The organism is Paenibacillus sp. ClWae2A, from assembly GCF_032452295.1.
Taxonomy (GTDB): Bacteria; Bacillota; Bacilli; order Paenibacillales; family Paenibacillaceae; genus Paenibacillus.
This window is the reverse complement of sequence record NZ_JAULSQ010000009.1, coordinates 173,015-226,383: the sequence shown is the minus strand read 5'-3', so window position 1 is coordinate 226,383 and position 53,369 is coordinate 173,015. Positions and strand designations below refer to the sequence as shown.

At 46.1% G+C, this 53,369-nt stretch carries 50 protein-coding genes (1 of these 50 cut by a window edge); 32 read left to right on the top strand and 18 right to left on the bottom strand.

All coding sequences use genetic code 11. From position 1 onward, the window contains the following. Positions 1–187 (top strand): IS3 family transposase (locus tag QVE09_RS23500; RefSeq protein WP_315938750.1); only part of this gene is annotated, 187 nt, incomplete at its 5' end. A 102-nt stretch (positions 188–289) separates the two neighbouring features. On the opposite strand, the gene QVE09_RS23495 is transcribed toward QVE09_RS23500, so the two are convergent. Beyond that, the gene (locus tag QVE09_RS23495; RefSeq protein WP_315938749.1) at positions 290–2,584 is read right to left on the bottom strand and encodes a 5'-nucleotidase C-terminal domain-containing protein; all 2,295 of its coding nucleotides are present in this window, start codon (positions 2,582–2,584) and stop codon (positions 290–292) included. 261 nt (positions 2,585–2,845) lie between these two features. On the opposite strand from QVE09_RS23495, the gene QVE09_RS23490 reads away from it, so the two are divergent. Further along, on the top strand, positions 2,846–3,808 hold the full coding sequence (locus tag QVE09_RS23490) for an endo-1,4-beta-xylanase (protein WP_315938748.1): 963 nt from the start codon (positions 2,846–2,848) through the stop codon (positions 3,806–3,808). A gap of 140 nt (positions 3,809–3,948) precedes the next feature. Here the strand turns inward: QVE09_RS23490 and QVE09_RS23485 are convergent, their stop codons facing one another. Together QVE09_RS23485 and QVE09_RS23480 are read right to left on the bottom strand one after the other, a co-directional pair. Then, complete coding sequence (locus QVE09_RS23485; RefSeq protein ID WP_315938747.1) at positions 3,949–4,992, bottom strand: NAD(P)/FAD-dependent oxidoreductase; 1,044 nt, start codon at positions 4,990–4,992, stop codon at positions 3,949–3,951. A gap of 34 nt (positions 4,993–5,026) precedes the next feature. Continuing rightward, positions 5,027–6,019, bottom strand: a complete 993-nt coding sequence (locus tag QVE09_RS23480; RefSeq protein WP_315938746.1) for an ABC transporter substrate-binding protein — start codon at positions 6,017–6,019, stop codon at positions 5,027–5,029. A 212-nt stretch (positions 6,020–6,231) separates the two neighbouring features. Here QVE09_RS23480 and QVE09_RS23475 point away from each other — a divergent pair, with 212 nt between their 5' ends. Further along, positions 6,232–7,839, top strand: a complete 1,608-nt coding sequence (locus QVE09_RS23475) for a helix-turn-helix domain-containing protein (protein ID WP_315938745.1) — start codon at positions 6,232–6,234, stop codon at positions 7,837–7,839. Positions 7,840–7,967: 128 nt separating this feature from the next. Here the strand turns inward: QVE09_RS23475 and QVE09_RS23470 are convergent, their stop codons facing one another. Together QVE09_RS23470 and QVE09_RS23465 are read right to left on the bottom strand one after the other, a co-directional pair. Further along, positions 7,968–9,308: a glycoside hydrolase family 30 protein gene (locus tag QVE09_RS23470; protein WP_315938744.1), complete on the bottom strand. Its 1,341-nt coding sequence runs from the start codon at positions 9,306–9,308 to the stop codon at positions 7,968–7,970. Between the two features lie 288 nt (positions 9,309–9,596). Beyond that, positions 9,597–11,114, bottom strand: a complete 1,518-nt coding sequence (locus tag QVE09_RS23465; RefSeq protein WP_315938743.1) for a leucine-rich repeat domain-containing protein — start codon at positions 11,112–11,114, stop codon at positions 9,597–9,599. A gap of 470 nt (positions 11,115–11,584) precedes the next feature. Between QVE09_RS23465 and QVE09_RS23460 the strand changes: the two genes are divergently transcribed. From QVE09_RS23460 to QVE09_RS23430, 7 genes are all read left to right on the top strand, one after another. Beyond that, positions 11,585–12,475 (top strand): diacylglycerol/lipid kinase family protein, encoded by an 891-nt coding sequence (locus tag QVE09_RS23460; protein ID WP_315938759.1) that lies wholly within the window; start codon positions 11,585–11,587, stop codon positions 12,473–12,475. Between the two features lie 147 nt (positions 12,476–12,622). Further along, positions 12,623–13,540, top strand: a complete 918-nt coding sequence (locus QVE09_RS23455) for an aldo/keto reductase (protein ID WP_315938742.1) — start codon at positions 12,623–12,625, stop codon at positions 13,538–13,540. Positions 13,541–13,812: 272 nt separating this feature from the next. Continuing rightward, positions 13,813–15,195 (top strand): transcriptional regulator, encoded by a 1,383-nt coding sequence (locus tag QVE09_RS23450; RefSeq protein WP_315938741.1) that lies wholly within the window; start codon positions 13,813–13,815, stop codon positions 15,193–15,195. A 243-nt stretch (positions 15,196–15,438) separates the two neighbouring features. After that, complete coding sequence (locus QVE09_RS23445; RefSeq protein ID WP_017691550.1) at positions 15,439–15,609, top strand: aspartyl-phosphate phosphatase Spo0E family protein; 171 nt, start codon at positions 15,439–15,441, stop codon at positions 15,607–15,609. A 106-nt stretch (positions 15,610–15,715) separates the two neighbouring features. Further along, positions 15,716–16,096, top strand: a complete 381-nt coding sequence (locus QVE09_RS23440) for a GntR family transcriptional regulator (protein ID WP_315938740.1) — start codon at positions 15,716–15,718, stop codon at positions 16,094–16,096. Next, positions 16,093–16,968, top strand: coding sequence for an ATP-binding cassette domain-containing protein (locus QVE09_RS23435; RefSeq protein WP_315938739.1), 876 nt, complete (start codon positions 16,093–16,095; stop codon positions 16,966–16,968). Before QVE09_RS23440 ends, QVE09_RS23435 begins: the two co-directional genes overlap by 4 nt. Continuing rightward, positions 16,965–17,663, top strand: a complete 699-nt coding sequence (locus QVE09_RS23430; protein ID WP_315938738.1) for a hypothetical protein — start codon at positions 16,965–16,967, stop codon at positions 17,661–17,663. Before QVE09_RS23435 ends, QVE09_RS23430 begins: the two co-directional genes overlap by 4 nt. 166 nt (positions 17,664–17,829) lie before the next feature. Here the strand turns inward: QVE09_RS23430 and QVE09_RS23425 are convergent, their stop codons facing one another. From QVE09_RS23425 to QVE09_RS23415, 3 genes are all read right to left on the bottom strand, one after another. Further along, entirely contained in the window at positions 17,830–18,345 is a 516-nt protein-coding gene (locus tag QVE09_RS23425) for a hypothetical protein (RefSeq protein WP_315938737.1), read from the bottom strand. A gap of 214 nt (positions 18,346–18,559) precedes the next feature. After that, the gene (locus QVE09_RS23420; RefSeq protein ID WP_315938736.1) at positions 18,560–19,345 is read right to left on the bottom strand and encodes an isocitrate lyase/PEP mutase family protein; all 786 of its coding nucleotides are present in this window, start codon (positions 19,343–19,345) and stop codon (positions 18,560–18,562) included. Between the two features lie 77 nt (positions 19,346–19,422). Continuing rightward, positions 19,423–20,475, bottom strand: coding sequence for a bifunctional transcriptional activator/DNA repair enzyme AdaA (locus QVE09_RS23415; protein ID WP_315938735.1), 1,053 nt, complete (start codon positions 20,473–20,475; stop codon positions 19,423–19,425). A gap of 304 nt (positions 20,476–20,779) precedes the next feature. Here QVE09_RS23415 and QVE09_RS23410 point away from each other — a divergent pair, with 304 nt between their 5' ends. Together QVE09_RS23410 and QVE09_RS23405 are read left to right on the top strand one after the other, a co-directional pair. Next, positions 20,780–21,157: a LysM peptidoglycan-binding domain-containing protein gene (locus QVE09_RS23410; RefSeq protein ID WP_315938734.1), complete on the top strand. Its 378-nt coding sequence runs from the start codon at positions 20,780–20,782 to the stop codon at positions 21,155–21,157. 444 nt (positions 21,158–21,601) lie between these two features. Next, positions 21,602–22,180, top strand: coding sequence for a hypothetical protein (locus QVE09_RS23405; protein WP_315938733.1), 579 nt, complete (start codon positions 21,602–21,604; stop codon positions 22,178–22,180). Between the two features lie 315 nt (positions 22,181–22,495). On the opposite strand, the gene QVE09_RS23400 is transcribed toward QVE09_RS23405, so the two are convergent. Then, complete coding sequence (locus tag QVE09_RS23400; RefSeq protein ID WP_315938732.1) at positions 22,496–23,413, bottom strand: phosphatidate cytidylyltransferase; 918 nt, start codon at positions 23,411–23,413, stop codon at positions 22,496–22,498. Positions 23,414–23,509: 96 nt separating this feature from the next. Between QVE09_RS23400 and QVE09_RS23395 the strand changes: the two genes are divergently transcribed. Further along, positions 23,510–24,064: a hypothetical protein gene (locus QVE09_RS23395; RefSeq protein WP_315938731.1), complete on the top strand. Its 555-nt coding sequence runs from the start codon at positions 23,510–23,512 to the stop codon at positions 24,062–24,064. A gap of 89 nt (positions 24,065–24,153) precedes the next feature. Here QVE09_RS23395 and QVE09_RS23390 read toward each other — a convergent pair whose 3' ends face one another. After that, complete coding sequence (locus QVE09_RS23390; protein ID WP_315938730.1) at positions 24,154–24,621, bottom strand: VOC family protein; 468 nt, start codon at positions 24,619–24,621, stop codon at positions 24,154–24,156. A gap of 160 nt (positions 24,622–24,781) precedes the next feature. On the opposite strand from QVE09_RS23390, the gene QVE09_RS23385 reads away from it, so the two are divergent. Together QVE09_RS23385 and QVE09_RS23380 are read left to right on the top strand one after the other, a co-directional pair. Continuing rightward, entirely contained in the window at positions 24,782–25,216 is a 435-nt protein-coding gene (locus QVE09_RS23385; RefSeq protein ID WP_315938729.1) for an Lrp/AsnC family transcriptional regulator, read from the top strand. A 3-nt stretch (positions 25,217–25,219) separates the two neighbouring features. Further along, the gene (locus QVE09_RS23380) at positions 25,220–26,377 is read left to right on the top strand and encodes a glycerate kinase (RefSeq protein ID WP_315938728.1); all 1,158 of its coding nucleotides are present in this window, start codon (positions 25,220–25,222) and stop codon (positions 26,375–26,377) included. A gap of 130 nt (positions 26,378–26,507) precedes the next feature. On the opposite strand, the gene QVE09_RS23375 is transcribed toward QVE09_RS23380, so the two are convergent. Further along, positions 26,508–26,882, bottom strand: a complete 375-nt coding sequence (locus QVE09_RS23375; protein ID WP_315938727.1) for a winged helix-turn-helix transcriptional regulator — start codon at positions 26,880–26,882, stop codon at positions 26,508–26,510. Positions 26,883–27,122: 240 nt separating this feature from the next. Between QVE09_RS23375 and QVE09_RS23370 the strand changes: the two genes are divergently transcribed. Together QVE09_RS23370 and QVE09_RS23365 are read left to right on the top strand one after the other, a co-directional pair. Further along, entirely contained in the window at positions 27,123–27,866 is a 744-nt protein-coding gene (locus QVE09_RS23370; protein WP_315938726.1) for an SDR family oxidoreductase, read from the top strand. A gap of 227 nt (positions 27,867–28,093) precedes the next feature. Then, positions 28,094–31,696 (top strand): S-layer homology domain-containing protein, encoded by a 3,603-nt coding sequence (locus QVE09_RS23365; protein WP_315938725.1) that lies wholly within the window; start codon positions 28,094–28,096, stop codon positions 31,694–31,696. Between the two features lie 143 nt (positions 31,697–31,839). Here the strand turns inward: QVE09_RS23365 and QVE09_RS23360 are convergent, their stop codons facing one another. After that, positions 31,840–32,559 (bottom strand): hypothetical protein, encoded by a 720-nt coding sequence (locus QVE09_RS23360; RefSeq protein WP_315938724.1) that lies wholly within the window; start codon positions 32,557–32,559, stop codon positions 31,840–31,842. 240 nt (positions 32,560–32,799) lie between these two features. Further along, complete coding sequence (locus tag QVE09_RS23355) at positions 32,800–33,366, bottom strand: GbsR/MarR family transcriptional regulator (RefSeq protein WP_315938723.1); 567 nt, start codon at positions 33,364–33,366, stop codon at positions 32,800–32,802. Positions 33,367–33,564: 198 nt separating this feature from the next. On the opposite strand from QVE09_RS23355, the gene QVE09_RS23350 reads away from it, so the two are divergent. From QVE09_RS23350 to QVE09_RS23320, 7 genes are all read left to right on the top strand, one after another. Continuing rightward, positions 33,565–34,440, top strand: a complete 876-nt coding sequence (locus tag QVE09_RS23350; RefSeq protein WP_036671737.1) for a carbohydrate ABC transporter permease — start codon at positions 33,565–33,567, stop codon at positions 34,438–34,440. A gap of 59 nt (positions 34,441–34,499) precedes the next feature. Next, positions 34,500–35,345 (top strand): carbohydrate ABC transporter permease, encoded by an 846-nt coding sequence (locus QVE09_RS23345; protein WP_315938722.1) that lies wholly within the window; start codon positions 34,500–34,502, stop codon positions 35,343–35,345. 38 nt (positions 35,346–35,383) lie between these two features. Next, the gene (locus QVE09_RS23340; protein WP_315938721.1) at positions 35,384–36,757 is read left to right on the top strand and encodes an ABC transporter substrate-binding protein; all 1,374 of its coding nucleotides are present in this window, start codon (positions 35,384–35,386) and stop codon (positions 36,755–36,757) included. A gap of 94 nt (positions 36,758–36,851) precedes the next feature. Further along, positions 36,852–37,622, top strand: a complete 771-nt coding sequence (locus QVE09_RS23335; protein ID WP_315938720.1) for an HAD family hydrolase — start codon at positions 36,852–36,854, stop codon at positions 37,620–37,622. After that, positions 37,619–37,957, top strand: coding sequence for a DMT family transporter (locus QVE09_RS23330; RefSeq protein WP_083684565.1), 339 nt, complete (start codon positions 37,619–37,621; stop codon positions 37,955–37,957). Before QVE09_RS23335 ends, QVE09_RS23330 begins: the two co-directional genes overlap by 4 nt. Next, the gene (locus QVE09_RS23325) at positions 37,957–39,051 is read left to right on the top strand and encodes a metallophosphoesterase family protein (RefSeq protein ID WP_315938719.1); all 1,095 of its coding nucleotides are present in this window, start codon (positions 37,957–37,959) and stop codon (positions 39,049–39,051) included. Before QVE09_RS23330 ends, QVE09_RS23325 begins: the two co-directional genes overlap by 1 nt. Positions 39,052–39,338: 287 nt before the next feature. After that, positions 39,339–40,796, top strand: a complete 1,458-nt coding sequence (locus QVE09_RS23320) for a carboxylesterase/lipase family protein (RefSeq protein WP_315938718.1) — start codon at positions 39,339–39,341, stop codon at positions 40,794–40,796. 167 nt (positions 40,797–40,963) lie between these two features. Here QVE09_RS23320 and QVE09_RS23315 read toward each other — a convergent pair whose 3' ends face one another. Next, positions 40,964–42,115, bottom strand: coding sequence for a VanZ family protein (locus tag QVE09_RS23315; protein ID WP_315938717.1), 1,152 nt, complete (start codon positions 42,113–42,115; stop codon positions 40,964–40,966). 235 nt (positions 42,116–42,350) lie between these two features. Here QVE09_RS23315 and QVE09_RS23310 point away from each other — a divergent pair, with 235 nt between their 5' ends. The 3 genes from QVE09_RS23310 to QVE09_RS23300 all read left to right on the top strand — a co-directional run bounded on the left by QVE09_RS23310 (position 42,351) and on the right by QVE09_RS23300 (position 44,862). Beyond that, a complete protein-coding gene (locus tag QVE09_RS23310; RefSeq protein ID WP_036612305.1) occupies positions 42,351–42,692 on the top strand; it encodes a zinc ribbon domain-containing protein YjdM in 342 nt (113 codons plus the stop codon). Positions 42,693–42,846: 154 nt separating this feature from the next. Continuing rightward, the gene (locus QVE09_RS23305; RefSeq protein ID WP_315938716.1) at positions 42,847–43,659 is read left to right on the top strand and encodes a class I SAM-dependent methyltransferase; all 813 of its coding nucleotides are present in this window, start codon (positions 42,847–42,849) and stop codon (positions 43,657–43,659) included. 141 nt (positions 43,660–43,800) lie between these two features. Then, the gene (locus QVE09_RS23300) at positions 43,801–44,862 is read left to right on the top strand and encodes an LLM class flavin-dependent oxidoreductase (RefSeq protein WP_315938715.1); all 1,062 of its coding nucleotides are present in this window, start codon (positions 43,801–43,803) and stop codon (positions 44,860–44,862) included. A gap of 131 nt (positions 44,863–44,993) precedes the next feature. Here the strand turns inward: QVE09_RS23300 and QVE09_RS23295 are convergent, their stop codons facing one another. Further along, positions 44,994–45,653: a TetR/AcrR family transcriptional regulator gene (locus tag QVE09_RS23295; protein ID WP_315938714.1), complete on the bottom strand. Its 660-nt coding sequence runs from the start codon at positions 45,651–45,653 to the stop codon at positions 44,994–44,996. A 246-nt stretch (positions 45,654–45,899) separates the two neighbouring features. Here QVE09_RS23295 and QVE09_RS23290 point away from each other — a divergent pair, with 246 nt between their 5' ends. Next, positions 45,900–46,715 (top strand): SDR family NAD(P)-dependent oxidoreductase, encoded by an 816-nt coding sequence (locus tag QVE09_RS23290; protein ID WP_315938713.1) that lies wholly within the window; start codon positions 45,900–45,902, stop codon positions 46,713–46,715. Between the two features lie 22 nt (positions 46,716–46,737). Here the strand turns inward: QVE09_RS23290 and QVE09_RS23285 are convergent, their stop codons facing one another. Then, positions 46,738–48,045, bottom strand: a complete 1,308-nt coding sequence (locus QVE09_RS23285; protein WP_315938712.1) for a VWA domain-containing protein — start codon at positions 48,043–48,045, stop codon at positions 46,738–46,740. Between the two features lie 104 nt (positions 48,046–48,149). Beyond that, entirely contained in the window at positions 48,150–48,614 is a 465-nt protein-coding gene (locus QVE09_RS23280; RefSeq protein ID WP_315938711.1) for a DUF4385 domain-containing protein, read from the bottom strand. Between the two features lie 96 nt (positions 48,615–48,710). On the opposite strand from QVE09_RS23280, the gene QVE09_RS23275 reads away from it, so the two are divergent. From QVE09_RS23275 to QVE09_RS23260, 4 genes are all read left to right on the top strand, one after another. Then, the gene (locus QVE09_RS23275; RefSeq protein ID WP_315938710.1) at positions 48,711–49,178 is read left to right on the top strand and encodes a DUF1877 family protein; all 468 of its coding nucleotides are present in this window, start codon (positions 48,711–48,713) and stop codon (positions 49,176–49,178) included. Positions 49,179–49,314: 136 nt separating this feature from the next. Then, the gene (locus QVE09_RS23270; RefSeq protein ID WP_017691584.1) at positions 49,315–49,443 is read left to right on the top strand and encodes a hypothetical protein; all 129 of its coding nucleotides are present in this window, start codon (positions 49,315–49,317) and stop codon (positions 49,441–49,443) included. A 208-nt stretch (positions 49,444–49,651) separates the two neighbouring features. Next, entirely contained in the window at positions 49,652–51,160 is a 1,509-nt protein-coding gene (locus tag QVE09_RS23265) for a copper amine oxidase N-terminal domain-containing protein (protein WP_315938709.1), read from the top strand. A gap of 245 nt (positions 51,161–51,405) precedes the next feature. Beyond that, positions 51,406–52,872 (top strand): GNAT family N-acetyltransferase, encoded by a 1,467-nt coding sequence (locus tag QVE09_RS23260; RefSeq protein ID WP_315938708.1) that lies wholly within the window; start codon positions 51,406–51,408, stop codon positions 52,870–52,872. 206 nt (positions 52,873–53,078) lie between these two features. Here QVE09_RS23260 and QVE09_RS23255 read toward each other — a convergent pair whose 3' ends face one another. Then, positions 53,079–53,369 carry the 3' portion of a GNAT family N-acetyltransferase gene (locus QVE09_RS23255; protein ID WP_315938707.1) on the bottom strand. Its footprint extends 168 nt past the window's final position, so 291 of the gene's 459 nt are visible here — the last part of the coding sequence; its start codon lies off the right edge, out of view — the gene reads right to left on this strand; it ends in the stop codon at positions 53,079–53,081.

Below are 53,369 nucleotides of genomic sequence, written 5' to 3'. Positions count from 1 at the left end.
CAATGCTCCACAAGAATCCTTCTTTGGGCATTTTAAAGATGAAACGAATTTCAAAACATGTATGACCCTGGAAGAGGTTAAGCAAGAAGTGAAAAGCTACATGATCTATTATAATCATTATCGAGGTCAATGGAACTTAAACAAGCTGCCGTCTGCGCGATACAGACAGCAGCTTGAAGCAGCCTAACCTTTTTTAATTTGTCCTGTACAAGGGGTACATTTTACCATGAGTTCCATGGGAGAATCGCCCTTTTTCTTTTTCGTTAAGCGTGGTGCGTCATGATTGTACTTATTTCAGAATACTCACATATTTCCCGTATACAAATGCTACCCGTCCATCCAGCTTCACTTTTACCCAGCCATACTTGTCTGTACTGATCACCTCAAGCAGGGTGCCCTTTGGTACCGCAGCAACAACCTTGGCTTTGGATGAAGCGCCAGCGCGTACGTTCAGGTAAGCCGCAGTAACCTTGGCTTGTTTGCCTTTGTTGACAGTATCCGGTTTACTCGTGCTTGGTGTTGATGGTTTACCAGGTTTCGACGTGCCTGGAGTTGGTGTTGGTTTTGGTGCTGTTGGCGTTGTCGGCTTCTCAGGTGTAGGAGTAGTTGCACCCTCGCCATTGCCTGCCGCTTTGCGAGCCTTGTTCAGCTGTTGATAGAACGCTCCCTTGGTTTTCACGCCTGCGAATTGTGCTGCACTCACATCTGCTTTGGCAGCTAGTGCATCAATCTCTTCCTGGGTCACTGCATCCAAAATGTTAATGGAGGCAATGTTGGTGTACTTGCCATCTTCCGTTGTTGGCACAGACATGATGCCATCGTTAATTAACTCCACCACATCTGCACGCTCTGGTGCAGTCAGGTCTACGCCAGTGATTTTCCAGTTGTGTTGAATCTTCGGTTCGTAGACACCTTTCATGACATCTTTCAAATAAGAGATGGACAGGTTGCGAATCGTACCTTGAATCTCACCAAATGCCGAGGCATCCTTGGAGGACCAGAGTTGCTTGAACTTACGTCCTTCCAGGGCACCGCCTTTGGCAATCAGCGCTTCCATCCGGTAGGCATTCATACCGAGCTTCAGCGTATCGTTTTCTTTGACAACGGACCCATTGCTGTACTTGAGATTGGTAATCCGACTGCCGTATGGCTTGGTCAGGTCAATCTCATACGTTACACCGCCGAAGAAATCATCGGTACTGTATTTGGAAGCACGTCGTTTCGGATCAAAGCTGACGGTCACATCACCCGGGCGTGTAGAATTGAAATATCCCGCAGACCACTCCATATAATCCATCAGATCACGTCCGGTTACTTCATATACGGTCACTTCACCAAAGGTGTATTGGTAGTTGAATGCAATATCCTTTTTCTTAATCGGGCCTACATCCAGCTTGGCCTTGTCGTTATCAATCTGGTGCGCGACCACATCGGCATCACTGTAATGCAACATCACTTCGGTGAAAAAGTCAGACAAAGGTGTTTCCTGGATCTGCACCGCAGGGATACCCTTAATTTCATCGGCAGGGACCAGGTTGGTTCCTTTCAGTTCAGCCACTTCGATATTGGCATCGGCACGAGCGAACTCGTGGAACGGGTGCAATGTCTCTTCCAGCGCAGGATCGGAGACTTCGTACGTCCCGTCTGCTGCTTTTACAGCGAGAGCTTGAGCTTCCTTGCTTTTCAGCACAACTTTGTCGCCGTCTTTTTCAAATGTCAGATCAATTCGAGAGATATGTGAGCCATATTTATTCGGTTCGGAGATCAATACGCCGTTAACCGTTTGGGATTCAATTAAGGTATGCATGTGTCCGGCAAAAATGGCAGCCAGCTCCGGGTTGGCGTTGGCGATATCCGTCACTCCGGTTCCCGGATTTCCGTTCTCGTTGTCCAGACCCATATGCATGAGTCCAACCATGACATCCACTTTGCCTTTCAGCTCCGCAATGGCCTTCTTGGTCTCTTCCACAGGATCTTTGACGATGATGCCGTCCAGGTGATCCGTACCTTTTTCAAACTCGGTGATCATAGGCGTGTTCATTCCGATGATACCCACTTTGATTCCGTCTTTCTCAATAATCGTATAGGCAGGCATGTAACGGTCGCCGTTTTCTTTGAAAATGTTACCCACGAGAGGCTGTCCATTGAATTGGGAAGAGATCTTCTCCAGTACGTCCAGCCCAAAGTTAAACTCATGGTTACCCATAACCCATGCGTCATATTTCATTTCGTTCATTGCAACCATCATGGGAGATTGCGGTTGATCATTGAACAACTCAGCCGAGTTATCCTGAATCATGTCTCCTGCGTCCAGCAGAATCGTATTGGGATTCTCTGCGCGTACTTTTTTCACAATGGTGTAGAGCTGTGTCATGCTTCCGGTTGGATTTGGACCGTCCAGAGCATAGTCCCACGGCATAAATCGACCATGAATATCCGATGTACCGAGCAACGTGATCTTGGTTTCCTTGTCTGCCTCAGCAGCCTGAGCTGGAGTAGAAGCAAAAGGGGCGAATAAAATGGAGGCACATAAGAGGAACGATAAGGGCCATCCGGCGAAACGTTTCGTTGAAATTTTGCGCATGTTGTAATCTCCCTTGTTATCTAGTGTGTGTAAAGATATGTATCATTTCATACTAGATAAACATGTGGTGAATGTAAACTCCAATGTAAGAGTTATGTTGGATTTAAGAAAGTGAATCTATAAATAACTTCAGAAAAAGCATTTAAATCTATTTTTTTACAATAAAATACTATAATTTGACAGGTGTTAAAAACCAAAATTATCCAGTAAAATGGTTTTTGTAAGCGCTTAACAAAAATTGAATACTAAGGAGGAAAATCATTGATTAAGTCTAAGTGGTTTAAAACAGTCGGCTCACTGGCGTTGGTAGGGGTTCTCGCTGCTTCAGTTGCGGTGGGCAGTGTTAGTGCTGGTTTGGCGAAAGGCAGCAAATTTTTGGGGAATATTATAGCTAGTCAGGTTCCTTCGAATTTTAGCCCATATTGGAATCAGGTGACCCCGGAGAACTCAACCAAGTGGGATGCTGTTGAAGGCACACGCAACGTAATGAATTGGGGCCAGGCGGATATGGCATACAATTATGCTAACAACAACGGATTCCCGTTCAAGTTCCATACCCTCGTATGGGGAAATCAACAGCCAAATTGGATTAACAGTCTCTCAGCCGCAGATCAGAAAGCTGAAGTGACACAATGGATTAAAGCCGCAGGACAGCGGTATTCGAAGTCTGCCTTCGTTGATGTGGTGAATGAACCTCTGCATGCGAAACCATCCTATCGCAATGCCATTGGTGGAGATGGGGCAACGGGTTGGGACTGGGTCATCTGGTCATTCCAACAGGCGAGACAAGCCTTCCCTAACTCCAAATTGTTAATCAATGAATACGGAATTATCGGTGATCCGGCTAAAGCGGACCAATATATCCAGATTATCAACCTTTTGAAAAACAGAGGTCTAGTTGATGGTATTGGTATCCAAGCGCATTACTTCAATATGGACAACGTCTCTGTGAGCACGATGAACACGGTACTGAACAAGCTAGCAGCGACAGGGTTGCCGATCTATGTATCCGAGCTGGATATGACGGGTGATGATAATACGCAATTGCAGCGTTACCAACAAAAGTTCCCTGTGCTTTGGAAGCATTCTGCCGTTAAAGGTGTAACGCTGTGGGGTTACAACCAGAACCAAACATGGGTGAATGGTTCACATCTGGTTAATAGCAACGGTACAGAACGTCCAGCTATGCAATGGCTGAGAAATTACCTGGCGAACAATCCTTAAGCGTGTGTTTGCAAGAATCTGAGCTTCCCTTGTGATTCCGATGACTATTATATAACACCAAATAGCACCTGTTCCACGTAATAAACAGTGGAGCAGGTGCTATTTGGTGTGCAGAAGGGTGTTTCTATGTGTTAAACGTTTTAAACTTCTCCCTCAACCACACCCAAGGCGCTATTTTTCTCTTTGAACAGCTCATTGTGTGAGGAGACATAAGCCATTGGAGAAGCATCGGGTTGTATATAACGCTTGGCACTGTTCAGTGCAAGAATACCACTGGTGAAGGTGCCTGCGAGTAATTCAACTTTGCTATCATAGGCAACAAAATCACCTGCGGCATATACGCCGGGAAGGTTGGTCGTCATATCTGCTTCCACCTCCAGGTTCCATTCACCCAGATTCAGTCCCCAATCCCGGATGGTACCATAGTTGCAATTCATACCGTGATTGACGATAACCGCATCGACCTCCAGTTGCTCTCGCTCTGAAGTCTCGGTATGGACGAGTGATACACGATGAATTTGTGTCCCATCGCTACTGTGGAGCGCTTCTATAGTATAGGGTGTCCGAACTTGAACGGAGGAGTCCTTCATCATCGTAACACTGCGTTCCAGACCGCCAAAGTGATCACGTCGATGAACGATCGTTACGCTACTGGCTATGGGTTGTAACTCATTGGCCCAGTCTACAGCAGAATCGCCTCCACCTGAGATTAATACCCGCTGGTTGCGGAAGCGCTCCAGTTCCTGAACCGTGTAGTGCAGGTTGGTCACTTCGAAGCGATCTGCTCCTTCAATCTCAAGCTTGACGTTCTGGCGCTCTCCGTACCCAATAGCCAGAATCACGGTCTTGGTCAGATGTTGCCCGCCTTGATCAGCGGTCAGGAGAATGGCTCCATCCTCCTGATGTTCCATGCCGACGATCCGCTGACCGAGAACAATCGTCGGATCGAATGTACGGGCTTGTCCAATCAACTGCGCTATGAGCTGTTCCCCACGAATTGGAGGCATGGCCCCGACATCCCATATCATTTTCTCAGGATACGTCAGGACTCTTCCGCCCAGTTTATGCTGTGCTTCGATAACCTTGGTCTTCAGTTCTCTCATGCCGCTATAAAATGCCGTGTACAACCCGGCGGGTCCTCCGCCGATGATGGTCACATCATACAGTTCAAGTGAATCTGTCATCGCTTACCTCCATAATTGGTTGGGGGCAATCCCATTATTTTTTGAGCATGATTGGCAGTTGTTTGATCAGTTCTTCCCTCGCCAGTGGATCTGTCGATATCCCGAGACCGCCATTTACGAAATATACTTTACCGGCTTTGATCGCGGGCAGTTGGCTCCATACAGGACCTTTGGTCATGTTCTCGACTTCCTTCAGTTCTTCGTCACTGTAATACACAATGAATATCCGGTCCCCGGCAATTTCGGGCAGCTGTTCAATGGAAATATTGGCATAGCCATAGTCATCCGGGTCATCAATCATTTTCTGAATCGCTGCGGTTGGCTTGAATCCATCTTCGTTATACACGAAACCGGGCAGGTAACTGGTCGTGTACACACTTAATCGTTTCTGGCCGATCATGTATTGGAATACGGATGCCGTCTCGTCCTTCTCGATGGTGCCATCCTGCTGTAGTTCGTTCCACATTTTAACAATTTTTGCACTATGCTGTGCAAGAAACTCTTCTGGTACTTGCTTGTTGCCAAGCCATTCACCCAAACGCTTGATCCGAACAGGCATAGGGTCCCATTCATTGGTCAGGATCACCGGTGCGATCTTGGAGAGGGTCTCATTCTGCTTTTGGTCTGGAGTTGATGTAATAATCAGATCGGGCTGAAGTTCTACAATCTTCTCGGGACTTGGCGGCCAGCCGATATCTGCAACATCTTTCAGTTCGTCTTTATACGTCGCGTATTGCAAACCTTGTTGTACTACACCTACAGGCTTGATCCCGAAAATCAACAGATCTCCAACCGTGTTGTCGGTGTATACGATGCGTTTGGGCGCTATGGGAATCTCCACCTGATTACCATAAGCATCGGTCGCCACCTGGGTTCCTTTGTCCTCGGATTGGGTGGTCGTTTGACTGGTGTTCTGTGGCGTTGTGTTGTTGGCGGCGGTATCAGCTGTTTTACCACAAGCTGTTGCAACCAATACCACTAAACATAAAGTGAGCAATGTGGTGAGTCTTGACATTTTTTGTATCATGAATATCCCCCTGTATGATTAAACATTTACTGATAATCATTATCAATAAATCAAGTGTAATGCCGTTCAAGAATGCATTCAATGGAAGATTAGGACGTTTTTTTTGCATTAATAGGCTGGTTATGGGCAGGTTTCGGCCATTGATAACCAAGGAAGAGTTGAGTTATGATGGCTCTAATTGATAATGATTATCATGAAAAGGAGTGCTGATTGTGGATCTGACTCATCTCAAAACCCGGTACGGTGTTTCGGGCATTTATTACGAACTTCACGGGTTGGCTCTACAACATTTCTCGCCTAACGATGGTATTACACGACAAACACTAACAAATGAGATCATGATTGTGGTGGAGGAGGGGGAGGGTCTGCTCATTTGCGATGGTAAGATACATGAGCTGCAATATGGAGTTCCCCTCGTTATTAATGCAGGACACGCGGTAGAGATTCGAATAAACGAAGAGACGTTGTTATCCGCGTGGTTAGTTGCCTTTACCTTGCATGATTCGGAACGCAGCATGTTCTCCGCCTTTGTCGAGACCCGTGAGATGGACACGGCCGGATTTCGAGCCATATTGCAGCGGATCAGGGGGATTGAAAACCGTCGTATGGTACAGGATCGCAAACAACGAGTCGGTATTCACACCCAGTTTCAGAGATTAATGAGCATGGTGCTGAAAGATCCCCATGAGTACGAAGGAGAAGTCTCCAGTGAGCATACAAGAGCGAATATATCCGAGATCATTACGCAGCTAAAGGGCCGCTACAACGAGGAAATTACCGTGGATGATCTGGCGGCACAGGCCAGAATTAGCAAGCGCAGATTTACCCATTGGTTCAGGCAACTCACAGGAACGAATCTGTCGGATTATATGACAACGCTGCGAATGGAACATGCCAAACAACTGCTTTTACGCGGAGGACGTATGAAAGAGGTGGCCACCCTGGTGGGATATCGGGATGAGTACTATTTCAATCGACGCTTTAAACAGATGGAAGGAATCTCCCCAGGTCAGTTCATTCTTAACCACCGGCAGAGCTCGTCCAACATCTGTGTGATGAGTTGTCTCGGCCATCTGCTTGCCCTTGGAATCCGCCCGGCGGCGGTTGCCAAAAATCTGTCCAATGAGCATTACCTAACCCCGTTAAGTGCGAGTTTCCACAAGGTTAACAGCGTACCGCTGGACCCACAGGAGATTTCCTATTTGCAGCCTGAGATGATTCTTGTTGGAAATCAGGAGGAATACGACACGTTATCACCAATCGCGCCGACATATATCTTTTCACAGAACGACCACAAGCCATATGTATTGTTACAGAAACTTGGAGAGATATTCGGTAAGGGGCCAGAAGCAGAGAAGGTAATGAAGCAGTATGAACGTAAAGCACAGCGTCTGAAATCCCGGTTAAAGGGTGTGATTAAGAGCACAGATACGTTCTCCGTGATGGAAATACGCGATGATTCGATCTATGTATTCGGCAATTACTGGTGTAGGGGAGCCTACAATCTGTATGATGGCCTTGGACTTCAGGCATCAGAGCGGGTTCAGAAGGAATTAATTGACCGTCAGGCTTATCTCATGATATCAGAGGAGCAAGTTACATCCTATGCAGGCGAACACTTGTTCCTGACGGTGCTGGATTCGGAGCGGTATCAACGTATATCGAACAGCATCTGGTGGCAGGAAATGCCCGCAGTGAGGCAAAATCAGGTGTATATGACCGAATATACGGAATTTGCAGTTACCGATCCCATATCCATGCCTTACCAGATGGATACCCAGGTGAGATTAATACTGGATCGCGAAATGTCCCATTCCTGAGCATCTGTTCCCCTGAGTAATCATGGTAACAATAAGCATGGTCTGGCCCATAAAAAATAGCGCCGACCCGTGGGATTAATGGGCCTGACGCTATTGATGTCCGCGTTTTTAACGATGTGTTGGATTAGTTATTTCGGTTGAATAACCATGCTGTTGAACGAATCGGCCTCCAGCTCGATGTGAAGAGTCTGTCCTTCTTCAAGGGTTAGATACAGGTCACGACGGTCCTGGAATGGATTGTTGATGACAAGGACGAGACTGTTATCCGGGTTGCGGAAAGCGACGGATTTCCCGCTCCACGCGCCAGACAGGCCGACTCTTCGTGCACCAGGCACTACATGATGCGCGAAGTGTTTCATCACATAATACTCCGGGTTCCGAGTAACCGCCTTATTGTCCGGATCTACGGTGATCATGGAGTTCTGCTCCCAGCCCCATGTGCTGCGGCCTTTGGGTTCCAGAACCATGTTCCAGTAGATGTACGCGTTCACTCCGTTGCTGAAGTAGTGTTGATAGAGGTTATATACATATTTGGCGTAGTTCCATGAGTTGTTGCCATCGCCGCATTCGTTCTCGGTCTGCATATAACGTAGCTCCGGATAACTTGCCGAGGTACGTTGAATGGCATTTTTGCCAGCCCATTGATACCCAACACCCTTGATATAGGAATAGGCCTTTGGATCACTCAGGACAAGTCCGGCATACTCATCGAAGTCATTTGTTTTTTTCTTGATTAATTCTTCCCATGGATCAGGGGCGTTGATCGTTCCCAGCCAGATTTCCGTATCCAGACCGTGTTTGTCAAAAGCCGGGCCCAGATAATCAGCGATAAACTCACGAAGCTGCTCGCCTGTCCACATGCAAGAAGGGAATTTCTGATCTGCAATCACTTCGTTCTGCACATGCACCTGATGGATTGTAATGCCTGCGTCGCGGTAAGCCTGTACAAATTTTACGAAATACAGGGCGTAGGCCTCCAGGATATCTTTCTCCCAACGAAGCGTGCCATAGTTATAGGCTTTGGGCGACTTCATCCATGTTGGGGGACTCCATGGCGAGGCGAAGAATTGCAGATTCGGGTTATAACTCAGAGCTTCCTTGATGTAAGGAATCAGATATTTGAAATCACGTTCGATCGAAAAATGATCCATGGCCACGTCGCCGTCCACCTCGTTGTGGCTATACCACTGCTCCGCATAATCACTTGCGCCGATCGGCAGGCGACAGATGTTAAACTTGTGCTCACCCTCCGGATGGAAGAGAGAATGGAATACCTCATGGCGCTGCTCCTCATTCAAGTGGGACAGAGCCATATAACCAAGCTCGTTGAAACAGCCGCCAAACCCTTCCACAAGCTGGTGCTGTTCACCCGTGAGTTTTAGGTTAGCGCTTTCATTAGTCGGTAAAAAAGATAGCTCTCTCCACGGGTTGTCTTGGGTTGTGGAGTAACCAGTGAACGTGAATGTCATGTGAATTTCCTCCTCGCTTGAACCTCAGTTGTCATATATATTACGTTCAGTATAACAACTCCCGCGGCAAAAGAAGATATGCTAAACCGTGTAAAATTTGCCCTAATCCAAGATAGAGCATCACGAGTTCATGTCCGTACAGCAGAGGTTATGCTGCATTTTCATGTGGTTAACGCTATCCATATACCATTATCCAATGTCATAACACAACAAAAATCCCCACTGATTGTTCAGACGGGGATTTTCGCTATGTTTCTCTTATGGCTGGAAATGAACGTGAGACACAACTTATGGCTGCACACTCTCACCAAGCTGTTTATTTTCAAAAATCAGAATCGTTTTGCTGCTTCCGATGTAACCAACAGAGGTATTGAATTGCTCTGAAATGAAGCGTACCGGTACAAATGCTTTGCCATTTTTCATCAGAAGAGGAGCATCATTGATCGCAAGCGTATCATCCACAACGACTTGTTTGTTGCCCACACTCCAACGGATGGTCTTATCATTCTGTGTGATCACGGCTTCGCGCGTACCACTGTTCCAGTTCACACTGGCATTTAACTGCTCCGAGACAAAACGCAGAGGCACATAGGTCCGCCCTTCATCGATAAAAGGTGCAGCATCCAGGGCATAAGCGCGATCTCCTACATAGGCAGTGGTGGACCCTTCAATCAGACGCTGGAAGCTGCCCTGCGGCGTTCGTTTCTGCTCCCGCACATTCATCCGGTTCAGAAGCTGCATCGTATGACTGCCACTCACAACATCCAGATAATTGTTCTGCACCGTGAGTCCGGCAGGCTCAGCCTCTGAGGTAGATGTCTGAATACCGGACGATAACGAGGTGGACGCCGAGATATCCTGTATGGCATTTGCCGCTGACTGATCACGGGTAAACGTAAAACCTGCAATCGGTGTTAGATCCCACACCCGGTTGTTGGACAATTTCAATACATCCAGATTGGAAAGCTGCCGTAAAGGTTCCAGATCATAGATCTGATTGGATTCTGCATTCAGGTCCGTCAGCCCAGTCAGTCCCTCAAGCCCCTTGAGATGCTGTACTTGGTTACCAGAGATATCAAGTTTCCGAAGACGTGTCATGTGCTCCAGTGGTGTCAGATCCGTGATTTGGTTGCCTGCCACATTCAGATTCCGCAGTGTATTTGGCAGTTCAGCCAGTACGTCCAGCGTCTGAATCTGGTTGTTAGCTACATTGAGTTGTTGGAGCCGTGTTTTACCCATGAGCGGTGTCAGATCGTTAATCGTATTGTTTGAGATCTCAAGCCACTTCAGTGCATCCGCATCCGAGAGGGCCGCAAGACTGTCGATCTGGTTACCGCTGGCGTGGAACGTATGTAATCGGTTGAACCCACGTACAACCTCTATGGAAGAAATGGAATTGTTGCTGATATACAGCCGTCCCAAGTCTTTCAATTCAACAAGTGCGTCTATGGATGTAATGTAATTGTTGCGAACATCGATCTCGCGAAGCTGGGTTAGGTGCTCCAGCGGTGTGAGATCCTCAATCTCATTCCCATATAATCGGAGGTGAGTCAGGTTGGTTGCATATTCCAGTCCGGACAGGCTTTGAATACCTGCATTGCTCAGATCCACCACCTCAAGCTGCTCCAGATCAGTTGAAGTCAATGGAACATCCAGAGGTTTGTTCAGGATTAGCTTCAGTCCGTCCTCCAAGGCGGGATCTTCAATGATTCCCTCGCCCAAGTCTGTAGTCGTGTAAGCCATGGCTTGCCCCGATGCCCCGAGACTCAGGATGAATACTAGAAATAATAGCGTCATTCTTCTCATTGCATGCATTCCCTCCGATTTTAAAAATTATAAATTAATCCGAACAGATTGAATTAGATAAGTATATTGAATCAATTTCATAACTCACTAAAATGAATTTTTGTAACTATATCTAGCCTTGATTGAAGCAGCTAAAGGTATTATGAAATTGTTTCCAGTATTTACACGATAACAGCGATCGGAAGGTTGTTCTACCCACGGAGTGTTCAGTGTAAATGGAACAGTTTAACATATGCAGGTTCGGCTAAAAGCACATCTATAGTTATTAACCCGTCAACGGGAAAAAGGAACAAGAAATTTCGTAAGGGGTATTCCTATACTTCTATTCTATATGAAACAAACCCTGCCCTGCACTCTTCAGAGACATGTTTATCAAAAAAATAAAACATCTGCCGCAGCCCCTATTCAACCCACCCTTGAAACGGGTATAGATGAAGTAAAGATGCCAATTTGGAGGGGAAGATGTGAGTATGCGCCAAGCCATGATCATTAGCAATCCGTCGTCAGGTAAGGAAGAGGCTGAGCAGTATGTATCCCAAGTCAGAGAAATTCTGGAGTCACAGCAATATGAGGTGGTTGTTAACGAGACGGCCGGGGAAGGTGATGCCACCAACTACTGCCTGAACGCCTGCAAGGACGGCTGTGGTCTGGTCATTTCCATCGGAGGCGACGGTACACTGCATGAGACGATTAACGGCATGATGGATCAGGATCATCGTCCACGACTGGGCGTCGTACCGCTGGGTACGGTGAATGATTTTGCACGTGCGCTGAATATCTCGCTTGACCCGGAGGAGGCCATTAGGCAGTTACGTTCGGACCAGACCCATATCGTGGATCTGGGGAAAATCAATGATCGCCTGTTTGCCAACGTGGTAGCTGCAGGGTCTTTGGCAGAAGCTCTATTCTCCGTATCCTCGGAAGAAAAGTCGAAGCTGGGTTCATTTGCATATCTCAAAGAAGGCTTGAAAGACCTGGTGAACACACCAGCTAATCATCTGACCATTGAATATGACGGCCAGATCTGGGAGGGAGAATCTCCTCTTTTTCTGGCGGCGCTGACCAATTCGGTTGGAGGATTCCAGAAGTTGTCCCCGGATGCTGAGGTGGACGATGGTCTGATACATTGTTTTGTTGTTCGCAACATCAGTGTGTTCAACAGCCTGACACTAGGTACTTCCCTGTTCTTTGGTAATCTGAAGGACCATAAGGATGTGGATTATTTTACAGCCAAAGAAGTTCATGTTCGCTCAGACGAAGCCATTCGCACGAATGTGGATGGTGAGGAAGGTCCTGCCCTGCCGATTCACATCCGAGTCCTGCCAAGGCATATTGAAGTTATCGTACCGGAAGAAGTATAACTTATTCCTGTGTAATGATAGGCTGAGGTTGAAGTCCTATCATTTCGCCATATGAATGTAGGATAAATCTATTGAAACCGATTGCAGATGTGTGTCACAATCAAAGGTAAGATACACGATAATATTCGAATATGGAGGGAAAACATCTTGAGAACCATTAAATTGGGCAGCAGCACATTAGAAGTACCCGTAGTCGCGGTGGGTTGCATGCGGATTAATTCACTAGACGGTAAGGAAGCTGAACATTTTGTTCGTTCTGCAATGGAGGTTGGCGCAAATTTCTTTGACCATGCCGACATTTATGGTACAGGAACATGTGAGGAGATCTTCGCTGAAGCGGTACAGATGAATCCCCAAGTTCGTGAAAATATGATTCTTCAATCCAAATGCGGTATCCGCAAAGGCATGTTTGATTTCTCCAAAGAGCACATCCTGAATTCAGTCGATGGCATCCTGCAACGTCTGAAGACGGAATATCTTGACGTTCTGCTGTTGCACCGTCCAGATGCATTGGTTGAGCCGGAGGAAGTGGCTGAAGCCTTTGATCAACTCGAGCGCGAAGGTAAAGTGCGTCACTTCGGGGTATCCAACCAGAATCCGAACCAGATCGAATTGTTGAAAAAATACGTGAAACAGCCACTGGTAGCCAACCAGTTGCAGATGAGTATTACCAATACCACGATGATTGACAGTGGAATTAACGTAAACATGGAGAACGAAGCCGCGGTTAACCGTGACGGTAGCATTCTTGATTACTGTCGTCTGCATGATATCACCATTCAGCCGTGGTCTCCGTTCCAGTACGGATTCTTCGAAGGTGTATTCCTGGGTAGCGACAAGTTCCCGGAATTGAATGCAAAGATCGACGAGATTGCTGCGAAGTATGACGTGAGCAATACAACGATTGCAATCGCATGGTTGCTTCGTCACCCTGCGCAGATGCAACCTGTGACAGGCACGATGAATATTGAGCGTCTGCAAGACTGTGTAAAAGCTGGAGATGTTCATCTCACTCGTCCAGAGTGGTATGAAATTTACCGTGCGGCAGGCAATATACTGCCTTAAATTCAAGTTATAGTGAGCATACTGACTGATGAGTCAGTTGAGAACACGAGCCCGTAGATGGCTCGTGTTTTTTGTCTATTTTCAGGTTTGATGCCGAGCGCATTTCCGATATAAAATAAAGATAGGAGTGTTTGTTTTATAAAAGGATTAAAATGGTTTTAATACAAATTAGTTGAAATTATTATATTGACCGATACTTTCTAATTACATATAATTACTTTTGCATACCGATAATCCTGTTTATGTTTTTTATTTTGGAGGGTGGTGTTCGTTTGGAGTCGACAACCACGATACGCGATCACTTGGAAAGTTATCTGAAGCGTGAGCAGATGTCCATTAGTCATTTTTCGGAAACGTCAGGGATTAATTCGGGTACGCTGAGCAATATTTTGAATAAAAATCGGCCTATTGCCATGCAGCAGTTGGATCGCATCACTTCCGCCATGAGACTGGAAGAAGGTTACTTCTATGAGTTATACATAGACGAGTGTTTTGTACACGCGACCCCGGACTGGCGAAGACTGGGACCCTTCCTTCATCGCTGTGCCGAGTTGGACAAGTTGGACTGTATTGAAGAGGTTATTCGTCTGATGATGGATAATCTATCCTATATTCCTTTGTTATTTGATGTGGCTGAAGAATTCTTCCAAGCGGGTAAATTCAAACCAGCCATTCTTCTATATGAAAACATCGCTGAAAGCGAGAAAATGCAACATTCCGAGAGGCTTGCACTCTGTCAGTATCGACTGTTCAGATTGGGACTGACCAATGATCAGCACCGGAATCTGATTATTGCATCTCGGTTCGAATATTATGTGGATCGGCTGGATGAACGCTACCAGTTGGATGCGCTTAACGAACTGATTAATGCTTTTGCATCACTTCACAGATGGAGCAAAGTTCAGGAACTATCTGAAAAGCTGAAGGTGAAAGCAGCCATCCATTATGAGATGAATGGACGGAGGAAACAGGAAGAGACCAAACGACCTATCGTTTTTTATATTATGTATGCTTATTTAGCGTCTGGAAGTGCCCACTTCCACTTGAACAACTATGAAATGGCATTGAAGTATGTTGCATTGTACTCCGATTACAGTTGGGTGAAAGAGCCTGAACCTGAAGAAAAAGTGGTCATTCATCAATTTCAGGAATGGGCTGAGGGTAACCGTTATATATATCAATTAATGGCCGGACAGTTTGAGGTATTATCCGATTATCTGGCATATATCTCGACGAAGGAAAATGAGATATTCCCAGCGATTTGTGATATTGTAACTGCGGCTAACCGATATGATATGAATATAGATCATGTACTTGAGCAGTATGAATCTTACTTCACTTATCAGGAACAGAGCAATCGGATTGGGAAAGTAAGCAAACAGGTTACCGATGATCGATACGTTCGTCTTTTAGCCGGATTAGGCACGTATTATCTTAAAAAAGACAGGTTTGCAAAGGGGTTAGATTTTGTCCTCCATAGCTTGAGATTTTCTATTGAAATTAGCGATGGACGAGGTATGCTTAGAGGTGTTGGACTGTTTGAACAATATAGGGACTATGCGTCTGACACTGCTATAAAGCAGTACAAAATCTTGATTGGTGAGGTGCAGAAACTCAATGAAGAGAAAGCTGGCTTTGCTGATAGTTACATGTAGTATAGTGGTGAGCATTGTAACCCCTGTTACTGGACCTGCCCCGACTGTAGGAAGTCCAGACCCATCCATCTACCGAATGAATGATCACGGTTTAGGGACATAAGCCTGAACCAATGAACGCTTCTGATTTAATTCAGAAGCGTTCTTTTTTTGTGTATCAGAGTGGAAGAATAAGTATGTCGTATCTCATATGCGCTTTTGATTGGCATAATACACTAAAATATGACAAAAAGGAGGGATACTATGGATCGCCTGGATTTAATATCACGGATCGAAGATGCCAGACAGTTGTTATATCGCATGCATATGGAATACGGCAGTCTGCTTCATCCGGAAGTAATCCAGCAATCCGTAGTCCTGGACGGTCTTATTAATCAATACAACAGAGCCAAGGTAGGAAAGGCGATGAATTAAGTTCGCCTATTTACATTTGCGTTTTTGTATACTATAGTTAGTCACATGAGTAACTAACTGACTAACTGGCTAATCAATAATGAATACGTATGAAAGTTGGAAGCACATGAAATCGACTTTGGATGAATCTCAGCCTATTTTTCATCAGATTGCCACGATGATTATGGACGATATTGTGGAGGGCAGATTGAAGGTGGAAGAACAGGTTCCTTCAACCAATGAACTGTCAAGCTTCTACAATATCAATCCGGCTACAGCCCGCAAAGGACTGCAGGAACTCGTGGACAAGGGGATTATATACAAACAGCGAGGTGTTGGAATGTTTGTTGCAAAGGGAGCAAGAGAAGCATTGCTCGTTGAACGGAAACAAGATTTTTATGAAGAATACATCAAGCCTTTACTTGAGGAAGCCAGACGGATTCACATGAATGAAGACATGATCATTGATCTGATTCGCGGCAAGAAGGATAAGGAGAGTGAGTTATGATTCATATGGAGCAGGTCAACTACAGCTACCAGAAGACACCCGTTCTGAACCAGGTTACGCTACATGAGAGTGAACCAATCATTAGTGCAATCTGGGGAAGAAATGGAGCGGGTAAAACAACAATGATGAGTTTACTCGCAGGGCATAACCGCCCGGACAGTGGAACCGTTCAGATCATGGGTCAAGACCCCTATAATAATCTGGCTGCCCAAGAGCATCTGTGCTACATCCAGGAGAATCATCCTCTGGGGAAAAACTGGACGGTTAATGACATGGTTCAAATGGGACAATATTTTCATCCGCAGTGGAATCAGGATTTGGCGGAACGTTTAATCGATGTGTTCGAACTACCAACAAAGAAGAAAATCATTAAATTTTCGAAAGGCATGAAGACTGCCACCCAGATTATATTAGGTCTTGCCAGTAATGCAAAGATAACCATTCTGGATGAACCCACCAATGGGCTCGATGCGGAGAAGCGTAAATTCTTCTACAATGCGCTACTGGAAAGTTATGAAGATAACCCGCGTCTGATTCTGATATCCAGCCATCATATTGAGGAGATTCAGCCCTTATGTGAGTCGCTTATCGTTTTGCAAGCCGGAGAGGTGTTGTTAAATCAATCGATGGAAGAGATGCGCGAAAAAGGAGTTCTTCTAACAGGGAGAATTGAAGATATTAATCAAGTCACAGCAGATGTTAAAGTTATAGAGTCTTCCCAGATGGGATCGACTGTAAAAGTGATGATTGATGAGCCCTACTCGAAAATGTGGAAGGATATCGCTCATTCGCAGGGTCTTTCCATTGAGAAAGCGACATTACAAGATTATTTGGTTAACAGGACCCGTAATCAAGAGGGGGTTAAACCATGAACGCAGTAAAAGGTACGAACCGACTGATTCGTGATGATATGCGTTTGTATCTGAGCATATTTTCATCCATCGCTCTAATGCTCACCGTTGTATATCTGGCCATTGGCTTCATATTTGATGTCTCGTATGCCACGCAACTGTTTGGTCCCATGTACGGAGGGATATGTACGTTTGCGATTGGGGGGATCATTACACTGTTTCCGGTTGCGATGGGTATGGGCAGTACACGAATTCAATTCATGAAATCCTTCTATATGAATTCGGTATGGATGGTTGCAGGCACCATGATCATTCTGCATGTGGCGTATTTCCTCATACACCTGCTTCAGGAAAAAGGAATTGTTGACGTTACCCTTTATCAACCAGGCATGTTGTATTCAAACGAATATCATTTCTTATCCTACCTGTGGATCGATCTGATGTGCGGCTTTCTCGTACTGGGAATCTCTGTCTTCCCAACGGTTTGTTGGATGCGATTGGGGATGCGTAACTTCTTCATTATGTTCTTTGGGGTTGGCTTGGTCATTACGCTGATCATTACACTGGGCGATCTTGGTGAGTTTATGTTGTGGATTGCTAGGATCAATCGCATGACATTGTTCACCGTTCTGGGATGCATTGGTGGTGCGCTACTTCTGTCTACGTACCCGATGATGAAGAATGCGCCGCTTACCATGAAATCCAAAAAAGACTGACAGGAAACGGTTATATAAAGGAACTGGGGCAATAAATCTATGCGAAATTTCCTGTAATCTGAAAAACACGAGTGCGAACACGCCTCGTGTTTTTGGTATCATCTTAAATCACTGAATATACCTATTCAACAATCTTTGTGCGCAATTCCAAATGAAGGTGCATGCGTTAAGCCTGAGCTTGCGGTTTGAATCCTTCGTCTTTGAGATACTCGCCAGCTTCGCTACGCGTTTCAAAAGCCATATCCAGATTAACACCGGAATACACATACCACATGTCATCTTCATATTTTAAAGTCAGCGTATGTCCATCTTCATCGATCCACGTTCCGCCACCCGTAGAGGTAGTAGCCAATGCAGGAGCAGCTTTTACTTGTTCTGGTTCTTTAAATTCAACTGCGTTGGGGTTGTGAGACATTGCTTGGATCGTTTCATCTAACAAGGTGCGCAGATCTGCTTCGGAGTAATCACGAATATTGACGAATCCTTTAGCATCGGTCTCATAGTTGGGCAGTAGCCCTGCATAAATATAACCGTTACCGTTAGGGTGAATATGGAGAGCAACAATTTTCTTATCATACGCGCTTTCCTCGTAGTGGAAGTTAACACGACCGAGAGAAACATCTTTGCGTTGCAGTTGGGGATACGATTGTAGCACTTCAAGCTTTTGTTCCACGTTAAGCATAATTGCCTCCTAGTTAGGTCGTGTCTGAAAACTCGCTGAAGTGCATCTTTTACCGCCTTTTCGCCCCCTGCTGCGTCACTTTCCCTTGACGTGCCCCGGCACGCCTGCGGAAAATTTCCTTGCTTGGAACGAAAATTCGGCAAAATCTGCTACCTTCGGAGTTTCCAGACACGCCCTAGTGTTCAATAGGGGTGATTATACCATAGGTGTTCGCTTATGACGATTCGGAACTACCCATCAGAATGCTTCGCCCTAGTTCTTTCAGGTGTTCCATAACTTGCAGATAGGGATAAGGCCCATAGCTTACACGTGCTACACCCAGTGCGGCAAGTTGTTTTGGTGAAGGCTCAGGAGATGTAACCATAACGTTAATTGGCAGAGGTGAACGCTCACACAATTCCTGAATCAGTTGGTGATCCTGCAAACCGGGTACAAACAGACCGCTGGCTCCTGCATCTGCATAATGGCTCGAACGTATAAGTACTTCCTCCAGGAGGGAGTGGGTATGGTGTTCAGGTGCATTTTGCAGAAAAATATCTGTGCGGGCGTTAATGAAAAACGGTATGCCTGCCTGCTCCGCAGCTTCCCGGGCGGCGGACAGTCTCGGGCATTGCTCCTCCACAGAGTACAATCCCAAGCCAGTGGGAAGTTGGTCTTCCATGTTGATTCCTACAGCACCATGATCGATGACTTGCAGGATATTTTTCTTCACTTCTGACACAGACCTCCCATACCCTCCCTCTATATCGATCGTTACAGGCAGATCCACGCTCGCTGTAATCCGTGCGAGATTGGCAAGCACCAGATGGAATGGCATGGATTCACCGTCGTGTTCACCGTGGGCCGCAGCAACGGACCAGCTTCCGGTAGCAATGGCCGTTGCTCCAGCGGATTGAATGGCTTGTGCACTTCCAGCATCCCACACATTAACGAGAACAAGTGGTTTTCCTTTCACATGGTATTGTTGGAACAACGTTGCTTTCTCCTCTAAGGTACTCATATTATGTTGGCTCTCCTTTGTTATATCATGCATTCCTTTGGACATTTGATGCGTACTTCATTACTTCATTCTGTTTTTCAGCTACCCTGTTTTTGTTTCTCGTGAGTCAAAAGCCAGTTTTTGCGAGTTAATCCCCCGCCGTATCCACCCAGTTCGCCACTGGCATTGATTACACGGTGACATGGAATCACAATCGCAAGCTGGTTGGCCCCATTCGCTTGTGCCACGGCTCGGCAAGCAGTCGGTTTTCCCAGTGCATTTGCAATCTCCTGATATGACCTTGTTTCCCCAGCCGGAATGGACAGCAACTCGTCCCATACCTGCTTTTGAAATGGTGTTCCTAAACAGAACAACGGTGTGTCGAATGCTGTCCGAATACCTTGAAAGTACTCGTTTAGTTCACGCTCAATGGACTGGATGGGAGCTGTAGTGCCGGGTACAATCGCTGATTTGGTTCGTTTGCGCAGACGCTCAACTTCGCGTTCCAGACCTCTGCGGTCCACAAATTCCAGTAAATATAGCGACTCCTCGTCTGCAATGGCCATCATCGGGCCGAGGCGGGTGTCAATCCAGGACGCTTTTAGGATATGTCCTTCATCGACTTGTGTAGGGGCGGCACCCATGATCCGTGAAAAGGCATCGCGGAAGCCGCTGCTTGACTCATATCCGGTAGATAATTGGCTATCAATCACGGTGCGACCAGAACGAATATTTTTCAGGGCAAGTCCCATGCGGCGAGCACGGGCATATTCGACAAAGGTCATGCCGAACCGCTTCTTGAACTGTCGTCGCGCCGTGGATTCATCGATGGAGAGTGCCTTGAAATCCTGTCCTTTCCAGCGTTTCTCCGGATTTTTCTCCACAGCTTCTACCAAGATGCGAACGACATCGGATACTTGGTTGGTGTGAGAGAGCGGGCGACAGCGCTGGCAAGGGCGATAAGAGGCCAGAAGTGCCTGCTGAGCTGTCTCATAGAATTCACAGTTTTCGAATTTTGGCTTTCGCGCAGGGCATGTGGGACGACAGAACACACCGGTGGTTCGGACCCCAACATAGAATAAACCCTCGTATTCCGAATCCTTGGCCACAAGCGCCTCGTAATATTGTTCCTTCAGATCAGCAGAAATCATGGGGGCACGTCCTTACTCATTAGAATCTTTATCTATAACCTATTATAGAAAAACGTTGCAGCAAGCATCGCCGAAAATCAGGCATGAATATTGGAAAGATTGCATCTCATTGGAGAAGGAATCCGTTTGTTCAGAATTTGTTTAGAGTGAACTGGTAGTATAGACCTATCAGTGTAGGGTTACTTAGGCAAGGATACCTATATAGTGAAAAATATAATTATTGATCATTCATTGTTATAGGAAAAATACATAGGTAAACATGAAATTAAAGATTAGCGGAACGAAAGTTTGGAGGTCGACTAGAATGAAATATTCCACGTACAAAAGTATTTATGAATCCGCTTATACCAAAACGTCCGAGTCTCGCACAATGTATGTTAAAGATCAATTCATGCAGCGTGTGAAGACGCCAACCTGGCTAGTGAAGATCGTCACCATAACTCTAATTATAATCATAGGGTGTAGTGCTGTATTCACTGCATTTGCAGGGGATGAGCAATTGTTATCGGGGGACCAGATCGTTGTATCTCAGGGAGATACACTGTGGGGCATTTCTTTGGCACATAAACCTCAGCAGATGGATACTCGTGTGTATGTAGAAGCAATTAAGAAAGTGAACAAAATCGAGCATAACGCCATTCGAATTGGACAAGTGTTGGTCTTGCCTGGGTTTGATCGATAAAATAAACGGTGCATGACGTCATGAACGGAGTTCTTTTTTTACTCATCGAGGTGCAGTTACATACTGAATTTATTAATCATTTACATATAATGGAGCTTCATGTGGGACGATATGGTGTAGTGATTAATAAGTGGTGTGCTATATAAGTTGAACTAAAGAATATTTACACTGACACTACGATGACAGAATAACCTTCCAATCGCTGTTATCCCCAGATTTTTTGATTCCCTTTTCTTAAAGGGAAAATCCGGGGATAGCGTATGCTTCCGATGCAGCTTTCTTTCAGAAAGCTTTTAGGCGAAGTGTATGCTTTCGGAGTAGCTTTCTTACAGAAAGCTTGTGACTTCGCTTTTTCAGGTTTTTTCTGTCCTCTCCGTTATCGTGTAAATGATTAGTTCAACTGATATAGATCTATGTGCTGTAGATGGATGAAGGGAGAAGTAGATGATGAAAATAAAAATAAAGAAATCTGCACTTTGCATGTCTGTGCTCTGTATTTCGCTATTCGTCAGTGCCTGTGGTGCCAAGAATAATAATGAATCGGTTCAGGAACATGCCTATCCACAATCGAAGCAACCCGTAGAGGAAGCTGGAGAAAGCTCTGTTCCGAATGCGGATGCGAAGAATAACAATGATCAAGGTAGTGCGAGTGGTGATGAGGGCAAGCCTACAGCACAATCGGAATCCACTGAACCGTCTGAGCAGATTGATATCGTCATTGACCAGTCGGAGAAACCGAGCGAGGGTAACAGCTTTGATTTTGGAATTAAACAGGTTCCGAAGGGGTATACACTAAAGGAGATGCGATGGACGTCTAACACGGTGACGATTGTAAATTCGCTACAGGAAGCCATTGAACATGGTGGAAATGGTGAAGAGGGGTTTTACTTTAGCGGCAATGGACAATTCTCCGGATTTATCTATTCGGATGAGATGAAGGGCGAGCGCGGCAAAGCGACATTTGTCTTCACAAATGATGAGGGGAACGAAATCCTGTCCGAGAAAGAAATTACATTGAAGTAGCAGGCACATCATTAACGCTCCGTCTGGAGCCTGTTGAACAGGAAAAGCAGCCACTTGGGCTGCTTTTTTTGACATACATGATTACAAGATCGCCGATCTATCTGTTGCTACATCTATAAAGATTGAACTGAAGATTTACACGAGAACGTAGAGGACAGAAATAACCAGAAGAAGCGGAGCGTTCGCCTTTATACCCTGATTTTCACCTTTATAAAAGTAATTAAAAAAAATCGGGGGATAACAGCGATCTGAAGGTTGTTCTGTCATCGGAGTGGCAAGTGTAAAAATTACTTTTTAGTTCAATTTATATAGTTGCTACATAAAGTCAAAGAAATAACGGACCACGTGGAACATAACCGGAGAGGTATAGGTCAGGCTGTCGACCCGGCTCAGGTAGCTTTTTTTGAGTGAATCAAACTTGTTGTCATCTCCAATTAACAGATCGCGCTTCAGTACAGACACCGTCAGACTGCCGAAGAATCCGGCCAGACTGATCAACACCCCGATGAACAGCGAGAATTTCCAATCAAATGGCGTCAGGTAGGGATGGATGAAATACGACGTAGCTGTTGTCACAATGAATGCACACGCGAACCCTTCCCAGGTGACAAAAGGATTGGCAGTAGGCACCACTTTTCGTTTGCCCAGATAGAGAGAGACCAGATAGTGCACCACATCATTAAGCTGTGTTAACACGACCAGGAACAACACCAGCTTGGCCCCGTACTCCGGTGTGGCAAATGGAAAATAGGCTAGGTGGCTCAGCCCAAACACCATCAGCATTAGTCCCCATTGTGTAGAGCTGACACTGCGCAGGAACCCGACCGTACCTTTGTTAATCAGGCGTGGCAAGGGAAGTACCAGGAACACATATAGTGGAATAAACACGATAAACATGCCATACCATCCAATGTAGATCCAATAGAACTGGACGGGAATCGCCAGATATGCCCATAGGAACAGCCTGCGGTCAGCTTTGCGTGTACTTCGAATCATGGAGAAGTATTCTTTGAGTGAGAAGAATGCAAGCACCATGAGGGAGATCAGGGACACAATAGGATTGAAGAGGGTAGCGAGACAAAAGATCACAAACATGCCCCACCAGGTTTTGATTTTTTGGCCGATCCCTGAATAGTCTTTGTTTGGCTGAAGCTTCGTAATAACTTTGTAGACGATATGTATCACAAGTAAAGCTGTGAAGATTAACGTTAGTGTAAAGAGTGAACTGCTCACGAACCGATCACCTGCTTATTCAAAGTAAGATTCCATTATAGGGCACCTATGTTATTATGAAGGAATAGTGCCAACTTGATAAGGGGAAATTTTGCTATGACAGATGATCGCTCCATCTATATTCTGCTTACGAATACAGGAACGCTGTTTACCAAGGTTATTCAGAGCTATACCCGAGCGCCATATAATCACGCATCGATCTCATTTGACCGGGAGTTAACCGAGCTGTACAGCTTCGGTCGCAAACATCCCAGCAATCCGCTGAATGGCGGGTTTGTGAAGGAAGATATTCAGACAGGTACATACAGCAAGTATCCCAATACGACATGTGTCATATATGAGCTTAAGGTGACGGATCGTGAAGTGGAAAAAATGAAACGCGTGCTGCATATCTTCATCCGCAGCCGCCAGAAATATATGTACAATCTGCTCGGCGTGATCGGCATTACGCTCAAGGAACCGGTGGAGTTCAGCAACTCCTACTTCTGCTCCCAATTTGTAGCCGAGATTCTACAGCGTTCAGGCATCAAACTGTGGAACAAGCTGCCTGCGCTGGTGACACCGGATGATTTTCGCCAGAGTGAACGATTGCAACTGGTATATGAGGGGAAATTAAGCGAGTATACGCTGGGGAGTGCAGAGCAAGAGTAGGGTAGGTGCGTATGCTGACACTCCAAGGAAATCCAACCATGAAATAGCCTGCTGCCACGGATGACGAGGCAACAGGCTGTTTGTGTACTTCATATAGATGATGGTGAGGATGAGGATCTGTCGAAATTAACCTCTTCAAGGAATTCGATCACTTCACCATTTGGACTGTGGACGAGCGCATTTCTAACCCGAAGTGCAGGTTCACCAAGCGATATCCAATCTGGTTCAACATAGGTTTTGGCTCCATGGGCGAGCGCTCGCTGATAGATATCTTCTACATCATGCACGTAAAAGGCGAAATGTAACAGTGCGCCGTGCCGGACCGCTTCAGGAGAGGTGGCAGCTTCACCCTCGGCTGGAATGACGGCTTTTGGGTCAAATACCTCAATACAGGTGCGCTGATCCGGAGAGATCAGTATACACGCCTCGGTAATGTGGAAGGAAGGCAAACTCCAGGAGTGACCGACCTTGAATCCTAATACTTTTGTATAAAACGCCAGGGTATCTTCGTAATTACGAGCCTGAATGGCTACATGTGCAAGTCCAATAACACTCACGTTCATCGCTCCTTCTTCAGATTGTATTCTAAAGTATAGGGCTGATATCGCATTGGAACCATACAATATCAAAGGATATAATGAGATGAAATCTATATAATTTTAGATAATTTATCAGAAAAACCTTATTAAATAAGCCGACGACTCGGAGGTGTTACAAATGGAACACATAATAGATGAAATCGATCAGCAGATTATGCGCTTGTTGCAACATCATGCACGTATCCCCGTTGCACAGATCAGCAAAGAAATTAACATGTCCCAACCTTCGGTTAAGGAAAGAATAATGAAACTGGAGGAAAGAGGAGTAATAGCGGGCTATTCAACCATCTATAATCTGGCCCGGTTAAACCGTGGAACCACGACGTTTATTTTGCTCAAAACAGAGCATTGCGACGAGTTGGTTCAGTTCTGTGAACAGGCCATCGAAGTCACGGATGTCTATCGGATTAGCGGTGAGTATAACTATCTGATCAAGGTACAGACGGCGTCCATTGAAGAACTTGCCGAATTTCAGGATTCACTGGTGAAGCTGGGACCCTCCAAATCCCATATCAGCATGAAAAATATCATGGAAAACCGCGTTCTCCTTTAAGATATGAGAGAGACTAGAGAGAAGACATTTGTTCTGGCACCGGATTCGTTCAAAGAAAGCATGACAGCAAAAGAAGTATGTATCGCGATGGAAAAAGGATTGCGTAAAATATACCCGACGGCAGGCTATATTCATGTACCTATGGCAGATGGTGGGGAAGGTACGGTGCAGTCCCTTGTGGACGCTTCCGGCGGTGTGCTTCACCAGCGAGAGGTGAGAGGACCATTGGGTCAGACAGTCACTGCGCAGTATGGCATTCTGGGTGGCGGAACAACGGCGGTCATCGAGATGGCATCGGCGAGCGGCATCCACTTGGTTACCAAGGACACCCGGGACCCGCTCCGGACAACAACCTATGGAACAGGCGAGTTGATTCACGCATGTCTGGACCTTGGCATACGTAAGATCATCATTGGCATTGGTGGTAGTGCGACCAACGATGGTGGGGCTGGCATGGCTGAAGCACTTGGTGCGAAGTTTCTGGATGCACAGGGTCAGCCGCTTGCGCGTGGTGGCGGGGCTCTGGATCAACTGGCTCAGATTGATGTATCCGGTCTGGATGAGCGTTTGCAGGAAGTGGAGTTCATTGTGGCCTGTGATGTGACCAATCCGCTCTGTGGGGAGCATGGCGCATCAAGGGTGTTTGGACCACAAAAAGGGGCAACTCCAGAGATGGTGGAGCAGCTGGATACGAATCTGTCCCATTATGCAGATGTGGTGAAACAGCGGCTGCACAAGGATATCCGTGATGTACCAGGAGCCGGAGCGGCTGGGGGATTGGGCGCGGGACTTTTGATTTTTACACAGGCTGTGTTACGTAAAGGGATTGAAATTGTCATTGAATATACTGAGTTGCGTGAAAAGTTGATTGCTGCGGATGTGGTATTTACGGGCGAAGGCGGTATCGACTTCCAAACGAAATTTGGCAAGACCCCCTATGGTGTTGCTCGAGCAGCCAAGGAAGCGGGTAAACCTGTGATTGCTCTTGCAGGCTATGTGGGCGAAGGGATCGACACCCTCTACGCGGAAGGCATCGATGCCATATTTGGTATTGTGCCTGGGGCAGCAGATCTGGATCAACTATTGCGAGAAGGCCCGGAGAATGTGGAACGTACCACCGAGAATATTGCTAGAGTACTGAAGCTAGGTCTACTTTCTTAGATCAGTGACCATCGGGATCATATGGGGTCGGATTGGAATGCGATGTGACAAAGACGGGATACGGATATGCCTGATATCAGGTGATCTGTCTCTCGTTTTTTGCTGTGAAATTCCATTGTATAGTTGTCGTTCAGGTCGCTTCGTTCGCGTTATCTTTACCCTTTATGGCGCCTTGTGTGCTGTTCAGGTAGTTTAGATGTGTTTTGCCCCAACCACACATGCCGTCCAATAACGTACCGATGGTCTGGCCGTGTTCGGACAGGCTGTATTCTACCTTTGGTGGAACATCACCATAGAGCGTGCGCACAATTATTTGATCCTGCTCCAGCTCACGCAGTTGTTTCGTTAACGTGCCTTGGGCTACATCAGGAATTATGCGTCGTAGTTCACCGAATCGCTTCGTACCTTCTTTTAATAAAATAAACAAGATAAGGGGTTTCCACTTCCCATTAATGGTCTCCAGTGTTGTCAGTACTCCCTGCAACCTTGGTTCTTGTAAATCCATAGTAATCACCTCGATTTATACGTCTATATGTATCTCCATCATACCGGATTTTCTCTATCTCTGCTTGATCGTCTCTGTGAAAAGAGGGGGGAACCGTCGTAATCCCGTCCCAATAGTACGAATATTCGTACTAGGTACGATGTAAATGCGTACTATTCAACGTCCTACATTTCATGAATAATGAACACCAACGGGAGAGCACAAGCACATACATAACCGGAGATGAGAGGATGATCATAGATGAATCAGTATACATTGGAGAATAAACGGGTCGTTGTTATCGGAGGGAGCTCGGGCATCGGACTGGCTACGGCAATTCAGGCAGCTGCCGCAGGTGCGGATGTGATTATTGCAGGAAGATCGGCGTCCAGATTGGAGGAAGCAAGGGAACAGATTACGAAGGCTGTGGGCACAGGCGTGGCTGGAGAAACGGTGGTGGAAGTTCATGTATTGGACAATCAGGATGAACAGCAACTCGAAGCATTTTTCGCCCGAATCGGAACGTTCGATCATCTCTTCACACCAGGAGCAGCCTACACTCGAGGACCACTGACTTCGGATCGGGAGACGGCAGAGAGTTGTTTCAAAGGCAAGTTCTGGCCACAATACTTTGCGGCTAAATATGCTGCACCGTCTCTATCAGCTTCCGGCTCGATCACCTTAATGTCTGGTGGATTCAGCCAGCGTCCACTGGATGGCGGTGCTTCTTACGCTGCATGTAACGGTGCAATTGAGAGCCTGGGTAAAGCACTCGCGGTGGAATTGGCACCGGTTCGTGTGAATGTTGTATCCCCTGGAACCATCTGGCGGGAGGGGCAAGAAGGGACGCCACGTGGTGACCATTTTAAAGATTATGAGAAGCTGTCTCTAATCAAGCGGGTTGGCTACAATGAAGAAATTGCACATACAGTTACGTATCTGATGACCAATACGTTCACGACGGGCAGCACATTGTATGTGGATGGCGGGTACACCTTGATTTAAGAGCTGGAGTTATATAGGTCCAAAAGAATATTATTTTAAAATAAAATGATGAAATATGGCGAAAAAAGTTGAGATCTATCCTGTTTTTGTACTACAGGGTGGATCTTTTTCCTTTTATTTACTCTTTTTGTTTAGAATCTGTTTATCGCAGTGTACTACAATAGGCCTTACGTATCAGAGGGATTGAATTTATATGTAAAAAACATGAGACAGGGAGGATCAAGTACATGAATTACAGAAAAATAATGAGCATGTTGCTCATTTTGGTGTTGGTAGCTCCATGGCTGGCACCAGCAGGGAAGGTTAGTGCAGGAGCAACGTATCCTGTACCAGGAAAGGGTGGCTTAATCACAATCAAGCCTACGGGTGATAACAATGTTGAAGTACATTGGGAATATGCGGACTCCTCTACGCCATCATATGAATTAAAATATCAGGTCTACGTCTCTGTTTATCCTAACCTGAAAGACATGGAAGAAATCAGGGACTCACTAGACTATGGGAACGATGATTGGATTAGTGGTGCAGAATCTGAAGACGGTACGTTTTCCAGAGAATTTATGGGTTTAAGCGACAGCGTAACTTACTATTTCAATGTAATTGTTAATGATGGCAAAGGTTTGGAATCTGCGTACCAGATGCAATCTTACGACCCTAGTACACAGCTGAGCGAGTTGGACCAGTTTAACGAAATCAAAAAGAGAAAAGTTCAGGATCCTATTACCAATTTCATACCAGAAGTAATAGAGTTGCTTAGTAACAAAAATTTCATTGCTACTCCCGATTTTGAATTATTGTCTGAGAAAGAGCAATCTGACATTGCAGAATACATGTTGAAGGAATCAAGCCCACCAGCCTCTAGTAGTTATGAGAGTAAGGAACAAGTCCAATATGTAGTTCAATTGGCCTTGCAAGCCTTGGAGCTTCCACACAAAATTGGAGGACCTGACTCCAGAGAAGTCCTTGATGCATTTTTTAATAAACAAGCCGAGCGAATACAGCAACAATTCAATGATATAGAAGCAGATGATAAATACTATGAACTTATTCACTATTATCTCGATTCCTCCGAAGTTGAAAGACGTATGGCAGCTTTTAGATATGAGCGTAAACTCACAAAAAAACTCGATATCTCGGAAATACTTAATTATACGCAATCAGCATTGGAAGAAACACCTTTTATTAACAAAGTAGAAACATCAGAAGATATGTTGAAAAAGTTAATAAATATGTTAGAAATTCAGGGAGATATTGAGACATACAACTCCGATGAAGACGTGGAGATTCCAATTGGAAAATTCCCTTTGGATGTTAGCAAATTGAATGATCTTACTTCCGAAGAACAAGAAGAATTGGCAGAATATATGCTTAGTGAAAGACCCCTTGGTGGATATGCAAGTTTTGAAGAAATTCAGACTGCATTTAATAAATTTTTCCCTGATGATAACGAAACCGATCCATTGGCTGTCTTAAATGCTGCAAAAAGCAGCTTTAACAGAGATGCCATGCGTGTAGCGATGGAAAACCCGGATCTGGGTATTACTCTGCCTGATGGCTACGGTGCTTTAACCCCGGAGGTTAGAGATTTTATTGCAGGGTTCCTGATTCAATATGTAAATAAAGATTACAAAAATAAAGAACAGGTTCAATATATGATGGAGCTTGCTGTTCTGGCCCAATCGGTTTGGGAGCAAAAGCAACTTGTTACTCTTAAAAACAAGCTGGATGAACTTTCGCAGAAGTTAGCAGATTTGCCAGTGTCCTTTAATGATCAACAAAGCGAGGGATTTCGTAGCATTGGTCAAGAGTATTTGAAACGTACCAACAAAGTAGACAAAAGTATTTTTGCTTATAGATACTTGTATTCAGTGGCCTTCGAGAGGTTAGAAGGGAATTTTCAAGGGAATATCGTGGAACCTATGGTTGTGCTAGGGCTCTTGACTACGCCATACCAGTCTATCGATAAGGCTACCAAGGTTGATCGAATGGATCAATGGCTTGAGTCAGCTATGAATGATTACATTACAGGTGAAGCATTCTTCAACAAATACAAGTTTGATCGTACAGGTGCCCTTGATTTATCCAAAAGAGCAGAGTTGAGTCCTGAAGACCAAAAGGAATTGGCAGAATGGTTGCTCACTGAAGAAGACAGCTACGAAGATGTTGAAAATCTACAATATGTATTTAACCGATTCTTTACGGCTCCTAATGTGAAGGGGAATGACATCAATAACTCCATAATTGGCTTGGACAGCACGATGGAGATCTCCTTCGACGATAAGCAGCACTGGTTGGATCTGGCCAATATTCAGAAACTTGATTTTAGCGGTAACAAAACGGTATGGGTTCGCTATAAGGCGATCAGCGATGAACTGCCAGGCCGCGCGGTGAAGATTGTCTTTACACAGAACGGAGATAGCAATACTGATAATGGTAATGGCTCAACGCCTAACCCGGGTGGAAACACAGGTGGTGGCGGATCATCTACGCCTACGCCTGTAACGTCTACACCTGCACCAACAACGAAACAAGAGCAGATCGTGGTTGACGTTAATGGATCAAACGGTACCAACCTGACCAAAACGCCAATTACCCGTACGACCGAAACCAACGGCACGATCAAAGATCTAGTGAAAATGACCGAAGCGATTGCCAAGGAATCGGTAGAAAAAGCGAAACAATTGAACATGAACACCGCACGCATCGTGATTCCTGATACCAAAGATGCCGTGTCCGAGACACGTATTGAACTGCCTAAAGCAGCGGTAAAAGAACTGAATGATGGTTCGCTCAAACTTGAAATCTCTACAGAGAATGTAGTGATTTCCGTTCCGACGAATTCCATCGCCGGATTTGATCAAGACTTGTACTTCCGCGTTGTACCTTTGAAGAAGGAATCGGAGCGCAAAGAAGTCGAAGAACGTGCGAAGAAAGAGCGGTTGATCCAACAGATTGCTCCAAACACGAATGTGCGTGTACTGGCTCGTCCGGTAGAGATCGAAACGAATATGCAGAGCCGCGAAGTGACGTTAACTTTGCCACTGCGTGATAGTCTGCCAACCGATCCGGCTGCTCGTCAGCGGGCATTGGACAACCTGGCGATCTACATCGAACACAGTGACGGCACAAAAGAATTGATTCAAGGCAAACTGGTGCAACTCGCGGATAACAGCGAAGGCATCGAATTTACCGTATCCAAATTCAGTACATTCACCCTCGTTGTTGTGGATGGACTGAAAGCTTCACAAAGTACACATCAACCGTACATTCAAGGATTTGGTGAAGATTTCCGCCCAGATGCATTCGTAACACGTGCACAGATGGCAGCCATGCTGGCTCGCAATCTTCCAACTGAAGCGGCAGCAGGTTCCACGAATAGCGTGAGCTACAAGGATGTATCTGCAACACATTGGGCAACAAGTGACATTCAAAAAGCTCAATCCGCAGGTATCATGAACGGCATGAGCAACACTCAATTTGCACCAGAAGGTTCGATTACCCGTGCACAGATGGCTACCATTGCGTATCGCTGGATGCAGCAACAAGCGAGTGAAACAACCGTGAATGGTACACCAGTTTCCTTCACAGATGTATCCGCAGACCTGTGGGCAGCTGATGCGATTGCTTATGTGCAATCTGCTGATCTAATGGTGGGTTATAACGATGGTACATTCAAACCAGACAGTAAGCTGACGCGTGCGGAAGCCGTGAAAGTGTTAAATGTATTATTCAAACGTACACCCCTAACTGGCGCAGTTACGTCAACGTTCAGCGACGTACCAGCAACACACTGGGCATATGCAGATATTGAAGCTGCTGCGCAAAAGTAATATCTGTTACAGAATCACAGAGCTCACAATGAAGAAAAAGAGCAGGTTATCGATAAGATAACTTGCTCTTTTTTGTTATCCATGAGGTCAAGAAAGGGCGAACCTAAGTTCAACCGACTCACTTTTGAATTCATGGTAATGATTTAATTATTGAACAGGGGTTCCGTTCGGAGCAAATAGTTACCCCTAACCTCTGCAGCCCAATACGCAAAGACCTCTCTCCATTGAACACTGTTAAAGAAATCCTCTACCGATTGGTTTTCGGAATCCCAATCCACAAATATGTTGAGAGGTGTAATTCCTCCAGCCCAAATGCCATTACTGACGTCAGTTCCCGTCTCTCTAACTAATAAGATTGGAATGCCGAATTGAAAAGCCATGGCAGGTTCGATTTGAGAAAAAGTAGATCCTTCCCAGAACGGAGTGCTCGTTGGTGGACCACCCACATTGGATTGAAGAATTTGAACAAAAAATCGTTGGAAGTTGATGGCGAGCAAACCATAGCTCGAAAAAACCAAGCGCCGTATATTCGTCAGGATGTTTTCCGGATATTGTTCGCTTACGGGCAATGTGCGGGGGAAGAGCAATGCATCTTCAATCTCCGCAATAAGACGGTTCAGGAATTGTCCTTGCAGGTCATTTACCGTGTTGGTTGTACTCAAAAAGATCGGAATACGAAAAGCGCGATCTACGCATTCATTGATAGCGGAGGAAGTGTCTTTTTCATTATGAGTGGATTTGGGATTTGAGGAGGAAGTCCTTACGTTACCGCGGACGGGTGGGAGTTCAGATATAATGCTTACGGGAGAAAATTTTTTTGTGGGAATTTGCTGGGTCTTAACTTTATTTTTTGTATTACTCAATGTTCACATCTCCAATGCATAAGAATCTGGGTTTTATTTAGTCCCAGTCTATGCATTAGCCCATTTTGTGTTACCGATTGCCCAATATAATGCCGACGGTGACGTAATCGCTAGTCCATTAAGAACTTTTCCTTACTTACATCAAAAAACGGCACAGGATTTTTTCCCATACCGTTTTGGAAATTCTTCTTATCCCTATCTTGCCTTTGAGCGTATCTCATTGAATTCTGCTACTGCACATTAGTCGTTCTTCGGAGGAGAATTCTCGTAAAACTTACCGTCCCGCAACTGCTCCACGAATCCTTGTAACCAGACGTAATATTGCTCCGCATGTTGCAGTTTGTGCAGATCACGAAGTGCATCATCTCGATCTTCAGAAGAGGTATGCTCCGAAAGGATCATAGCGGACAGGTCAGGAATGACCTCACGAATACCTTCTAACATGACATCTACTTCCCGTTGTAGCTTAGCTCCAAAGAAATTCTGAAATGTACGATAGAAGTCGGTCTCAGCCAGATACTGATCCTGACGGTCCTTCTTTTCCTCCAGTTTATAGATCATCTGTGACTCTGTAAGCGAACGAACCGCATAGCTCATGTTGCTCTTGCTCATATTCATCGAGTTCTTCATCTCTTCAAGTGTCATCGGTCGATCCTCAAAATACATGATGCCGTATAATTTGCCAAACGTATGATTCACCCCATATAGATCCATCGTATTGGCGATGGCCTCAATAACTCTCTCCCTCAGCGCATGCCGATCAGGTAATGAAGAATGATTCGGGTTCCCGGCGGTTTCTTTTCCCACAATGTCACCTCTGGTTTATGATAGCGTTCCCACTAGCTGCCTCATATTTTACATGACTTGCTCCAATTTTAACATAAGCCGGAATTAGAATTTTCAATACGAGTGTACAATAAATTTTGTACAGAATAAATATAAAGCTGATTATACTCAAAAATTCCCAATCATTAAAGAAAAATTGGACAGTAAGGAGTGGGGGATTTGCGTTTAAAACTATGGAGGGAGTCTGAGGCGGTACTATTCACGCTGCCAGCTCTAATCCCATTGCTGATCTTCTGGCTGGGACCTCTGGGATATATCGTTTATCTCAGTTTCACCGATTGGGACTTCATGAGCCCGGACAAGTTGTTCGTTGGGTTGGACAATTACAGTTATCTGCTGACAAACTCTGAATTCTATCGATCACTGAAAGTCACCTTGTTATTCGGACTGGGAAGTGTGATCCCAACTATTGTGGGCGGATTGGCACTCGCGATGCTCATGAATAGCAAGATCAAATCATCCGGCATCTTCCGGACATTACTCTTCTCACCTTGGGTCACCCCGACAGTTGCGGTGTCCATTGCGTGGTCATGGATCTTCGAGCCCGAAGTGGGACTCGCTAATCTGATGCTGGGCTGGGTTGGCGTATCTCCAATCGGCTGGTTGCGTGACGCGGACTGGGCATTGGTTGCTGTTCTGATCGTCACGCTCTGGAAGTCGATTGGGTGGGCAATGGTATTTTATCTCGTCGCGCTACGAAATCTACCTTCCGATCTGCTCGAAGCAGCTTCAATCGATGGTGCCAACGGTTGGGATAAGTTCAGAAGTATCACATTGCCGCTGATCTCACCAACGACGTTTTTTCTCTCAATTATTCTTACAATCCAGTCCTTGCAAGCCTATGACCAGATCAATGTCATGACGCAGGGTGGACCGGCGGGATCAACGAGAACGTTGCTGTACATGTATTACCAGTCTGCATTCGAATCCTTTAACGTAGGTGAAGCTTCGTCCATCGCCGTTGTGATCATTCTGATCTGCGTGTTGCTCTCGGGAGTATCCTTCCTGCTTGGCAGACGTCTGGTGCACTACTAATGACAATGACATTGCCCAACAAAAAGTCTAAACGGATGAAGCGCAAGGAGTTGCAGAACATGTCACAACCGAATTTTAAAATAAGTAAATTGATCCGCTACCTCCTGTTAGCCGTTATCGCACTGGGTACAGCCTTTCCCTTCTATTGGATGGTCATTAGCGGATTCAAAACCAATGATGAGATCTGGCAGTTCCCGCCGACCTTCTGGCCGGAGACGTTCCTGTGGAGCAACTATGTGGATGCCTGGAATGCGGCACCATTTGCCCGTTACATCCTGAATAGTACGGGGGTAGCCTTGGCCATCTGTCTATTTCAGATCGTCAACTCGAGTATGATGGCGTACGCTCTGACACATATGAAATTCCGTCTCAAAGGTGTACTGACCTCCCTGATTCTGGTGGGTTATATGATACCAAGTACGGCCGTGTATCTGCCTAGTTACCTGGTGCTTAGCGAACTTAATCTGCTAGATTCCTACACGGGCTTGATTGTATCCAACTGTGTCAGCGTGTTCTCGATCTTCCTGATCCGGCAGGCATTCATGCAAGTATCTCATGAATTGGTGGAAGCCGGACAGCTGGACGGTGCATCCCACTTCAGGATTCTCTGGACGATTATCACGCCGCTTGTTCGCTCAAGCTTTGCCGTGATGGTTCTGATTACGTTTATTGAACAGTACAACAACTATTTCTGGCCTATGCTCATCACCAAAGACCCTGACTTACAGTTGGTATCGGCGGGTCTGCGCAGCTTCTATGTAGAAGGTGGGGCATATGGACTTGCTTGGCCACAGATTATGGCTGCGAGTGCCTTCACCATCGCACCCCTACTTATTCTCTTCCTGTTCACCCAGAAGACCATCATGCAGAGCGTGAATATCACGGCTGGTGTGAACAAGAACTGATATGCACTACCATTTCACCTAAAACGGGAGGAACGACAATGAATTGGAGTCAGGTAAGCATGACATGGAAAAAGAGATTGAGGTTGAACTGGAAGGGTGGCATGTCGCTGGTACTCGCGACCAGCTTTGCGCTATTGACCGCTTGTGGAACACAAGCACCCGCAGAATCAGGCACGACGGCTGCTGCCAGTGGAACCGAAGTTCAGGCAAAAGATCCGGTGGAGATTGAATTCTGGTATGGTCTGGGTGGTAATCTGGGCGATAACATGAAAAAAACGATTGATGCGTTCAACGCCTCCCAGAACGAAGTGGTTGTGAAGGGAATTGTACAGGCTGATTACACGGAGACGGAACAGAAGCTGCAAGCAGCGATTGCTTCCAAGAATGTTCCGGCCGCTGTACTCAGCTCCAATATAGACTGGGCACGCAAAGGATATTATGCACCCATGGATGAGATGATTGCTGCAGATCCGAATTTTAAGAAAGACGATTTCATTCAGACATTCCTGAACCAGGGACAGGTGGATGGAAAGCAATACTTTTTACCAATGTATGGTACAACTCAAATCATGTATTACCGCATGGATACGTTCAAGGAGAACGGAATCGACCCAGCGAGTCTGACGACATGGGAGAAGCTGGCTGAGGCAGCAGCGAAGATGAGCAAGCAAGAGAATGGCAAGACCACCTTCTACGGTTGGGAACCGATGTGGGGCAGAGACAATATGATTGATGCCGTGCTGGGTAAGGGCGGACAGATTCTTAGCGAAGATGGCAAAACCGTCATGATTGACTCCCCGGAATGGATCGAGACATGGGACCTGTTCCGTAAATGGATCAACGAAGACAAGATTATGGGCATTCATTATGGAGGTCAGGGCTGGGAGTACTGGTACAAAACGATTGATGATGTGATGAAAAATAAAGCAGCGGGTTATACCGGATCTAGTGGTGACCAAGGCGACTTGGACTTTAGCGTAGTCGCTGCGATGCAACAACCAGGCTGGGAAGGTATTGGTGAAGGGAAACCGGTAGCAAGTGCCATTTCGGCAGGTATTCCGTCAGCAGCGAGTCCAGAGCAACAACAGGCAGCTTACAAGTGGCTTACGTATTTCTCTGAAACTTCGAACACAGCTTCATGGTCCATGAACACCGGATATATCGCAGTACGTCAATCGGCTCAACAAGATCCAGAGTTCATGAAATTCAGTGAGGAAAATCCACAAATCACCGTACCACTGCAACAGGCAGCTCACGCTTCGGCTCCATTCCAGGATCCAACAGGTGGCAAGATCAATGATGCATTGAAGGATGCAGCTGATCAGGTGCAGATCAATAATATGCCAGCGGAAAAAGCGCTGAAGGAAGCGAAAGAGAAAGCGCAAAAAGAACTGGATCGTGTAACGAAATAATAAACGTATATGGGCAAGTGAATTAAGCGAAAGGGGCGGTACATGCTGTACCGTCCTTTCCGTTCATAAAGATCGCAGACAAGGAGTTTAACCAATGCAAGATGAGATGTATGTGGACGGATTACCAAATCCGATTAAAGCCGTTTTGTTCGATAAGGACGGGACATTACTTGATTTTACGGGCATGTGGGGATTCTGGACCGATTGTGTGTTGAACGACTTCAGAGACCAGTTGGCGACCAGGGGACTTCGTATCAATACAGATGAACTTCCACAGATCTGGGGTACATTCCACGATGAACAAGGCCGAATGAATGGGTATGATGTGCGGGGGCCGCTTGCGATGGGAACAATGGATGAAGTGTATGCCGTGCTGACGTGGCATGGATATCGTGCGGGTCTCAGCTGGGCGGAAGCCAAGATTATGGTTCGGGAGTGTTTGGCGCGAGCGGAGGAAGAGATGGAGCAGCATCGTCCGGCACGTGCATTGCCGGGAGTTCAAAAATTCCTTGAACAGTGCCGTAGCGAAGGCGTCGTTATGGGCGTAGTGACGGCAGATGATACCCCAAGTGCGATTAAACATTTGCAGTGGATGGGGCTGGATTCCTATTTTGACGTGGTGATTGGCACGGATCTGGTGGAGCGAGGCAAACCATTTCCCGATATGCTTCTGCTTGCCTGTGAACGGTTAGGTGTGTCTGTACAACATACTGTGGTTATTGGAGATACGGACGGCGACATGGAGATGGCACGAACCGCCGGTGCCGGGTGCAGGATTGGCATTGGAGAACCGGGAAGAATCCGCTTGGCGGACAGAACGATTCAATCCTTCCATGAATTGCTGAATGGTGGGCTGAATCGATGACGAACAGTCACGCCTACTTGGGCTGGGTACTGTTGGCATTGGCCATCGGGCTGGAGCTGAGCGCCACCATTTTGCTAAAAGTATCGGATGGGTTCTCACGGTTATGGCCTTCGGTGTTGATGTTTGTCTGTTATGGCGCAAGTTTTACGTTTCTTAACTTTGCAGTGAAGTATATGCCGCTGGCTGTAGCCTATGCGATCTGGTCTGGGGTGGGCATTACGCTCATTGGCGTTGTAGGGCATTACTTTTTTGGTGAACGTCTGCGGCTCACGTCGATGGTATGGATCGGTTTTATTCTGATTGGCATTATTGGACTGAAATGGAGTGATTCTTGATGAAAAATGAACATACACCGGAGCAACCTATTACCAGCTTCCAGGTCATTACGGACACACATGTGCGAGATGAGGCAGACCATATTCATAACCGGCATCTGGACCAAGCATTAGCCGACATAGCTACATTCAGTCAGGGGAGCAGCGGGATTATGCATGTGGGTGATGTGACAGATCGGGGGCTGCCGAGCGAATATCGTGAGTTGCAGCGCATATGGAAGCAGCATGCGAAGAGCTTGCCGGATATCCGGTACACAGTAGGTAATCATGATATTGGAGCCGTGGTATGGCAAGATCCGCCGATCGTTTTGCTTGAGATGAAAGAGGATGATGTAGCCGAGTTGTTGGAGCAGGAAGCAGATATGGAGCTGGTCACAAAACAAACGGCTGCTGAATCAGATGCACTGATTGAGCAACTATCCGGCGGGACCTATACGTTGTCTGCTGCACCTTCGGAGCAGGAGGGCCAGGATGGGGGACCGATCTCTTCAGGAGTCGACCCCATTACAGTCGCCGGGTTGTGGCAGCGTCGATTGAGTGATTTTAAAGGGACAACAGGCATGAAGGGCGCTTACCACGATCACTGGATTGATGGGTATCATTATATTTTCCTGGGCACCGAGCAACCTCATCCGAAGGATTGTGATATGTCGTCTGAACAATTGGCGTGGCTGGATGCGAAATTGTCTGAGCGTGCAACGCCAGAACATCCCATCTTCATTTTCTTGCACCAGCCACTTATGGATACGGTAGCAGGTTCGATGAAAGAACAAGGCTGGTATGGTGTGAATCAGGATGCGGAACTTAAAGAGGTTCTTGCCAAATACCCGCAAGCGATCCTCTTCTCGGGTCACACTCATTGGCAGCTGGAGGCGCAGCATACGATGTACGATGGTGCAGGCCACATGCCAACGATGTTTAATGCTTCGTCTGTAGGTTATCTCTGGACAGATCAGGATGAGCATCTGGAGGGCAGTGAAGGACTTCATGTGGAGATTTATAAGGATCGAGTGGTTGTGAAGGGACGGGACTTTGTCGCGGGCGAATGGATCGAAGGTGTTGAGTTTACGGTGCGTTATCCAGTAAAAGGGTAGTTATTTGGATAGTCAACGGGAAAGGGTCATGCTATGGGTCAATGTCATTCAGATAAGTTAGACTTGATGATATTGCTCAATGGGTGGCCTTTTTGTTGTTCATCATTCGATGTGTATCAGATACAATGAACCTCCACCCCATAAAGTTCCACGTGAAACGTAGCAGGGAAGGCTAGAGTTGGGTAAAGTTGTAAATGGGTATGACTACAAACTATACTCAAATAAGTACACATGATATGCACGTACTCGTTAATTCAACTTATTTACGGAGAGGAAGTAGAAGCGGCATGAGAGAACTTCAGGTTCAAACGACATATGGTACCGTTCAAGGCGAACTTTTGCACGATGCAAGTGTATGGAAAGGCATTCCCTATGCGAAACCTCCAGTAGGTGAGCTGCGTTTCAAGGCTCCGGTACAGCCCGAGTCATGGGATGGAATCAGACAGGCTATACAATTTGGGCCTGAGAATATACAACCTCGAAATCATCAACCAGAAGGCCTGACAGAACTTCCGCACGAGTCAGAAGATAGTTTATATCTGAATATTTGGGCTCCTGGGAAAAAGGAAGCATCCACATTGCCAGTCATGGTATGGATTCACGGCGGTTCCTTTGTATCCGGTTCGGGTAGCCAGCCGATGTATGATGGTACACAGTTAGCGGTTCGGGGGGACGTCATCGTTGTGACGATCAACTACCGATTAGGACCTTTGGGATTCCTGCATATGGCTCCATTAGGTGATTCATATGTATCCAATGCAGGTCTGCTGGATCAGGTTGCGGCATTACAGTGGGTGAAGGATAATATCTCTGCTTTTGGTGGTAACCCGGATCAAATTACGGTGTTCGGCGAATCAGCGGGCAGTATGAGTATTGCGGCACTGATGGCGATGCCAGCGGCCAAAGGACTTTTCCAACGTGCCATTATGGAGAGTGGTGCATCCCAGTTCATGCCGGCAGAGCAAGCTGCAGCATTGCGGGAAGGGATGTTAAAGATTCTTGGGGTGGACCGGGACAACCTGCAGAAGTTAAATACAATTCCTGTAGAGCAGATTATTGCAGCAGGAGAAACGGTCAAACAGCAGAGCGGGGCAGGTATGGCATTATTGTTCCAACCTGTATTGGATGGGCAGACACTACCACAGGTGCCACTTCAGGCAGTGAGCGAAGGCTCAGCGCAGGATATTCCAGTGCTGATTGGTACGACATTACACGAGGGTGCACTGTTCATCCAGCCGCATGTACCTTTTTCAAAAGAAATCGATATGGTTCAGGGCGTAGACTTTATGACGCCAGATCTGGAGAATCGGGTAGCCATCGCGGATAGTTATCAAAAAACGGCAGATGGACAAGCCCAAGTCATGACCGATATGTTCTTCTGGCGGTCAGCGCTGCAATATGCTGCTGCACAACAGAAATATGCCCCGGTGTGGATGTATCGATTTGATTGGGTGATGCCGGAACATCCCTTGTTAAAAAGAGCGATTCACAGCATCGAAATGTTCTTTGTGTTTAATACACTGCATGTCCTCAAATTCATGAATGCAGAGCCCGACGAAGCTGCCGCGGCACTTGCCCTCAAGGTACAGGATGCCTGGATTTCCTTTGCCAAGAACGGCAAACCTGAAGTTGCAGGTGTGAACTGGCCTGAATATGAGCAGGATCGTGCGACACTAATCTTTAACCATGAGATTGAGGTCGTACATGATCCGGATGCAGCCAAGCGAGAGCTGTTGGGTTTATAATCCAGGTGGGTTATTGTGTATGGATACTCTGAAAAACTGCTATGCGCCTAATCAAAAGCGGACGTTCATTCTCAGAATGAACGTCCGCTTTTTGTAATCCAGCTGATCAAGTAAGTAAAACGTAAGTGCCAATTAGAGGTACATTATGCCTTGTTATACTCCAAACATTATTTACGAGAGGCACGCGTGCGGGACACCTCATCGAAGTAGAAGGAACGTTTTCCACGGGAGAAGAGCACGATCAAGACATGAACAAAGAGCACGGCGTAGACTAACATATAGATGCCGAATGTCCCCAAAGAGATCCACATTTGATAAGGCTGAAGCATAACATCCTGATGACCTGAAAAAGCATAATCGTTGACCAAGCGAATGATCGTAACCAGCAGCCATGGAACATAGAGTGCGGCAAATCTTTTGAATAACGATTCACTGGTGGGTGTGCCGGTCTGACGATCCACATAGCGGAATCGCAAGATGGCCGAGCCTGGAGTTACACCATTTCGCACCCAAGGTATAAAGAACAGCACGATAACCATAGCAATGGACGTACTCAGTGCATCACTGATCACATCAGACGCTGTAAAGATGGAGATTAGATTCGAAAGGAAGACAACAACGACGCCATCGATAATCAACGCGAGCAATTGAGGCATAGTATACACTCGGTTTTGCTCCACAATCTGTTCACTCTTCGCCTGAATGCTTGCACGTGATGGGAATAAAGCAAGCAGGATGGGCGCTGTGAAGAATCCAATGACCGCTCCCGAAGTATTCAATAACAGATCATCTACATCGAACAGGCGGTAGGGACAATTATAATACCCGTAGAATCCGGTGATTTGAGTGATCTCGAAGAATAAGGAAAGCCCGAATCCGCCTAGCAGGGCGTACTTCCAGAATGATCTCTTTTGAAAAAAATAACGGATATATACACCCAGCGGCATAAGGAGCAGGACGTTAAATAGAACTTGCAGGAAGGCTCTGCCCTGAATCATGCTGAGATAGCTGGAAGGCTGAGACCATACAATGGGTGTTTCCTTCATGATGTCTTTGACAAAAGTGAATGGAACCAGATTGTAGTAGATCGTGTCAGCGGCTTGCTGCGCACAGGTATCTCGCGTAGTCGGAAACGGGAGAATAACGAGGCAATAGGCGGCCAGAATATAAAAGATAAACGAAAAGCTGACGCCAAACCGTGACCAGCTGAAAAAACCGTCTTTACGATAACCATAGATCAACCACGGCACCAGCAAGAACATGGCCGCAAAGACAAAGATCAAAAAAGCCGTTTGCACAGGGAAAACATATGAGGACATGAGCAGGAACTCCTTTGGTATTAAATATAATAACATTCATATAGACATTAAAATTCATGTATGTGTAGTGCGTATCTAATAGTTACATCATAAGTAGTTACCCTTAAAGTGAGGGAGGCATGAACCTTAAATTTGGTTTAAATCCATCCATGCAGTGACCAAGCGTATGGAATATAAAGTCGAAATCCCGTATACTTGCGGGAATGCCAATCGTAGAATGGAGAGTTTAATACATATGTCTAATTTGCCTAACTGCCCCAAATGTAATTCAGAGTACACGTACGAAGATGGTAACCTGTTGGTTTGCCCGGAGTGTGCGCATGAATGGTCTTTGGAAGCAGACAATGATAACGCAGAGGATACAAAAGTAATCCGCGATGCCAACGGAAATGTGCTAAGTGATGGTGATACCGTTACCGTCATTAAAGATCTGAAGGTAAAAGGTAGCTCACTTGTGGTTAAACAGGGCACCAAGGTGAAAAATATCCGCCTGATTGATGGGGATCATGATATTGATTGCAAGATCGACAGCTTGGGTGCGATGAAGTTGAAATCTGAGTTTGTGAAAAAGATATAAGATAAGATCGAGAAACGTTCCGTTCCGCATTCAATGGGAATTGAACGTTTTTTTGTTTGACAGGAAATATTTAGTAGATATATACTGGTTGGAATTTAATTTTTTTGAATATAGTTGGGTGGTCTACATATAAGAAAAGGCAGGTGTCAGAGCGATGAAGAGAGATCATATTATTGAATATTATTCCGGGTTTGATGAATGGGGCAGACTGGAGCGGGAACCAATTGAATTCATCATTAACATGCATTACATCAGGGAACATCTCCCCACTACAGGTTGTATCCTGGATAATGGGGCTGGCCCGGGGAAGTATGCCATGGAGCTTGCGAAGCTGGGGTACCAAGTCACTTTATCAGATCTGACACCTTCCTCTGTGAATACTGCGCGGCAAAAGGCTCAGGAGTTTGGTCTGACACAGCAATTCGATGGATTCCATGTTCTCGATGCCACTTCACTCTCCGGTATGGCTGACGAGACCTATGATGCGTCCCTCATGCTGGGACCGTTATATCATCTCCAGACAGACGAGGAGCGCATGGCTGCTGTGCAGGAGTTGTATCGTGTGACCAAGCGAGGAGGCGTGGTGTTTGTAGCCATGCAGAGCCGAATGCGCATGAGTATCAATTCGCTGCAATCCCCGCAGCATTGGAAACCGAATGATAACATGGCAGCCATCCGTTCTTTTGTGGAAAAGGGCATATTCGATCATCAGGATCAAGGACGATTTACGGGAGCATACTATTTTAATATTCAGGACGTTACACCCTTCATGGAGCAACATGGATTTGAAACCGTTGATTTGATTGGTTCATCTAGCCTTAGAGCGATGCTCACAGACGAGCTGCAGCAATACTGGAAAGAGCGTGGCGAGTATGATGAACTCATGCAATATATGATTGAAGCCGCCAAAGACCCTTCCATATTGGGAATTTCGTCGCATCTGCTGTACATTGGGAGAAAGAAATAAACATAAATGTGCCCTCTGGAAACAGAGGGTACTTGTGTTTTTCATCAAAATAGTTCAATATTAAGATATATAACAAAAGGTGATCTACTTACAATAGGTTAGATAAACAACGGATCGCTTCATACCAGGGAGGAACAGACAATGGAAATCGGAATTAGTACATTTGTGGAGACAAACCCGGATGTAAAAACAGGAGAACTTATCAGTCATGCGCAGCGCATACGCGATGTTGTTGAAGAGATTGTTTTGGCAGATCAGGTGGGTCTGGATGTATACGGCGTGGGGGAACATCATCGTGCTGACTACGCTGCTTCATCACCAGCAGTCATTCTGGCTGCCGCAGCTTCACAGACCAAGAATATTCGCTTGACGAGTGCGGTAACCGTGCTGTCATCGCATGATCCGGTACGGGTATATCAAGATTTTGCGACACTGGACGGCATTTCGAACGGACGTGCAGAGATTATGGCAGGGCGGGGATCATTTATCGAATCATTCCCACTGTTCGGCTATGATCTGAACGACTACGATGAGTTATTCGACGAGAAACTCGATTTGCTGCTCAAACTGCGTGATTCGGAAAAAGTAACCTGGGAAGGCAAACACCGCCCTTCCTTTAACAATTTGGGCATCTACCCGCGCCCGGTACAGGAAAAACTTCCGGTATGGATTGGCAGTGGCGGTAATCAGGAATCGGTAGTTCGTGCAGGACTGCTCGGTTTGCCACTGGTGCTTGCCATTATTGGTGGTCGTCCGGTGCAATTCGCACCACTGGTGGAGCTGTACAAGAAAGCAGCTGCACATGCGGGACATGATGCTTCCAAGCTGACCGTTGCTTCTCACTCTCACGGTTTCATTGCTGATACAACAGACGAAGCCGTGGAGAAATTCTTCCCGCCAGCGCAAGCAGTCATGAACATACTGGGCCGTGAACGTGGATGGGGACACTACAGCCGTGCGACATTTGATGCGGCGCGCAGCCTGGAAGGTGCATTGTATGTAGGTGATGTGGATACCGTAGCTCAGAAAATTATTTACCTGCGCAAAGAAGTCGGGATTACACGCTTCATGTTACACACCCCACTCGGCACAATGCCGCACAACGAGGTTATGAGAGCAATCGAGCTACTTGGTAAAGAAGTCGCTCCAATCGTGCGTAAAGAAATTGCACGTTGGGAAGCTGAGAACCAAGAGGCACGTTAATCGACTGAAGCGATACGGAACTAGATAGAGTCAACCAAATAAAGGAGCATGCCCCAGGCGTATTACGCCAAAGGGTCTGCTCCTTTTTCGTTTATCTTATAAAAGTATCTAAAACAGCACAGATGTAATGCTTATCCATTCGCAGATGTACTCACAAGGGAGTGTATAACCATCGACAACGTATGATCATAGAGGGTTTTGGCAGCTTCTTCACTCTCAATATGGCCTCCCAAATACAGATGAATAACACCGTGTAAGGGAGCCCAGATCATCCGAACCGCAAGCAGGGGATCTTGCACCTGAAGCATCCCCTGTTCAATGGCTACCTCAACCAAGGCAGACACTTGCTTCAGTGCAGTTGCTGTTCCCTGTAAGGTCTCTCCATCTGGTTTGAATTCGGAAAAAGATCCTCCAAACATCAGCTGATAGAAGCTGGATTGAGAAATGCCGAAGTCCCAGTAGACGTGGGCTAGATCCCGGAAATATTGTTCGAACGATTCCTGCCGGGGCATAGCTTCAAAACGCTGGGCCATAAGGGAACATCCCTCTAAATACAGATGTTTGGCTAACCCTTCTTTTTTGCCGAAGAGATTATATATGATTTTGGTGGAGCACTCCATGCGTTCAGCTACACGGCGTACCGTGACGGCTTCTGGTCCATGCTCTTGTAGTAAAGCAGCAGCAGCATGCACAATATTTTGCCGCAGATTATCCGAGTGCTGGAGTCTGGCTTCCTGAAAGGTTGTTACCGTATGTGCAGATTCCGTGGAACCCGAATTAAGATCCTTCATTGATTTCATCCTCGTAACCGTATTGTTGTTGAACAGAAACTATGTTTCCTTTTATGGTCATTCTACTGTTTTACGCCGGATAACGTCAATTTAATCCGAATTTAGTAAGTGAGCACCACGCTCCAGATTCAAATTTAACAAATGCATTTGACAGCGTCATGTATTTTGGTTACGATGATTCTACACAGAAACAGTGTTTCCTTATGAAAACAAGTGTTCAAATTATGCATAGAGGATGGATGAGAGATGATAAAGGAACAGCATCAATGGGTACTTATTACAGGTGCTTCATCGGGTATTGGGGAAATTTTTGCACTCGAAATGGCTTCCAAGGGTAAAAATATCGTGCTGGTGGCCAGAACAGAATCCAAACTGAATCAATTGGCAGAACGACTAGAACGTACTTATCAAGTAAGGGCTGAGGTGATCGTATCGGATTTGTCTCAAGTCGATGCACCTCAGAACGTATATGAGGAATGTCAGAATCGGGGAATACACATCGATATGCTGATCAACAATGCGGGATTTGCTACCCATGGATGTTTTGAACAGGTGGATGGTTCCCGGCAACAGGAGGAGATTATGTTGAACGTGCTCGCCTTGACGAACATGACACATCTTTTCTTGCCAGGCATGTTACAGAAGCGAAATGGTGCTGTCATTAATGTGTCTTCGACGGCTGCCTTTCAACCTGATCCGTATATGGCTGTGTATGGAGCAACGAAGGCATTTGTACTTTCTTTTACAGAGGCGTTATACGAAGAAAACAGAAAGCGGGGCGTTCAGTTTTTGGCACTATGCCCAGGCTCAACCGAGACGTCGTTCTTTGATGTAGTGGGCGCTGATGAAGCCTCCGTGGGCAAACGTGATACACCTGAGCATGTCGTGGCCGTGGCCATGAGGGCATTGGAGTCAGGCAAACCTTATGCTGTGCCAGGGGCCAGTAATTACTGGACAGCGCAGTTCACCCGCCTCGTGCCACGCAAGTTGATGTTGCGAATCGTAGGAGGTATGCTCCGTCCACGTTCCAAGGGTGGTAAAGCAGAAAAAGTACAAGCCTGATTGGTGGTATAGGGTTAAAGCTTTAGGCCAAAATGCCTTTGGCCCGAGCTTCCTTTATCCAGTCTGGAAATTCAGTAAGGAGACGATCGTACAATTCTTCATCGGTGATCTTGGAGATGTCGTCGAGAGCAAAAAAGTCAGCATTATCGATGAAACGTCCAGTCATATCATCTAGTTTCTCAAGAATACCGTAATTGGCTTGTCCCAGGCCAACAAATTGCCAGAACAGATTTTTGGTTGAGCTTTCGGTAATAAGCCGCATGATCTTTCCTTTTTGACTGACTCCGCCATCGCTAAAAAAGATAATATACGTTGGAATCTTCACATCGGGCTCCTCGATCGTATATTTGCGAATGACATCCTGCATGACAGGAGGTTCGTTGTTGGTACCGCCTTTGCTTCCCAGCGTATATGTGCGTTCAATATAATTCTCGAACTCCCTGGCGGTGACGCTAGGTGCACGCAAGAAGTCTTTGGCGAAGAACCAGACGTCCAACTCCCCGTTATCATCAAACGCTGATGCAATCGCCAGGATTCGTTCGAAGGCTTCTTGTACGATGCCTTTGCGATACAGATGGTACATGGAGCCTGATGCATCAAATACAACTGCAACACGTGCCTGTATTGGTTCGATCTTTTTCTTTTGCAGAGACAGGGTTACTTTACGCTTGAGGAGATCGATCTTGGTCAGGTTAAGCGGCGGAGAATTCGTTCTTGGTGCAGCAACAGGTTCCAAGACTTCTGGAGAGGCCGCTGCTACTTCAGCTTGTGCGGTGAGAAGAACCTGTTCTGCTTCCGAGGTGTCGTTACTCTCAATTTCAACACCAAATGACTCTGCGAGCGGCTGCAATCCACCAAAGAAACCTCGTCCAATCGCACGAACTTTGAACCCGTCACGATACTTATAGATTTCAATGAGAATAAGCGCTGTTTCCGCAGTGACCTGCGTGATCTCATAAGTGATCTGCTGGGAACCAGCTTGTACAATCGCCTGACATGCCTGAACATCGGCGAATGTGCCTCCCGCATCCAGAGTAGCCGTAAACACACATTTTTCCACAGGGACCTGCCGTAATTTATTCGTATCCAGTACAAAAGAGGATTTCAGTTCCTCTGCCTGTTGCAAAAGCACACTTTGATGGGGATCGGCCTTCTGATTATAAAATACAAAATAGTCGTCAGATGGGACCTTTCCCTCTTCGTTCACCATAAAGCAGCTAACATCCAAGGGAGAAGGAGATGATGTACATTGAATGGTTACCTGAAGTTGGGCGAATTCGTTGATACTGATATTCTGGCCTGTGTTTAGATGGATGAACGAATCTGTCATAATCGGATGCGCCTCTCTTCTCCAATATAATGGATGAAAATGTACAGTAACAAGATCGATTCTGAGACAAATGTTTCCATAAGTCAATCTTTTCAACGTTGTTTCTAAGCCTCTTCAGACTCGTACTTTTCCCGATGCTCCTTCTTCATTTTTACATAGTCTGGATCCGTCTTCGCAATCTCCCATTGTGCTTTGAATATAGCCGCGGCTTCTGCCTTCACCTTATCATTCTGATAGGGCAAGATTGAGCCATCCTCCATCGAGTATTTGCGTCCTCCTTTGTGATTTGTATACCGTCTGGCCCGTGTATAACCCATCTGGAGAAATTTACGAGCCATATCCATACCCACGAAATCTCCCTTTTTCTTATACTCCAAAAATAGCTCATAGATCTTTTCCGATGACTCTGTCGCAATCTCGGGTGTTTTGAACCGCCAGTGTGGCAGAATCTCGCCTTTGTACGGCTCAACCATGAGAACACCCTGCTCGCCCCGGCCTACGGTGTACAGCTCAGGATGTTTGCGCAGATCCAACTCACCATAATTGAGACTGTAATCAAATTTTTTCATTTATATGCCCTCCTTGATAGGGATTACCCCGATTCTGAACCAACAAGCATGGTTAATGGGGAACAACAGAACGAATTACACAGGAGGGGTAACGGTATGGGAATGTCCGGCAGATATCTTGTGGTAACGAAGGGACTAGTTGAATCCATCAAGTCAGGTGAAATCAGTGTGCATGATTGTGCAGTTGATCTGGATATTGATAAAACGTGGCAGATGCTTCAATTCACGCTGAACGGTAACTTGTTAGAAGGGGAGCCACCCCTGGGATATGTGGTGCCTCTCGCAGGTGAGCAATACGTGGGAAACTATTCGGACATGGATCTGTTTTTGCTTAGTAACGAGCAGGTACTGGAAGCCTACATGACATTGGAGCAGCTCACACCGGAAGAATTAAAAGAGCGGTATAGTCTGGACCAGATGATCGCTGAAGGCGTCTATCCTGTCATGGAAGATTGGGATGCGGAAGAGACATTTCAGGAGATCGTTCAGACCGTGGATGATATCCAGGCCTTGTTTCAAGCCACGGCTGCAAGTGGGAACGGGATCATCTTTTATGTTTTCTAAATGAGCATTAAAATTATGATAGGGATTCTATGGCCGACACTGAAGTAGGTTTGAACTAAGCCTATTCGGGTTATTGATAGACACAAGGCTCAGGCCTTGATGACATGACAATCCGGTAGAAGAGAGGGAATGCGATATGACACAGGATCAGAACGAAGAGAACAAAGCGATTCAAGAGGACGAGCCGGATCAATTCGAGACTCCCGCAACTGCGGAAGATGAAGAAACGGATGAGAAACTCGCAGAAGATCAGGAGCAAGAATAACGCCCAGCATTGCACAATGAAGCAGGATGTTTTATCGAAACATACGATATGCTGAAATATAGATAGACCAGAGGTCGGACATGTTCCGGCCTTTAGGTTTATTTTTTTGCGTATCCGTTTACAAGAATTACCTATACCTTCATAATGGAAATGAACCATATTTTTCTAAGGAGGAGTTCATATTACGAATCGGAAGTTAGTCCAATGGATGGCAGTGCCACTAGTACTTTTAATGGTTGTTCTTACAGGATGTCAGGCTGTGGGTGGAGTAGACGTTGGCAAAGCAATGGCCAATGGCGCGAGTATCAAGTCCGGTGAATCCAGACAATCCATGAAAATAAACATAGAACCGGCTAAGGAATTTGCTACAGAAAAAGACCTTGAAATGATTGAACTGATTAATTCCATATCCCTGAATATTGATCAAGCCAAAATGAAAGATGCGAAGACAGCATCGATCAAAGGTACACTGAGCATGGAGGGAACGAAGTTACCTTTCCATGTGTCCATGAATGAGTCCCAATTGGTCATTGATCTGGACGGAGCCCAGAAACCGCTGTACATGTCTCTGGATACGTTCCAGGATGCACAGGCTCTTCCATTGGTGGATACGAAGGCTCTGGAGAAACAACTCGAGGAACTTTCCCCGAAACTGTTCTCTTTTGTCCTGAAGCATCTGTCCAATCCGAAGAACATCTCCGTAACACCGGTACAGGAATCCGTGAATGGCGAAGCACTTAGCCTCTCCAAGCTGCATCTGGAAGTTAGTGGTGAAGAGATGCTTGCCATGGTTAAACCGTTCCTGACGAGTATTTCGAAGGATGAGCAAGGACTGAAAGACCTGATTGGAGATCTGTACGATGTGTTCTACCCTGTACTGGAAGCTGTGAATGAGGTTGAAGGCGGGGGAGATGAAACACTGAATTCGATCGTTCCTGAATCGAAAGATGAAGCCGTTGCATCTCTGTATGCCATCATCAAAGTAGGACTGGACAGTATGCTGGTCAATTATGATCAGGAGCTGAACAACCTGTTGAATGAGACCCCTGAATTCAAAACGGTCTTTGGCACAGATACCAAACTGAAATTGGATTTTTATCTCGACAGCAAGCTGGATATTCGCAAGCAAAACTTTGAACTGAAAGTAGCGCTGCCTGCTTCCGAAGATCTGCCGGTGAACTCCGTAATCGTAAGTGGAGACAGTGAACAGTGGAATATCGGTGGAACGGTTGCAGTTGATGAAGTGGATGTTTCGGGTGGCGTCATGGATCTGATGAAGGATGATATTACGCCTGGACAGATGCTGCGCAATTTTGATTCCAATTCACTGGCATACCAATTGCTGAAAGATGAAGCTGGGATCACGAGTAAAAGTGTAGTGCTCTTCCCGGATGATGAATACGCTGGGGCGATCACCGTTAAGAATACAACATTTGTTCCGCTTCGCTATGTGTCTGAAGAATTGGATGCTGAAGTGAAATGGACCAAAGGTTCGAACCAAATCGTTGTCATTGACGACATCACTGGTGACGAGATTGTCCTGACCGTAGGTTCCAAGAAAGCAACAGTTGCTGGTAAAGAAGTGACCATGGTGGAATCCGCCTATGTAGGCAAGGACGGCAAGACGTATGTGCCGCTGCGCTTTATGGCTGAATCCCTTGGAGCTACTGTAGATAAGGAACAAGAAACAGGCTGGATTTACATCGACCGTCCTTAATTGAGACGTTATAAGTAAGCCTTAGTAAGAGAGGGGATTTCAGAGTATGCCAGATTTCTCGTAATGATCGTGAAAAGAACACCGCAAAAAATTCCGTTAGACCATGAACGGGATACGTGTGTCCTTTTGACCCATTACGAGGAGCTTCGGCGTTTCTGAAATGATGAAACGGATCGGGGAGTGCCTCTATTGGAGGTGCTCCTATTTGTTGTGTCATCCTAAATAAATCCCCAGAGGTGTTGTATATGAAAAGTCAATTATTCATCCATTCAAACTCCGTTACGTTGCGTCCATTTACGCTTGAAGATCAGGCTGCCGTGTATGCATTAACCCAACAACCTGAAATCACAGATGTCCTGCCAGATTGGAAGATGACCGAGGAGCAGTTGCGCGAATTTTTACAATTTGTCGTTGGCAGTTACGAACAGTTCAACCCGGAAGATGTACGCATCCTGCTTGCCGTTGTACACAATGAAGATCAGCGTATCATTGGTTGGTGTGGCGTATTTTCAAATGACCTGCTGGATCGGGCTGACCGTGAAGTAGCCTACGCCATCTCCCGGGATTACCGGAATAAAGGATACATTACAGAGGCAGTTCGAGCCCTAACAGCATATTTATTTGAGCATACCTTGCTGGATCGAATTGTGGGCATTGTGAAGCCCTTCAATCAGCCGTCACGCAAAGTTCTGGAGCATGCGGGTTTTCGTTATAACTCTCGCAGGATGCTTATGGACAAGGAGTGCTACGATTATTTTGAACTGCTCAAAGTAAAGACCGAACCAGTGCAACCGAAGCAGATACATTCTGAAATTCGCTTACGACGAGCGCAGCAGGAAGATGCTGTTGTACTTACAGAGATTTGCACTCGTGCTTTTGATCATGTCATAAAAGTCTGGGCGGATAATGAGAAGGATATCGATAGCAATCTATGCCCGCCTGATTATTCGTCAGTTCGAATGCATCGTTACGTAATCCGTGAATGGGATTATTATGTTGTAGAATCAGATGGATGTGCTATCGGCGGAGTTAGTGTGAACGTGCTCGGACGAAAACATGCCAGGATCGATAAGATCTATATTGACCCCGTATGCCAGGGGTGTGGCGTGGGAACTCAAGTCATGAGGCTTATTGAGGCTGAATTTCCGCAGATTGAAACTTGGAAGCTGGAGACTTCAGGTCGGCAGCTGGATAATCATCATTTTTACGAAAAAATGGGATATGTTTGTATCTATGCATCTGAGGATGAGTTTGTATATGAGAAGAACATGTCCGTTGATTCTTTTGATCCAACATGTGATGAGACATTATCCAAGCACTCGGGTGAGTCAAAGGTGGTTGAATATGTTCAAGCTAATCTGGACTCAGTCCGTTACAGCACCAGTAATCTGACCAATAGTCGGATTACTGACTGCAACCTGAGTGGAAGCAAACTCACCAATCTAAATATGACCAATATATTGCTAGCTGATTTACGCTTGACCGATAGCAAGATTGAATTCTGTGCTTTGGATGGCGTTCAATTCCAGGACACACATCTTGGATCTGACCGTGTGCCCATGAAGTGGGCACATTGTGATCTTGGGGGAAGTCGTTTCATCGATTGCGATCTATCTGGAGTGCAGTTGGAACAGTGTCAAGTGACCGGGATGAAGATCAACGGAGTAGAAGTAGAGGAACTACTTGCAGCCTATGAGGCTATGAAGTCCTGAAAGGGGTCTCGTTGCCTTCCTGCTGTCTGGCGAAGCACCATTAATGGGGCTATTATTCCAATCGATGGTGCACAGTCAGCCAAATATTGATCCCATAATCAAAGCATATATCGATGCGACATAAATATAACAAAGAACGCCCTCTTCGGGCCATTTTGCCGGGGGCGTTCTTTTTCATGTAATCGAGATAACGTATCATCCACAGGTTAAGTGTGCTGTAGAATCTGTAGCTTTTTGCTAAATCCGGTGCTCCCGGCTGTAAAGCCCATCTGGCGATAGAATTGATGTGCAGCTTCACGTTCCGGGCTATTGGCACTGTTCAGAGACAGGGAATCCACGTTATGCGTGGCTGCCCATTGCTCAGCTTCAAGAATGAGCTGACGGCCGATGCCTGAGCCCCTGAACTGGTCGTGTACTACCAATGCCAAGATACGGCAGTGTCTTCCGTTCTTTTCATATAGATAAGACGTCTGTAATCCGATCAGTCCAACTACGCG

Bases quoted from the DNA above. Each gene is read 5' to 3' on its own strand.
- QVE09_RS23265 (WP_315938709.1), top strand. From the start codon at position 49,652: ATGGCAGTGCCACTAGTACTTTTAATGGTTGTTCTTACAGGATGTCAG.
- QVE09_RS23435 (WP_315938739.1), top strand. From the start codon at position 16,093: ATGATTCATATGGAGCAGGTCAACTACAGCTACCAGAAGACACCCGTT.
- QVE09_RS23465 (WP_315938743.1), bottom strand. From the start codon at position 11,114: ATGAGAAGAATGACGCTATTATTTCTAGTATTCATCCTGAGTCTCGGG.
- QVE09_RS23285 (WP_315938712.1), bottom strand. From the start codon at position 48,045: ATGACAGATTCGTTCATCCATCTAAACACAGGCCAGAATATCAGTATC.
- QVE09_RS23415 (WP_315938735.1), bottom strand. From the start codon at position 20,475: ATGATTTCTGCTGATCTGAAGGAACAATATTACGAGGCGCTTGTGGCC.
- QVE09_RS23345 (WP_315938722.1), top strand. From the start codon at position 34,500: ATGTCACAACCGAATTTTAAAATAAGTAAATTGATCCGCTACCTCCTG.
- QVE09_RS23470 (WP_315938744.1), bottom strand. From the start codon at position 9,308: ATGACATTCACGTTCACTGGTTACTCCACAACCCAAGACAACCCGTGG.
- QVE09_RS23460 (WP_315938759.1), top strand. From the start codon at position 11,585: ATGCGCCAAGCCATGATCATTAGCAATCCGTCGTCAGGTAAGGAAGAG.
- QVE09_RS23315 (WP_315938717.1), bottom strand. From the start codon at position 42,115: ATGTCCTCATATGTTTTCCCTGTGCAAACGGCTTTTTTGATCTTTGTC.
- QVE09_RS23290 (WP_315938713.1), top strand. From the start codon at position 45,900: ATGATAAAGGAACAGCATCAATGGGTACTTATTACAGGTGCTTCATCG.
- QVE09_RS23385 (WP_315938729.1), top strand. From the start codon at position 24,782: ATGGAACACATAATAGATGAAATCGATCAGCAGATTATGCGCTTGTTG.
- QVE09_RS23395 (WP_315938731.1), top strand. From the start codon at position 23,510: ATGACAGATGATCGCTCCATCTATATTCTGCTTACGAATACAGGAACG.
- QVE09_RS23480 (WP_315938746.1), bottom strand. From the start codon at position 6,019: ATGATACAAAAAATGTCAAGACTCACCACATTGCTCACTTTATGTTTA.
- QVE09_RS23310 (WP_036612305.1), top strand. From the start codon at position 42,351: ATGTCTAATTTGCCTAACTGCCCCAAATGTAATTCAGAGTACACGTAC.
- QVE09_RS23420 (WP_315938736.1), bottom strand. From the start codon at position 19,345: ATGAGTACCTTAGAGGAGAAAGCAACGTTGTTCCAACAATACCATGTG.
- QVE09_RS23445 (WP_017691550.1), top strand. From the start codon at position 15,439: ATGGATCGCCTGGATTTAATATCACGGATCGAAGATGCCAGACAGTTG.
- QVE09_RS23425 (WP_315938737.1), bottom strand. From the start codon at position 18,345: ATGCTTAACGTGGAACAAAAGCTTGAAGTGCTACAATCGTATCCCCAA.
- QVE09_RS23440 (WP_315938740.1), top strand. From the start codon at position 15,716: ATGAAATCGACTTTGGATGAATCTCAGCCTATTTTTCATCAGATTGCC.
- QVE09_RS23330 (WP_083684565.1), top strand. From the start codon at position 37,619: ATGACGAACAGTCACGCCTACTTGGGCTGGGTACTGTTGGCATTGGCC.
- QVE09_RS23335 (WP_315938720.1), top strand. From the start codon at position 36,852: ATGCAAGATGAGATGTATGTGGACGGATTACCAAATCCGATTAAAGCC.
- QVE09_RS23430 (WP_315938738.1), top strand. From the start codon at position 16,965: ATGAACGCAGTAAAAGGTACGAACCGACTGATTCGTGATGATATGCGT.
- QVE09_RS23305 (WP_315938716.1), top strand. From the start codon at position 42,847: ATGAAGAGAGATCATATTATTGAATATTATTCCGGGTTTGATGAATGG.
- QVE09_RS23280 (WP_315938711.1), bottom strand. From the start codon at position 48,614: ATGAAAAAATTTGATTACAGTCTCAATTATGGTGAGTTGGATCTGCGC.
- QVE09_RS23405 (WP_315938733.1), top strand. From the start codon at position 21,602: ATGATGAAAATAAAAATAAAGAAATCTGCACTTTGCATGTCTGTGCTC.
- QVE09_RS23495 (WP_315938749.1), bottom strand. From the start codon at position 2,584: ATGCGCAAAATTTCAACGAAACGTTTCGCCGGATGGCCCTTATCGTTC.
- QVE09_RS23325 (WP_315938719.1), top strand. From the start codon at position 37,957: ATGAAAAATGAACATACACCGGAGCAACCTATTACCAGCTTCCAGGTC.
- QVE09_RS23340 (WP_315938721.1), top strand. From the start codon at position 35,384: ATGAATTGGAGTCAGGTAAGCATGACATGGAAAAAGAGATTGAGGTTG.
- QVE09_RS23260 (WP_315938708.1), top strand. From the start codon at position 51,406: ATGAAAAGTCAATTATTCATCCATTCAAACTCCGTTACGTTGCGTCCA.
- QVE09_RS23270 (WP_017691584.1), top strand. From the start codon at position 49,315: ATGACACAGGATCAGAACGAAGAGAACAAAGCGATTCAAGAGGACGAG.
- QVE09_RS23275 (WP_315938710.1), top strand. From the start codon at position 48,711: ATGGGAATGTCCGGCAGATATCTTGTGGTAACGAAGGGACTAGTTGAA.
- QVE09_RS23295 (WP_315938714.1), bottom strand. From the start codon at position 45,653: ATGAAGGATCTTAATTCGGGTTCCACGGAATCTGCACATACGGTAACA.
- QVE09_RS23370 (WP_315938726.1), top strand. From the start codon at position 27,123: ATGAATCAGTATACATTGGAGAATAAACGGGTCGTTGTTATCGGAGGG.
- QVE09_RS23365 (WP_315938725.1), top strand. From the start codon at position 28,094: ATGAATTACAGAAAAATAATGAGCATGTTGCTCATTTTGGTGTTGGTA.
- QVE09_RS23320 (WP_315938718.1), top strand. From the start codon at position 39,339: ATGAGAGAACTTCAGGTTCAAACGACATATGGTACCGTTCAAGGCGAA.
- QVE09_RS23410 (WP_315938734.1), top strand. From the start codon at position 20,780: ATGAAATATTCCACGTACAAAAGTATTTATGAATCCGCTTATACCAAA.
- QVE09_RS23300 (WP_315938715.1), top strand. From the start codon at position 43,801: ATGGAAATCGGAATTAGTACATTTGTGGAGACAAACCCGGATGTAAAA.
- QVE09_RS23485 (WP_315938747.1), bottom strand. From the start codon at position 4,992: ATGACAGATTCACTTGAACTGTATGATGTGACCATCATCGGCGGAGGA.
- QVE09_RS23380 (WP_315938728.1), top strand. From the start codon at position 25,220: ATGAGAGAGACTAGAGAGAAGACATTTGTTCTGGCACCGGATTCGTTC.
- QVE09_RS23375 (WP_315938727.1), bottom strand. From the start codon at position 26,882: ATGGATTTACAAGAACCAAGGTTGCAGGGAGTACTGACAACACTGGAG.